This window comes from Vibrio sp. 1F263 (assembly GCF_041439035.1).
Classification (GTDB): domain Bacteria; phylum Pseudomonadota; class Gammaproteobacteria; order Enterobacterales; family Vibrionaceae; genus Vibrio; species Vibrio tasmaniensis_A.
On sequence record NZ_JBGONI010000008.1, the window covers coordinates 57672 to 115342 of the forward strand.

General features: G+C 44.8%; 49 protein-coding genes and 1 pseudogene (2 of these 50 cut by a window edge). 23 read left to right on the forward strand and 27 right to left on the reverse strand.

The window, feature by feature from the left end:
• On the forward strand, window positions 1-427 hold the 3' portion of the coding sequence (locus tag ACED25_RS07680) for a hypothetical protein (RefSeq protein WP_012604442.1). It extends 53 nt beyond the left edge of the window; the window shows 427 of its 480 coding nt (coding positions 54-480); the start codon falls outside the window, past its left edge; it ends in the stop codon at window positions 425-427.
• A 140-nt stretch (window positions 428-567) separates the two neighbouring features.
• Here ACED25_RS07680 and ACED25_RS07685 read toward each other — a convergent pair whose 3' ends face one another.
• From ACED25_RS07685 to ACED25_RS07705, 5 genes are all read right to left on the reverse strand, one after another.
• A complete protein-coding gene (locus ACED25_RS07685; protein ID WP_102249532.1) occupies window positions 568-2721 on the reverse strand; it encodes a TonB-dependent receptor in 2154 nt (717 codons plus the stop codon).
• Between the two features lie 604 nt (window positions 2722-3325).
• A complete protein-coding gene (locus tag ACED25_RS07690) occupies window positions 3326-4282 on the reverse strand; it encodes a GntR family transcriptional regulator (protein ID WP_371695020.1) in 957 nt (318 codons plus the stop codon).
• A 278-nt stretch (window positions 4283-4560) separates the two neighbouring features.
• The gene (gene fhuB / locus ACED25_RS07695; RefSeq protein WP_371695021.1) at window positions 4561-6558 is read right to left on the reverse strand and encodes a Fe(3+)-hydroxamate ABC transporter permease FhuB; all 1998 of its coding nucleotides are present in this window, start codon (window positions 6556-6558) and stop codon (window positions 4561-4563) included.
• Window positions 6558-7469, reverse strand: a complete 912-nt coding sequence (locus tag ACED25_RS07700; RefSeq protein WP_371695022.1) for an iron-siderophore ABC transporter substrate-binding protein — start codon at window positions 7467-7469, stop codon at window positions 6558-6560. The genes fhuB and ACED25_RS07700 overlap by 1 nt, the downstream gene beginning before the upstream one ends.
• Before the next feature lie 17 nt (window positions 7470-7486).
• Entirely contained in the window at window positions 7487-8254 is a 768-nt protein-coding gene (locus ACED25_RS07705; protein ID WP_371695023.1) for an ABC transporter ATP-binding protein, read from the reverse strand.
• Between the two features lie 101 nt (window positions 8255-8355).
• On the opposite strand from ACED25_RS07705, the gene ACED25_RS07710 reads away from it, so the two are divergent.
• A complete protein-coding gene (locus ACED25_RS07710) occupies window positions 8356-9612 on the forward strand; it encodes an MFS transporter (RefSeq protein ID WP_371695024.1) in 1257 nt (418 codons plus the stop codon).
• Between the two features lie 101 nt (window positions 9613-9713).
• Here the strand turns inward: ACED25_RS07710 and ACED25_RS07715 are convergent, their stop codons facing one another.
• Entirely contained in the window at window positions 9714-11429 is a 1716-nt protein-coding gene (locus ACED25_RS07715; RefSeq protein WP_371695025.1) for an amidohydrolase, read from the reverse strand.
• Between the two features lie 322 nt (window positions 11430-11751).
• On the opposite strand from ACED25_RS07715, the gene ACED25_RS07720 reads away from it, so the two are divergent.
• Window positions 11752-12270, forward strand: coding sequence for a lipocalin family protein (locus tag ACED25_RS07720; RefSeq protein WP_012604434.1), 519 nt, complete (start codon window positions 11752-11754; stop codon window positions 12268-12270).
• Between the two features lie 93 nt (window positions 12271-12363).
• Here the strand turns inward: ACED25_RS07720 and ACED25_RS07725 are convergent, their stop codons facing one another.
• Window positions 12364-12738: a hypothetical protein gene (locus ACED25_RS07725; RefSeq protein WP_371695026.1), complete on the reverse strand. Its 375-nt coding sequence runs from the start codon at window positions 12736-12738 to the stop codon at window positions 12364-12366.
• A 78-nt stretch (window positions 12739-12816) separates the two neighbouring features.
• Entirely contained in the window at window positions 12817-13122 is a 306-nt protein-coding gene (locus ACED25_RS07730; protein WP_371695027.1) for a monooxygenase, read from the reverse strand.
• A gap of 156 nt (window positions 13123-13278) precedes the next feature.
• On the opposite strand from ACED25_RS07730, the gene ACED25_RS07735 reads away from it, so the two are divergent.
• On the forward strand, window positions 13279-14190 hold the full coding sequence (locus ACED25_RS07735) for a LysR family transcriptional regulator (RefSeq protein ID WP_371695028.1): 912 nt from the start codon (window positions 13279-13281) through the stop codon (window positions 14188-14190).
• 22 nt (window positions 14191-14212) lie between these two features.
• Here ACED25_RS07735 and ACED25_RS07740 read toward each other — a convergent pair whose 3' ends face one another.
• A complete protein-coding gene (locus ACED25_RS07740; RefSeq protein WP_004736309.1) occupies window positions 14213-14827 on the reverse strand; it encodes a TetR/AcrR family transcriptional regulator in 615 nt (204 codons plus the stop codon).
• Window positions 14828-15063: 236 nt separating this feature from the next.
• On the opposite strand from ACED25_RS07740, the gene ACED25_RS07745 reads away from it, so the two are divergent.
• Window positions 15064-16179 (forward strand): efflux RND transporter periplasmic adaptor subunit, encoded by a 1116-nt coding sequence (locus ACED25_RS07745; RefSeq protein WP_371695029.1) that lies wholly within the window; start codon window positions 15064-15066, stop codon window positions 16177-16179.
• 8 nt (window positions 16180-16187) lie between these two features.
• On the forward strand, window positions 16188-19286 hold the full coding sequence (locus ACED25_RS07750; RefSeq protein WP_371695030.1) for an efflux RND transporter permease subunit: 3099 nt from the start codon (window positions 16188-16190) through the stop codon (window positions 19284-19286).
• A gap of 91 nt (window positions 19287-19377) precedes the next feature.
• Here ACED25_RS07750 and ACED25_RS07755 read toward each other — a convergent pair whose 3' ends face one another.
• From ACED25_RS07755 to ACED25_RS07775, 5 genes are all read right to left on the reverse strand, one after another.
• Complete coding sequence (locus ACED25_RS07755; RefSeq protein WP_017101598.1) at window positions 19378-19866, reverse strand: hypothetical protein; 489 nt, start codon at window positions 19864-19866, stop codon at window positions 19378-19380.
• Window positions 19867-20034: 168 nt separating this feature from the next.
• On the reverse strand, window positions 20035-22011 hold the full coding sequence (locus ACED25_RS07760; RefSeq protein WP_102257821.1) for an alkyl sulfatase dimerization domain-containing protein: 1977 nt from the start codon (window positions 22009-22011) through the stop codon (window positions 20035-20037).
• 255 nt (window positions 22012-22266) lie between these two features.
• A complete protein-coding gene (locus ACED25_RS07765) occupies window positions 22267-23256 on the reverse strand; it encodes an efflux RND transporter periplasmic adaptor subunit (RefSeq protein ID WP_017096900.1) in 990 nt (329 codons plus the stop codon).
• Window positions 23256-23897 carry a magnesium transporter gene (locus tag ACED25_RS07770; RefSeq protein WP_371695031.1) on the reverse strand — a complete coding sequence of 214 codons (642 nt, stop codon included), beginning with the start codon at window positions 23895-23897 and terminating at the stop codon, window positions 23256-23258. Before ACED25_RS07770 ends, ACED25_RS07765 begins: the two co-directional genes overlap by 1 nt.
• Before the next feature lie 633 nt (window positions 23898-24530).
• On the reverse strand, window positions 24531-25460 hold the full coding sequence (locus ACED25_RS07775) for a hypothetical protein (protein ID WP_017096898.1): 930 nt from the start codon (window positions 25458-25460) through the stop codon (window positions 24531-24533).
• 330 nt (window positions 25461-25790) lie between these two features.
• On the opposite strand from ACED25_RS07775, the gene ACED25_RS07780 reads away from it, so the two are divergent.
• The 4 genes from ACED25_RS07780 (at window position 25791) to ACED25_RS07795 (ending at window position 29404) form a co-directional block, all read left to right on the forward strand.
• Window positions 25791-26726, forward strand: a complete 936-nt coding sequence (locus ACED25_RS07780) for a LysR family transcriptional regulator (RefSeq protein ID WP_012604424.1) — start codon at window positions 25791-25793, stop codon at window positions 26724-26726.
• A 217-nt stretch (window positions 26727-26943) separates the two neighbouring features.
• Window positions 26944-27321: a lactoylglutathione lyase gene (gloA, locus tag ACED25_RS07785; RefSeq protein ID WP_122046385.1), complete on the forward strand. Its 378-nt coding sequence runs from the start codon at window positions 26944-26946 to the stop codon at window positions 27319-27321.
• Between the two features lie 14 nt (window positions 27322-27335).
• Window positions 27336-28433, forward strand: a complete 1098-nt coding sequence (locus tag ACED25_RS07790; RefSeq protein ID WP_017104120.1) for an alkene reductase — start codon at window positions 27336-27338, stop codon at window positions 28431-28433.
• Window positions 28434-28543: 110 nt separating this feature from the next.
• Window positions 28544-29404 (forward strand): DMT family transporter, encoded by an 861-nt coding sequence (locus ACED25_RS07795; protein WP_041472865.1) that lies wholly within the window; start codon window positions 28544-28546, stop codon window positions 29402-29404.
• A 94-nt stretch (window positions 29405-29498) separates the two neighbouring features.
• Here ACED25_RS07795 and ACED25_RS07800 read toward each other — a convergent pair whose 3' ends face one another.
• From ACED25_RS07800 to ACED25_RS07825, 6 genes and pseudogenes are all read right to left on the reverse strand, one after another.
• Window positions 29499-29927, reverse strand: a complete 429-nt coding sequence (locus tag ACED25_RS07800) for a MarR family winged helix-turn-helix transcriptional regulator (RefSeq protein ID WP_017101603.1) — start codon at window positions 29925-29927, stop codon at window positions 29499-29501.
• A 17-nt stretch (window positions 29928-29944) separates the two neighbouring features.
• Window positions 29945-30049, reverse strand: a pseudogene (locus tag ACED25_RS07805) (hydrogenase); the annotation flags it as partial.
• The gene (locus tag ACED25_RS07810) at window positions 30050-30544 is read right to left on the reverse strand and encodes a peptidylprolyl isomerase (protein ID WP_371695032.1); all 495 of its coding nucleotides are present in this window, start codon (window positions 30542-30544) and stop codon (window positions 30050-30052) included.
• Between the two features lie 237 nt (window positions 30545-30781).
• Entirely contained in the window at window positions 30782-31381 is a 600-nt protein-coding gene (locus tag ACED25_RS07815; protein WP_009847171.1) for a thiol:disulfide interchange protein DsbA/DsbL, read from the reverse strand.
• A gap of 91 nt (window positions 31382-31472) precedes the next feature.
• Window positions 31473-31832, reverse strand: coding sequence for a hypothetical protein (locus tag ACED25_RS07820; RefSeq protein ID WP_012604418.1), 360 nt, complete (start codon window positions 31830-31832; stop codon window positions 31473-31475).
• A gap of 149 nt (window positions 31833-31981) precedes the next feature.
• On the reverse strand, window positions 31982-32590 hold the full coding sequence (locus ACED25_RS07825) for a TetR/AcrR family transcriptional regulator (protein WP_009847169.1): 609 nt from the start codon (window positions 32588-32590) through the stop codon (window positions 31982-31984).
• A 167-nt stretch (window positions 32591-32757) separates the two neighbouring features.
• Between ACED25_RS07825 and ACED25_RS07830 the strand changes: the two genes are divergently transcribed.
• Entirely contained in the window at window positions 32758-33744 is a 987-nt protein-coding gene (locus tag ACED25_RS07830; RefSeq protein WP_371695033.1) for a glycosyl transferase family protein, read from the forward strand.
• 238 nt (window positions 33745-33982) lie between these two features.
• On the opposite strand, the gene ACED25_RS07835 is transcribed toward ACED25_RS07830, so the two are convergent.
• A complete protein-coding gene (locus ACED25_RS07835) occupies window positions 33983-34216 on the reverse strand; it encodes a hypothetical protein (RefSeq protein ID WP_012604416.1) in 234 nt (77 codons plus the stop codon).
• A gap of 286 nt (window positions 34217-34502) precedes the next feature.
• Here ACED25_RS07835 and ACED25_RS07840 point away from each other — a divergent pair, with 286 nt between their 5' ends.
• From ACED25_RS07840 to udp, 4 genes are all read left to right on the forward strand, one after another.
• On the forward strand, window positions 34503-34919 hold the full coding sequence (locus tag ACED25_RS07840) for a CBS domain-containing protein (RefSeq protein WP_009847166.1): 417 nt from the start codon (window positions 34503-34505) through the stop codon (window positions 34917-34919).
• A gap of 188 nt (window positions 34920-35107) precedes the next feature.
• Window positions 35108-36571 (forward strand): MATE family efflux transporter, encoded by a 1464-nt coding sequence (locus tag ACED25_RS07845; protein WP_371695034.1) that lies wholly within the window; start codon window positions 35108-35110, stop codon window positions 36569-36571.
• Between the two features lie 171 nt (window positions 36572-36742).
• Window positions 36743-39100 carry a zinc/cadmium/mercury/lead-transporting ATPase gene (locus tag ACED25_RS07850; RefSeq protein ID WP_371695035.1) on the forward strand — a complete coding sequence of 786 codons (2358 nt, stop codon included), beginning with the start codon at window positions 36743-36745 and terminating at the stop codon, window positions 39098-39100.
• A 313-nt stretch (window positions 39101-39413) separates the two neighbouring features.
• The gene (udp, locus tag ACED25_RS07855) at window positions 39414-40172 is read left to right on the forward strand and encodes a uridine phosphorylase (RefSeq protein WP_009847163.1); all 759 of its coding nucleotides are present in this window, start codon (window positions 39414-39416) and stop codon (window positions 40170-40172) included.
• A 327-nt stretch (window positions 40173-40499) separates the two neighbouring features.
• Here the strand turns inward: udp and ACED25_RS07860 are convergent, their stop codons facing one another.
• The gene (locus tag ACED25_RS07860; RefSeq protein ID WP_009847162.1) at window positions 40500-41666 is read right to left on the reverse strand and encodes a DUF1887 family protein; all 1167 of its coding nucleotides are present in this window, start codon (window positions 41664-41666) and stop codon (window positions 40500-40502) included.
• 196 nt (window positions 41667-41862) lie between these two features.
• Window positions 41863-43854 carry a methyl-accepting chemotaxis protein gene (locus tag ACED25_RS07865; RefSeq protein WP_371695036.1) on the reverse strand — a complete coding sequence of 664 codons (1992 nt, stop codon included), beginning with the start codon at window positions 43852-43854 and terminating at the stop codon, window positions 41863-41865.
• A gap of 275 nt (window positions 43855-44129) precedes the next feature.
• On the opposite strand from ACED25_RS07865, the gene hinT reads away from it, so the two are divergent.
• The 7 genes from hinT (at window position 44130) to ACED25_RS07900 (ending at window position 50786) form a co-directional block, all read left to right on the forward strand.
• Complete coding sequence (gene hinT / locus ACED25_RS07870) at window positions 44130-44480, forward strand: purine nucleoside phosphoramidase (protein ID WP_012604413.1); 351 nt, start codon at window positions 44130-44132, stop codon at window positions 44478-44480.
• Window positions 44481-44708: 228 nt separating this feature from the next.
• On the forward strand, window positions 44709-46100 hold the full coding sequence (locus ACED25_RS07875; protein WP_017104113.1) for a COG3014 family protein: 1392 nt from the start codon (window positions 44709-44711) through the stop codon (window positions 46098-46100).
• Window positions 46100-46483: a YcfL family protein gene (locus tag ACED25_RS07880; RefSeq protein WP_009847158.1), complete on the forward strand. Its 384-nt coding sequence runs from the start codon at window positions 46100-46102 to the stop codon at window positions 46481-46483. Before ACED25_RS07875 ends, ACED25_RS07880 begins: the two co-directional genes overlap by 1 nt.
• Window positions 46484-46622: 139 nt before the next feature.
• Entirely contained in the window at window positions 46623-47213 is a 591-nt protein-coding gene (lpoB, locus tag ACED25_RS07885) for a penicillin-binding protein activator LpoB (RefSeq protein WP_009847157.1), read from the forward strand.
• Window positions 47214-47365: 152 nt separating this feature from the next.
• Window positions 47366-48232 carry a phosphotransferase gene (locus tag ACED25_RS07890; protein ID WP_371695037.1) on the forward strand — a complete coding sequence of 289 codons (867 nt, stop codon included), beginning with the start codon at window positions 47366-47368 and terminating at the stop codon, window positions 48230-48232.
• A gap of 96 nt (window positions 48233-48328) precedes the next feature.
• Window positions 48329-48868 (forward strand): alpha/beta hydrolase YcfP, encoded by a 540-nt coding sequence (gene ycfP / locus ACED25_RS07895; RefSeq protein WP_012604408.1) that lies wholly within the window; start codon window positions 48329-48331, stop codon window positions 48866-48868.
• A 628-nt stretch (window positions 48869-49496) separates the two neighbouring features.
• A complete protein-coding gene (locus ACED25_RS07900; protein ID WP_017096883.1) occupies window positions 49497-50786 on the forward strand; it encodes an NAD(P)/FAD-dependent oxidoreductase in 1290 nt (429 codons plus the stop codon).
• 110 nt (window positions 50787-50896) lie between these two features.
• On the opposite strand, the gene ACED25_RS07905 is transcribed toward ACED25_RS07900, so the two are convergent.
• From ACED25_RS07905 to ACED25_RS07920, 4 genes are all read right to left on the reverse strand, one after another.
• A complete protein-coding gene (locus ACED25_RS07905) occupies window positions 50897-51442 on the reverse strand; it encodes a GNAT family N-acetyltransferase (RefSeq protein ID WP_102250138.1) in 546 nt (181 codons plus the stop codon).
• 136 nt (window positions 51443-51578) lie between these two features.
• The gene (locus ACED25_RS07910; RefSeq protein WP_017096882.1) at window positions 51579-52346 is read right to left on the reverse strand and encodes a peptidoglycan binding protein CsiV; all 768 of its coding nucleotides are present in this window, start codon (window positions 52344-52346) and stop codon (window positions 51579-51581) included.
• 63 nt (window positions 52347-52409) lie between these two features.
• On the reverse strand, window positions 52410-55871 hold the full coding sequence (gene mfd / locus ACED25_RS07915; RefSeq protein WP_371695038.1) for a transcription-repair coupling factor: 3462 nt from the start codon (window positions 55869-55871) through the stop codon (window positions 52410-52412).
• Window positions 55872-55877: 6 nt separating this feature from the next.
• Window positions 55878-56447, reverse strand: a complete 570-nt coding sequence (locus ACED25_RS07920; RefSeq protein ID WP_009847150.1) for a hypothetical protein — start codon at window positions 56445-56447, stop codon at window positions 55878-55880.
• Between the two features lie 227 nt (window positions 56448-56674).
• Here ACED25_RS07920 and lolC point away from each other — a divergent pair, with 227 nt between their 5' ends.
• Window positions 56675-57671 carry the 5' portion of a lipoprotein-releasing ABC transporter permease subunit LolC gene (lolC, locus tag ACED25_RS07925; RefSeq protein ID WP_269336029.1) on the forward strand. Its footprint extends 212 nt past the window's final position, so only the first 997 of its 1209 coding nucleotides appear in the window; the start codon lies at window positions 56675-56677; its stop codon lies beyond the right edge, outside the window.

A 57671-nucleotide genomic window follows, 5' to 3' on the forward strand; every position in this document is an offset into this window, starting at 1 on the left:
AGGTTACACGTTAGCTGTGCTGGTGGACTTAGTGGTACTTAACTTTTTCGATGAGTACTGGGACTTCGTCAACATTGAGTCTTTCACTATTTCTTTGATAGCAGCGTTATTACTGCAGTTATTGTTGAAGCTCTCTATTGGCTTAGAGCACAAGATTGCTGAGCACTTCAAAAGTAAACCGGGTACCGCGCCTAAGGTTTATCGCGCCATCACTACTTATATCATCTTGGTGGGTTCAAAGTTCGTGATGCTAGAAGCGATTAACTTATTGTTCGGCGAGAAGGTGAGCTTTACAGGCCCTTGGAATGGTGTAGTGGCGTTCTTCGCCGTGGTATTTACGATTCTCATTGCTGAAGTAATTGTATCGAAGATCTACTTTGCGCTTGATGATAAACAAGAATCAAACTTGAAAGAAAAGACAGCTTAAGCATAAGTAGAGTTAAACATAGGGGAGTTCGGAATGAACCCTCAATTGAAAAGGGTTGGCATGTTTGCCAACCCTTTTTGTCTTTTAGCTATCCCACACTTTAGAGTAAGCGACTAATTCAGCTTATGCAGACCGATTAATTAGTACTTAACTTGGTAGTTCAGAGTGTAAGTACGGCCGCGGCCTTTGTAGTCATACGCTGCTGAGTCGTAATGAGACGAGTAAAGGATTTGAGCACGTTGACCCCAAACAGTGGTGTAGTCTTTGTTCAGTAAGTTTTGAATACCAAAACCTAGACTACCGACAGGAAGCTGATAGGTACTCACTAGATCAAACACGGTGTAGCCATCAAGTTTGTTTTTGTCGTCTTCGTAATCAAACATAGTTTGGCTTTGTACTTTTACAGATAGGTCTGTGTCATACCAACCTGCCCAAGCACTTGCTTTAGAAGTACTTGCACTTCCTGCAGATACATCTTTCCAACCGTCGTTACCTTTCACTTCAGAGGTGACGTAGTGACCAGAAGCGCCCAGTTGAATGTTGTCATGTACCCAGTAAGAAGCCATCGCCTCTAGCCCGTACACTCGCTTTTTGTCATTGATGTTTTCAATCAGCAATGTCTTTCTGTTGTACTTCACTGATTTGTCAGATTGTGAGTAATAAGCCGCGGTTTGCAAGCTTAGCTCGCCAGTATCAAGGCGGTAACCTAACTCGAAACTGTTGGTTTTGATACCAGACATTTTTGAGTCATTAACGTTGATGCTGTCGTTGAGTTTCCAGTGATCACCAACGAGCTTGTAGCTGCCTTGTCCGTAGTATTTAGCTGGGTCTGCAAGGTCGAAACCTTGCGAGAAGTTTGCCCAAACTTGAGACTCGTTATTAAGGTGGTAGATCGTACCTAGGTTAAATAAGCCAACACCGTAATCAGTTTCACCACCTGGTACTGCGTCTGCTGTTTTGCCTTTACCAGCAGCAATTTTCTTCTGCTGGCTGTAGCCGACAAAATCATCAATCTTGTTAGAGATGTATTGGTAGCGGAATCCACCTTCCACCGTCCAATCATCGGTGATCGCATAGTCAGATTGTATAAAGCCTGCGATAGAGCTGACTTTAACACCTGCATAGCGACCCACTTGTGCATAGGTCTTGTTGACTAGGTTGCCTGAATTGTTCGCAATGGTGCGATCGTAAAGCGCTTGATTGCTATCAAGCTGATCTTGATACGCATCGATACCATAAACAATATTGAACTTATTGAAGCTCTTAGCCAGTGCTGTTTTTAATGAAATAACATCGGTAATTTGTTGACCAGAAGATTGGAAGTAAGGCGTGTAAGTTTGGTCTTCTTTACGGTATGAAGCTTCAGCAATAAACTGATGCCCAAGGAATTGATCATCGACGTAAGAGGCACTCAGCATGATGCGCTCAGTTCCGTGTTCGCGATCCGAGTAAAACCCTTTACGTACGTCAACAAAATCGCGCCCGGTGATGTATAGACCGTAAGGAGAGTTTTGCTGGCTATCGTAATATTGTGCTAGGAAGTTGAGCTTTTTGGTCTCAGACAGGTTCACGCCGACAGTTGTCAGGAAATCTACCGTCTTGTTGAACTGCAGTGAGCCTTGTGAAATGTCAGGAGTAACAATATCGCCATCTGCATCGAATACACCTTGTGTCTCGGTGTAAACCACAGAAGAGCGAGCTTGAACTTTGTCGTTACCGCCAGAGATAGATTGACCGACTTTGTAATCGAAATCTTCACCTGAATTAAAGCCCGATGAGCCACCGACATAAGATTCGAATTCTAACTCTTCACCTTGTGCTTTTTTGGTGATGATGTTGATGACACCACCAGAAGCACCGGCACCGTAGATAGATGTTGCACCCGATAACACTTCGATGCGATCAATGTTAAATGGGTCGATTGAATCTAAGTGGCGGCTGATTTGGCGAGAGGATTGCAGTGATACGCCATCGATCATAACGAGCATCTTACGGCCACGTAGATTCTGACCATAGTTAGTACGAGCGCCGCTGCTTACATCTAAAGAGGGAATGCTCGCCGATAGAATTTCACCTAATGATTTACCACCACGGTATTCCTGTTCGATTTTATCTGCGTCGATGTACCAAACTGTTCCCGGAATATCGCTGATCGCTTTTGGTGTTCGGCTAGCGACAACCACCATGTTTTCTTCGGTTGTGTATTCTTGTGCTTGGGCTGTAAACACTGTGCTTGCTGCGACAATCGCTAGCGTAACGGTGGAAAGCTTGAAACTTCCTTTTTCGGTTTTCATTTTGTTCTCAATCTTGATCAATAAAAGGCTGCACAAAGACTCATATTTGTGCGATGACTTTGTTTTTTATAAGTAAACAAGCGTTCATCTTTACTGGTTAGTAATAAATGAAGCCTCCTAAATTAGAAAAGAGGTTAACAGTGGTCACTTACTTATGGCCCCAAACATACTCATCTCGATATCTTTCAAGCTTGTATACGTTCGCATTCACGCCACCTAAGCGGTTACTACTTCAATAGTTAAAGTACGAAGTATTATCGTTAAGTTTATCAATTCTAAATAAGAATCATTATTATTGTGTTTTTGTTGCGAAAATACAATATGAAAATGCAATTTTATTTTATAGATTTGGAAACACTTGTTTGCCGAGGGGGTTAGTCACTCGGGCGGAACAGAGCCAGTGCCTTGTTCCGCAAGTGTTTAAGCGGGTGTGATGCGTATAATTCAGAAGGTGTGAAAGTGCAGGTATTAGGGTTTGTTGATCTTTTGAATAAAATTTAACCACGAAAGGTAAACAGGTCCTCGTGTGTTCGTGAAGTCAGAATGACATTTTCGATGGTAGAAGGACACGATAAGGGCAGCCATGATTTGACTGCTCACGTAGTTAACTGTTTTTTGCCATGATGCTGTTGATTAAGCTTTCTCGCTGCTCCATAGAGACCGTCATTACGTCGTTGTAGGTGCGTTTCATGACTCGAATGTCATTTTCCAGTAGCTGAGCTAATTTTGTCGAGGCCGTTTGGTTGTCACCTTCTAGCACCAATTCGATGATCTCTAGGCGACGCTGGCACGATTTAGTGACCGAAGATTGAATGTGCATCGAGACGAGATCGGTCGCTTTACGTAGGCGATTATGTTGTTGCATGGTGCTCAATAAGAAGCGATTTCCTGAACATGCGGCAAGTTGCTCGTGAAACTCGGCACTGAGGCTAAAGAGTTGACTGGCGTTGACTGATTCTGGGGCGTTAATCGCTTGAGCATGGCGATCTCGGCAGCTTTCAATTGCACTGTTATCAAGTGTCCATGTTGGTTCGAGTAGGCCAGCAGGCTCGAAAATGAGTCGACAGCGATAACTTTCGGTGTGTCTTTCTAGGGTGTTCAACACACCATCAAGCTGCCATTTGTATCCTGGACTGCGACGAAAAATACCATCGCTTTCTAACAGGCGCAGTACGCTTTGCATCTCACCACGGTTGGCATCATAACGTTGTTGCAGGTCTTTCTCGGAAAACGACTGACCTAACTCACTAAAAAATAAATCCATGAGTACGCGCAGGTATAATTGTTCTTGGCGAGGTTGTTGGTCGTTGTCTTGGCCTGAAATTTCGATATCTGCCGCATCGGTTTGTAATACAGACCCTTTATAAGGGACGACTTTAGTGATGCCTTGCGCTGACAAGTGTTTTAGCACCGCTCGAATAGGGCTTCTTGATACTTCGAATTGCTGCGCCAAAGATGATTCATTTAGGCTGCTTCCCGCTTTCGCGTTGTCGGCTTTTAGCCTCGCTATGACCTTGAATAACAAATTTTGTTGGAGCTTTGTAATTGTCGTTGTGTCCATGACGCTCAGAGTATGTGTTTAATCTTGATTCCATGGTAAACACAAAAAGGCTTAAATACCATAAATTGTGTTTTTGTAACCAAAAGACAATGTTAATCAACCTGTTGCAATGGATAGGTTGGTTGGTAATTTAGCGGTTCGTTGGGAATTGATCGGTTATTGATAGCTTTATTGGCAAGTGTGTCAATGAGTAAGAAGAGAGCCCGCTTAAAGCCTCGACTGCAAATGGAGGCTTCAAACGGGGGCTTTAAGCGGAGAAAGTGACTTCTCGTGTGTGCTTATTTTCTCATTAGATAGAGGAAGTAGCCGCCACCAATCAGAGAGGCTAATAGACCTGCAGGGAACTGCCAAGGGAACCATAGCGTACGACCAATCCAGTCGGCAGCAACCATGATGATAGCGCCTAATAATGCTGCAGTGAGCATTTGAGGAATCGCGCGATATTGGTGAAGCGAACGCGCCATGTGCGGCGCCAATAATCCAATGAAACTTAATGGCCCAATGACGATGGTGCACAGAGTTGTTAGTGCCGCGACTAGCAAAAGCAAAGCCAATCGAACAGCGGTTGTGTTCATACCTAGGCTGCTTGTGGTGACGTCGCCTAAGTTAATCAGCTCTATCCAGCGATTCAAAGACAGCGCCACTGCACTGATGATGGTAACCCCAACGGCGAGCAAAATGACATCTTGATTAGCGACTAAATAAGTCGACCCTGAAAGCCAAGTGAGGAGCGCGGTTGCATTCTCATTACCCGAGCTCATTGTGATGCGCAGTAGAGCGTCGAGCCCTGCACTTAGCGCGATGCCTGTTAACAAGGTTTGCGTTGGGGCGAAATTGTGTTTTCTTCCCATTAACCAAACCACGGCAGTCACTGAAGTTGCGCCGAGTGTACCAAGCAGCATTTGCTCTTCTCGGCCGACTGCTGTGCCAAATAGTGTGCCGAGCACTAACGCCAGAGCAGCCCCTGAGCTGATCCCCAATACTTCGGGGCTCGCCATTGGGTTGTTTGAGATGCGTTGAATAATCGTGCCTGCAAACGCAAGCCCAATCCCTGCCAATAGCGCGACTAATACACGCGGTAGACGTAGATCGAATAGCGATGGGTTGAGTTCAACATTCCAGCCGAACTGGTTTTTACCTACTGTAAGGGCAAGAACACACATTGCCATCAATAGTACTGACATCGCGGCAAGTACTTTACGCGTACTGACGAATTTGTAGTGCTCAATGGTTTCACTGCGGTTTTTGAGATCGGACTGCAGCTTGGTACGTTGCAGTAACCACAATAAGAAAGGAGCACCCAGTAGCGCCGTCATTGCGCCGGTAGGGAGCAGTTCGCCACCGAAGCCAGAGAAGGGCTGAATCACTAAATCCACAATCAATAGAATGAAGCTGCCTACCAACCCGCTGACCAGAATCTGTTTCGCGAGTGCTCTTACACCGATAAGCCTAGCGATAGCAGGAGCCACAATGCCAACGAATCCGATTAAGCCTACTTCACTGACTACGGCTGCAGTAATAAAGATCGCCAACGATAAGCAAAGCAATTTGATTTGTTTGATGTTTACACCAAGCGAAGTGGCGACATTATCGCCAAATTGCAGCGCTGATAATGGACGCTGTAAAACCAGTAATAACAGCGTCGGGATCGAGACTAAAGGTATGAGAACCTGCACGCTCGACCAATCATTCTGATTCAGTACACCGGCACCCCAAACAAAAATACTGGTAAGCCGTTGTTCATGCAGCATGAGCAACATGGTGTTGAGTGAGCCTAAAAATAGGCTGACCACCATACCGGCTAACACCATGTGTAATGGTGAAAAGCCTCGTGCAGAACTTAAGGTAAAAACTAAGCCTGTTGCAAGGCAGCCCCCAATGAAAGCGGGAATAAACCCTGGGATAGCTAGGTTAGCAGGAATTAAAAGGATCCCTAATACCATGCCGAGTTCTGCGCCCGCAGCAACACCCAATGTGGTAGGTGAGGCAATGGGGTTACGCAGTACAAATTGCATCACACACCCAGCGACTGCCAGTGCAAAACCACAAATGAGAGCGACGGTAAGCCTAGGTAAATAGGTGAGGTGAGTAATCAGATGCTGATAATTTGAAGAATCAAAGTGAAACAGCGTATCCCAAATCAAGCCAACCCCTTGCGAGTAAGGAGCGGTAATTTGCAGTAGCGAGCTGATCAACAAAACAGCAGCGACAGGTAGTGCCGCTGCCTTGATACTGAATCGCCCGGTGACGGTTTTTTCGATCTTTGCGGTAGCCATTATTTTTGGATAAGCAGTTCGGTAATGTGGTCACTAAACCTTTGAGCGGCGATTAGCCCACCGAAGGTCCAGATGGTAGGAAGTTCGTAAACGGAGTCTGTACGCGTAAACGCCATCGCTTGCCAAAGAGGGGATTGAGTCAGTTTCTTATGCTCTTCTTCCGTTAGCGGGCCAAAGATCATCACATTCGTCTGTTGGTGTTCAGCGAGCCTTTCAGTACCTGTAGTGGTAAAACCCCAGAGGTTTGTCTGCTCTTGCCAGTCGTTTTTAAGACCCATGCTGCTTATGGTGGCTTGCGCTAATGAACCTTGGCTATGAATGCGTAAGGTTTTGTCGTTGATAAAGCGTGCAAAAATCAGTGGTTTGTCTGAGTTGCCTGCGGCACGTATTTTTTCACCATTATCGCTTAATCTCTTGTTTGTCTCATCAATCACTTGTTGGGCGCGTTGTGCTTTGTTAAATAGCTTGCCTAAAGAGAGGGTAACCGAAGTTGCGGATTCAAGAGGTTGTTTCTTTTTGCTGTAGACACTGTAAACCAAGACAGGTGCGATTTTATTGAGCTGGTGGTAGGCCGCCGCCATATGCTCGCTGATTAAAATGACGTCAGGTTCGAGTTCTGTTAGCAGCTCTAGGTTTGGTTCTCTTCGAGATCCCACATCTGTCACGTCTGCATTTAACGCAGGTTTTACCACCCATTGCTGATAACCTTGTGCGTCTGCCACACCTTGCAACTCAACGCCTAGGCTTAATACAGTTTCGGTGAGTGCCCAATCTAAAGCCACCACTTTTTTAGGTGTAGCATCGAAAGAGGCACTGCCCATTTCATGTTTGATTTCTAGTGCGTGAACGCTCTCTAGAGCAAGGGCGTTGAAAGCTAATACTGTGAACAGCATGGTGATGAACTTTTTCACAACAGGTTCCTTTTGATTTAAGGGATGTAGCTGATAGGTTGCCCTGTCTCAGGGTGTTTAAAGAGCGCAAGCTCCATTCCGTAGATTTGCATTAGTGTTTCTGGCGTCATCAAATCTTTAGGCGAACCGGAAGCAATCACTTTTCCAGAATGAAGCGCAATCAAATGGTCACTGAATTTGGCGGCCATGTTGACATCATGAAGCACCATGATCACGGTTAAGCCGAGTGACTGATTAAGCTCTCTGATCAAAGCGAGCAATTCATGCTGGTGCGCGACATCGAGTGCTGAGGTTGGTTCATCAAGCAAAATACATTGGCTTTGCTGAGCAAGTAGCATGGCGACCCAAGCTCTTTGTCTTTCTCCGCCGGAAAGTGTTGCGACAAATCGGTCAGAAAAGGCATTAAGGCCAACTTTCTCAATCGCTTCGTCTACGATGGCATAATCATCTTTGCTGTAACGTCCAAATGCGCCTTTCCATGGATAACGGCCAAAGCAAACCAGTTCACGAACGGTCACGCCATCAGTAATCGGTGGGTGCTGCGGCAAGTAGGCGACTTGGTGTGCAAATTCAAGGTTACTGTATGAGGTGAGTGGTTGCTCATTGAAGAAAACGTCACCTTCTGTTGGCGTGTTTTGTCGACTTAACAGTTTAATGAGTGTCGATTTGCCACATCCATTATGGCCAAGCAAGGTGGTGATCTTCTTTGGTTCAAAGGTCAAAGTCGTTGGCGAAAGGATTTTCTTACCGTCGATTTCGAACGAGGCATTGGTAAGTGTGTACATAATGCAATATGAAGTTGAGTTATGGGCTGCTAGCCGCTAATGTAACACAGTGAAATCAAAATGATAATTATTCGCTAAATCAATCTATTTATCATTGTAATATGCTCGTGCCCACTACGAACCTACCAACCTTATCTAGCGCCTTCGATATTATGTCTGTGATACAAAATAAAAAATTTCAACTATTGGCTATTGGTCTTGCTTCGGCTCTTATGGGAATTGGGCAAAACGGCTTACTCGTTTCCCTGCCTTTTCTTGTGGAACAGTCTGCATTCAGCTTGCCTACGTGGTCGATTCTTATCGCAATAGGAAGCATATTATTTCTGCCGTCTGCGCCGTTTTGGGGAAGGCAGAGCGACAAATATGGCCCTAAAAAAGTAGTCATTCAAGCACTGATAGGCATGGCTATCAGCTTTGCTTTGTTGTGTTTTTTCGCCATGTTTAGCAAACAGGGGCAGGCATTCGTGTTTTGTTTGATTGGGCTGGTGGTCGCGCGAATTATTTATGGTTGTACGGTGTCTGGAATGGTGCCTGCGAGTCAGCATTGGGCGATATTATTGTGTGGTGAGAAGAACCGTTTACAGGCTATTACATCAGTGAGTCTTGGCCTAAGTGTTGGTCGATTAATTGGGCCTTTGGTCTCCATTTTAGCGTTAAAGTTATCGCCTTTTGCTCCCCTGATCGTGATGATCTTTTTGCCGTGTGTTGCTTTACTTGTCACGATGTTGTTACCAACCCCTAAAGAAGAAACTCGGAAGGCTGAAGGAATAGGGCAAGCACCTTGGTTACCGAATAAAACATTACTGCCTTTTTTATCTTGCGGGTTGTTGTTGTGTGCCGCAGTCGCGTTGTTGCAATACAGTTTTTCTCCACTTATCTATTCGATCACCCGTTGGCCTACCGATCAAATAAGTGACACGATCGGGATTCTTTTGACTATCAGTGCTGCCTGTACTTTTGCTACTCAACTCTTGGTTATCAAAAAAGAAAAGCTGACACCGTTTGTTATGTACCGTTGGGGGGCATTGGGTTTGCTTGTCGGCTTTGGAGTGTTCTTGATTCCCAGTATGTGGGCGTTAGCTGTGGCGATGGTACTGACAGCGATTGGCGCAGCGTTACTTGTTCCTGCTTACACGTTGTTTGCCACTGAAAAGCAAAGTGGTACACCGGGCGCAGCCGCAGGGTACATCGCTATGTCTCATACTCTAGGCTATGGCGTCGCTTCATTACTTGCGTTTACTTCAACCTTGAACCCTCAGTATCCCATCTACTTATGTGGGCTATTTTCTCTACTGATTTTCGCGACGACTTATGTTGCAAAAATAAAGGGAAATACCAAGCTCGCTGAGCAAGCTTAATCTTATATTTCCCCTGATACTTTTTAGTGAATCAATTGGAAGTGAGCTAACGGATAGCAAATTAACTGGTAGCAAACGGCTTTGTGTCGAACGTTGGTTTGCTAATTTATGTCTTTGAAAGCAGCGTCTTCGAAAACCACATCCCCTCGTAACACTGTCATTAACACCTGTGTTTCTGCGATTCCTCTTGCTGATAATGTGGTGATGTCTTTGTTGAGAATCGCGAAGTCCGCTGATTTCCCAACCTCAATAGACCCCGTGACGTCTTCGATACCAAGGCTCTTTGCTGCATTGAGCGTGTAAGCGTCGATAGCTGTGTAGATATCAGTTAGGCCTGTTTTACCCATGATTAAGCTATTTGCGATTCCAACTAGAGGGTTGATGTCATGTACGTTCCAGTCACTGCTCAAGGTGATATTGGCATCAGTCTTAAGTATCGCGTCTAAGTTCATCATGGCTTTGGCGCGGCGAGCACCAAGGAAAGCTTCGGCCCATTGGTGTTGATGTTTGGCTACGTAATCGGAACCGACTTGGAAGTCCGCCGAGACATTGAGCTGCTTGAAGCGGGGAACGTCTTCATCATTGATTAACTCTATGTGAGTTAGGGTATAAGGCTTTTGCGAACCTTGTTTACGCACGCTTTCTATCGCATCAAGAGATTCACGAACGGCACCATCACCAATCGCATGAATGTGAGCGCTAAAACCGATTTTATCGAGCGCGGTTAGCCACTCTTTCATCTGTGCTGGTGGAATGTAGTTTAGGCCATTGGGAGACTGTGGCAGATAGGTATCTAAATAGGGCGCGAGTGTTTTTGCTGTACCGTTAATGAAGATGCCATCGCTGTACATTTTTACCTGATCGACGAGCAACAGACGGCTTTTATCATCGGAATACATCTTCCCGAAGACTTCTAATTGAGAGGATATCGCCATTGATGGGTAAACCCAAGGGCGTAATGACACGCGAGCCGTCAAATCTTGGTTTTGCTCCGCTTCTAGCCAAACGTCATACCAGCCTCGTTTCCAATACATCCGGCCGTCACCGATGGTGGTAATGCCGTGCGCAGCGGCTTCTTCAAGACCGAACATTAACCCTTGGTAGCTTTGTTCAAAGAGCTCGCTTTGGCTGTTCCACGCCATCTCCATAATTTGGTCGCCAGCGTTATCTAATAAGATGCCATTGAGCTTGCCGCTGTCTTGGTCTTTTAAATAAGCGCCACCTTGTGGATTAGGAGATTGTTGGCTTATTCTGGCTATTTTTAAGGCTTTTGAGTTGACCCACATAGAGTGAGAGGTTTGCTCCATAAGCACCACGGGGCGATCAGGGAAGATATTGTCGATGATCTCAAGTGGTGTGTATTCAGAGTCGCTGTCGAGTGTCGACTCAAGAGAAAAGCCATAACCCATCAGCCAGCCTCGACCATTGGTTTCGGCATTGATTTTACACGCTTCTAAGTAAGGGATTTGCTCTTCTAATGTGGCTTCAGAGTCTAGTTCGCAATTGCCACCCAGCTCTGAGGCGGCTTCAAACACATGGTTATGATTATCAATGAACCCCGGCAAAACAAAGGCATTCTCCAAGTCGATGACATCGGTACTCTGACCTTGAAAAGATTGCGCCTGAGCGTGGTCACCGATGAAGATGATCTTGCCTTTATGGGTAACGATCGACTCTGACTCGCGATGCCCATATATGTCGGCATTGGTAAAGATCTGGTCTGCGGTTAGGCTTTGAGAAAAAGCCGATGGCACAGAGACTAGGCTAGCGAATAATGCAATCCATGCAGTGCGTGGCAAAGTGAGCTTATTGTTCATTGTTATTTATTCCATGTTCCACTGTTTAGTAAGTATAGAAAGCGAGTGGTAAGAATCATATCGCGGATTTTTAATAATAAAGTGTCCATAGTTGCTCTCCTGATTAAGTTAACTTGCCGTATATTTTTCGGTGACTCCGACTCAATATCGAACATCAATGAAACACCATTGATTCATTCGCAGACTAAACAATTCACATAAGATTCTGAATAAATTACAGTTAGGTGAACTTTAAAAATGGATTTAACGTATTACCAAGGATGTAAGTTTATGTTTTCACAAGGCTTACTCGCATTACTAATAAAAACAAGCCGAGGTTAGGATGAAAAAAATATTATTGCTGCTTAGTGTGATTCTATTGGGTGGTTGCGTGGGCATGCCTGAAACAGTAAAGCCCGTTCAACAGTTTGAATTGGATAGATACTTGGGAAAATGGTACGAAGTGGCTCGTTTAGACCACTCGTTTGAGCGTGGCTTAGATAACATCAGTGCCGAATATAGCTTGCGTGATGATGGTGGCGTTAAGGTGATTAACCGCGGCTATTCGGCGGAAGATGGCGAATGGAACGAAGCGGAAGGTAAGGCGTACTTTGTCGAAGGCAGCGATCAGGGTTATCTAAAAGTGTCGTTCTTTGGCCCCTTCTACGGAGCTTATGTGGTGTTTGAGTTGGACAAAGAGAATTACCAATACGCGTTTGTTTCGGGCCCAGATACCGACTACTTGTGGTTACTTTCAAGAACACCAGAGGTTGCACCAGAAGTGATGGAGAAGTTCAAAGCGATGTCTAAAGAGCGTGGCTTCAATACTGATGAATTGATTTACGTTGAGCACAGTAAATAAGCTGAGCGCGCTAGGTTAACGACAGTTGATTGAGAAAAAGGAACAGATGATGAGTGCATCTGTTCCTTTTTTATTGGTTTGGTTTTGTATGAACTAGCCTTGTCGACGAACCTGCAACACGCTGAGCACCGATAGTGAAAGGAAGAACGCCGGATCACTCCAGCCGAAGCCAACAAATATTCCTGTAAACGCTGCATACAATGTGATGATGGCGCCGAGCATATTTGTAACCACCAAGCCTTGGATGAGCTTTTTAGCGGACAAGCCAGGTTCAATGTCTCTAAGCAACCAGCTTATCGTGGCTATACCACCCAAAAAGATACTGGTGTGTTGAGAGAGAAAGTAAGCGTACTTATCATTAATTTCCACGCCGTACATGGGCCACATTACCGTTGGGATAAAAAACAGTGCGATGGCAAACCCTGCGTAAATAATGCCGTGTAGGCTAAGAAAAGTTTTGTTGTTCATTACGTATCTCTCTATTTATGACTTAGCGACTTAGCTATTCAGTATCTTTGTTGTCATTCAGCGAATGAACAAGTTTGATTAACCGTTGATTGGGCCTTTATTAATGGTAGTTAATGGCTGATTGACGTCAAAAATCACCCCGCGTACTTCGTCGACACCCATCTGTTTAAGGCGAGCGCTATGCATCGCTAGGTACGTCTCTGCACTGAGTTGGTCTTCAAAAAGATAGACACCACCCCCCAGTTTTTCTGCTTCGTTCTCTGTCCAAATTTTCCAGATCATGCTCGGTTCGTTGTTAATAGACTTTGCTAGGTCAACGAGTGCGTTTGACATCTCTTCACCAAATGGGCCGCTAAATTCAAAATCGACTTGTAATAATTTCATGGTTATTTCTCCAAACAGTTACTTGGTATTGCGCTGAGACTCATGGTCATTTCGCAAAACATAGGAGGCTTTATTGCCTGTTGAAATAGATATTACCTGTAAAAAACAGACAGAAAAGTTCATAATATAGTTATTAACTGTCAGGATTTTAGACCAATGAGATTGAAAACCACCCTCGACCAATGGCAAACCCTTTACGAGATTGACCGCGCAGGCAGTATTCAGGCAGCGGCACTGCAATTGAACAAGAGCCATACCACGCTGATTTATGCGCTGAGAAAATTGGAGGACCAATTAGGCGTGACTTTAGTGCAGGTTGAAGGTCGTAGGGCGGTCTTGTCGGAGGATGGGAAATCACTGTTACGCCGTGCGAGCAGTATGTTGGAACAAGCTCGCGAGCTAGAGTTGATCAGTGAACAGCTAGCGAAAGGTGTTGAGTCTGAAATTGTGGTTGCTGTTGATCACTTGTGCTGCCTTGAACGGCTTTATCAACCGATGGCTGCATTTTTGGCGGAGAACAACACCACATCGATACAAGTGATAGAAACGTCACTGTCTAAAACAACGGAAATGGTGACTCAAGAACTGGCTGATGTGGCTATCATCAACTTGCCTATTACTAATTATTCAGCCGAAGCCTTTGGTTTTACGATGATGGAGCCAGTAGTTGCTAGCTCACATCCGTTAGCAAGTGCCGTTTCAGTGTCGTTGAATCAACTGTCGTCTTTGCCGCAAATTGTGGTGCGAGATTTAGGTGCTCAAACTAGTCAAGGCAGCAAAAAGCAAGGGAACAAACAGGATGTGGGTTGGTTGAAGTCGAGTCAGCGTATTACGGTGGATAATTTCGACCATGCGTTTGGCGCGGTAGAGCAGGGAGTCGGGTATTGTCGACTACCAAAGCACATTGTTGAAAGCCGAGGAAGTGACAAGCTCACTGTGTTGAATGTCGAAAATGGCAGTGGGTATCACGTTCCGCTGCACCTGACTTTACCAAAAGGAGCCAAGACAGGCCCTGCTGCTCAACGTTTCTATGAGTTACTTCTTGAGTCAGCTGCTCCTGCTAACTAACCCTCATTCAGTCGGGCTCAAACTAGCGAGGCTGATTGCCGTTTAAGAACAGCGCGACACATTCGCGAGTGTAGTGAAGTCTTTCTTCTTCAGATTCTCCGCTATCGTGTCCGAAGAATCCCCAATATGCCGATTTGCCGTGAAACATCAGCAATAGTTGGCGTGCTGCAATAACTGGTGAGCTTGATGTCGACAGTGTGAGATCACCAGAGTCTATTTTCGACTGCAAATAATCAGCAAGTAACTTGGTGGTTTTCTGAGGGCCAGTTTCTAAATAGATAGAGGCGATCTCTGGATGCGTATTCGCTTGGCTAATGGCATTTTGAAAGGTTTGTCTAGATTGTTCATCAAGTAATAAATCCTGAAACTTCACACCAAACTTCACCAACTCATCACCCACCGCAGCATCCATATCAAAGGCTGCAGGACTGAGTTCTCGCTCCGCACACTTGGTTTGCATGCAGGTTTCGAAAAGTTCGTCTTTGTTTTTAAAGTGAGAGTAGACCGTTTGCTTAGAAACGTTCGCTGCTTTGGCTATCTGATCCATATTGATCTTGAAGCCATGTTCAGAGAAAAGTTGGCTGGCTGCGGTTAAGATCTGCGATCTCTTCTGTTCACTCTTGATGATTTTAGTCACGTGCTTGCTTCTCGTTACTTAGTGTTGTCTCGTTACCTAGTTTGTCTCTTTGCTTAGCGCCTGTTGGTGCTCAGTTCTATGTGTCTCGTTTTACGCTAAGCATTATGCTTTTTGTGATGGTTTTATCAATCATTAACGATGAAACTTATTTTTAACACAATCAAACTAGACAGTCTAGTTTGATTTGGTTAGTCTAAAAAAAGAACATAATTGAGTACCGCATAGGAACAGTACGTATGTATAAATTGATGAAGGGAAGCGCAGTGGCAGTGGCGTTGTCGGCTTTTCTTGTTGGATGTGGCGAAAAGGAACAAGCCCAAGAGTCGGTTGATTCAACCGCTGAAACGGCATCGAGCGTCCAAACTATTTTAACCGTGGAAACGATGGCCTTGGCGCTGTCTCCTTCTTATGCAGTACAACGCGAATATGTCGGTGTGGTTAAGGCGGGTCAACAGGCTAATTTAGGTTTCGAACTGGCGGGCAAAGTAAACGAGATTCTGGTGGATGTCGGTGACACAGTCACAACGGGTCAGCCGTTGATCAGACTGGATACCCAACTTTTGGAAACCGAGTCTAGCCAACTGAAAGCGCAGGCTGAAGAAGTCAAAGCTCAATTGAGTTTGGTGGCAGCGAACCTTAAACGTCAACGTTCATTGAAAGCGAAAGGCTTCAGTGCCGAAGCTGAGATTGATTCGTTAACCAGTGAGCAACGCGTATTGCAGGCGAACTTGCTGCGTATTGATGCCTCGGTAAAAGGCAATCAATTGAAGCTGGTGAAATCGACAGTTCGTGCGCCATATTCAGGGACCATCGCAACACGCTTTGTCTCGCTTGGAGATGTAGTGAATATAGGGAATCCAACTCTTACACTGCTTGCCTCTGAAGGGAAAGAAGCCTTTATCGGTATTCCTGCCCATCAAATGAAAAAGGTTACTTCACTTTCCGCCCCAAGTATTCGCGTCGGGCGAGATGAATTCGCTGTGAGCCTGTTGAATCCGGGCGCAATGGTCGACACACAGTCTCGCAGTGTCGGTTTGCGTTACTTGTTTCCTGAACAATCGTCGGTGTTAGAAGGGCAACTTGCCTATTTGAAATTTGATGAGCAGATTGATGACCAAGGCTACTGGGTGCCATTAACGGGTTTGATTGATGGATTGCGCGGTGTGTGGAACATCTTTGTGATTGGTGAAGACAACAAAGTTGAGCGCCGAAGTGTTCAGGTGTTGTTTGCCAACAATCAACAAGCGTACGTGAGTGGGGCGATTGAAGACGGTGAACAAGTGATTGCCAGTGGCTTACATCGTTTAGTTCCTGGACAAACCGTGAAGCCAGCAAGCGTTACTGCTGAATAGGAAATAGCATGAAAATCATAGAGACTATTTCCAACACTCGACTGCTTATCTTAATGACAGCACTGCTGATGGTGAGTGGTATTTCTGCGTTCATGACGTTGCCACGTGCAGAAGACCCAGTCATCATCAACCGTTACGCGAACATCACAACCAGTTTCCCCGGAGCCAGTGCCGAGCGTGTTGAAACCTTGGTAACAGAAGTTATCGAGAACAAGCTGCGTGAGCTGAGTGAAGTTAAACTCGTGAGCTCAACCTCAAGGCCGGGCGTGTCTATTGTCACCTTAGAATTGAATGACACCATCACCGAGCCTGAGCCAGTTTGGTCTCAAGCTCGCGACAAGCTATCTGACATCGAATCCATTTTGCCTGCGGGCTCTCATTCTCCCGATCTCGACAGTGATCATACCTATGCTTTCACAACTATCGCATCTCTAACCTGGTCTGGTGCAGGTGAACCTGACCGATTAACACTCGGGCGCTATGCCAAAGAACTTGCTAAGCGACTAAGAACTTTGTCGGGTACTGAATTCGTTGATGAATACGGGATGCCACAAGAAGAGATTCAAATCAGTTTACGTACGGCCGATGCCGCTGCCTTAGGGCGTTCAAGTGCCAATATTGCTGAGTCGCTCGAAGGGGCAGACGCCAAGAACTCCGCCGGCGAGTTAGTGAGTGCTTATTCTCGCTTTGGCTTAGAAATTAAATCTGAACTCGATTCTATTGAACGTATTAAGCAAGTGCCAATAGCCACTGATAGCAAAGGTCACATCATCCGTATGGAAGACATTGCTTTTGTGAGGCGTGGTGAGAAAACCCCGCAAGACCAGATTGCCATTATTGATGGTGAGCCGGGTGTGATTGTAGCGGCAAGAATGCATCCTGATCTGCGAGTTGATAATTGGACGTCGCGAGCTAATGCTCTGATTGGTAAATTTGAGCAAGAGTTACCAAGTAACGTTAAGGTGACAGTGCTGTTTAATCAGCAAGGTTATACCGAGACTCGCTTAGACGATTTAGGCAAAAGCTTGATGATCGGTTTCGGTCTGATTTTGATTGTGCTGTTTGTCACTTTAGGCGTACGTGCCGCGATCTTAGTCGCCATTTCTCTGCCGTTAACCTCATTATTGACCCTGTCGATCATGAAAATGACTGGTGTACCGATTAACCAAATGTCGGTGACAGGCCTAATTGTGGCGCTCGGTATCATGGTTGATAACGCGGTGGTGATGGTCGATACCATTCAAGCTTATCGCTTGAAAGGACAACAGCGCGCTGAAGCGACCATGAATGCATTGAAGCATTTATGGGTGCCGTTATTAGGCTCAACCTTAACTACCGTGTTGGCGTTTGCTCCGATTATCTTGATGCCGGGTGCATCGGGTGAATTTGTCGGTGGTATTGCAATTACCGTTTCTTTCTCATTGATCGGCTCTTACATCATCTCGCACACCTTAATCGCAGGCTTAGCGACCAAGCTATTGCCGAAACAACTCAGTGATGTCGACAAGAAAGGGCAGCACCATTGGTACATGACGGGTTTGAGAATCCCGGCTTTGACGCGATGGTTCTCATCTTCTGTCCGCTTTGGTGTCACGCATCCAATCATCACGATTGCTTTGGTGTTGTTGGTTCCGTTTACCGGTTACTGGAGTATGTCTCAGCTGACAGAGCAATTCTTCCCGCCATCAGACCGAGACATGTTTGAGATTCAGGTTTACATGCCGCCGCAAGCGAGCATTTACGCCACCAAAAACACCTCTGAAAAAATCGACGATATCATTCATCGCTATCCAGAAGTGGAGCGTATCGATTGGCTCGTGGGTGCAAACTTCCCATCCTTCTATTACAACCTGCAAGCAAGGCAAAATAACGCGCCGTACTTCTCGCAAGCCATGGTGAAAACAGAGAACTTTGACCAAGCCAATGCGCTAATTCCACAGTTGCAAAAGGTGTTGGATGAAGAGGTGCCGGAAGCTCAAATCTTGGTACGTAAGCTTAACCAAGGGCCTCCATTTACCGCGCCCGTTGAACTGCGAGTGTATGGTGAAAACCTCGATACGTTGAAAGCGATTGGAGAGGATGTGCGATTGATTTTGGCGGGTGTTCCTCATGTGACGCACACAAGGGAAACGCTGCAACCGGGTACGCCGAAGGTGTGGTTGAAGGTCGATGAAGATACCGCGAAACTCAACGGTATTTCATTGAACCAGTTCGCAGGTATGCTGCAAACTACGCTGACAGGTCGTGAAAGTGGCTCTGTGATTGAAGGCAGTGAGTCGGTACCAATCCGTGTTCGTGTGGCAGATGAGGCGCGTGAGAACTTAGCGCATTTAAGCAATATTCGTCTGCCTATCAGTTCGGATGTTTATTCCACGGGGATTAATGTTTCAACTCTGGCTGAGCTGGAATTGACGACCAGTCGCGGTGCGATTACTCGTCGTAACGGGCAGCGTGTGAATACCATTGAGGGCTACATTGAAGCGGGTGTCTTGCCTCAAACTGTGCTTAATGAATTCCAAAAACGCCTAGCAAGCTATCAGATGCCATCGGGTTACACGATTGGTTTTGGTGGCGAATCCGCTGAACGAGATAATTCAGTCAACAGCCTTATCTCGAATGTCGCCGTTGTGGTGGTATTGATGGTGTTGGTGGTGGTGATGTCGTTCAACTCGTTCCGAATGAGTAGCATTATCTTCATGGTAGCAGGATTGGCTGGTGGGCTAGGGCTGTTATCGGTGTGGATCTTCGGTTATCCGTTCGGCTTTACGGTGATCATCGCCATGCTCGGCATTGCGGGCTTAGCGATTAACGCTGCCATTGTGATTCTGACGGAATTGAAACTCGATAAGCAAGCCTCATCAGGCAATGTGGACGCGGTCGTTGAGGCAGTGATGTCGTGTACTCGCCATATCAGCTCGACAACGATTACAACCGTTGGTGGCTTTATGCCATTGATTATTGCTGGTGGCGGTTTTTGGCCTCCATTTGCAGTCGCGATTGTCGGCGGTACAGTATTAACCACGCTTATCTCGTTCTACTTTGTGCCTGTGGTTTATCATTTGATGACTAAAAATCAGCGTAAAAACATAGTGACTCAAGCTGCGTAACTGTTTTTCAATTTAACTGCTCTTCAATTACCCATAATCGAGCCGTATCTGGTTCGATTATGGCGTTGTTCTCTCACTAAATTCATTCCAACTACCCTTCAAAAATATCACTAAGCCAATCTTCAAGTTGCTCTCGTTTATCTTGTGGGCCATTGATGATCACCAAACCGTTTAGTGTCGCGTGATCCCAAGATATGGTGCCAGTAGCTAGCGCATCGAACACATCGAGTTCCGTAATCAGTAATAGATCTTCCTCTGTAGGCAAAGTATCTCGACCTGACACATCGACACCTTTCTCAAGTTTAACTTGGCTGTAATGACCTTTAATTGCTTCGAATAAGTTGAACTCAATTTTGCTTGGGTGGGGTTTCGCAAGCGCAGCCTTGACGGCAAAGAGTCGAAAATGATCCGGTTTATTGAGGTTGTTGAATTCATCGTCTTGTCTGGCTGTGATGACGTTGCCAAAGACTTCTAGTGAACCGGGCTCTGTCACTAAACTAAATCCTGTATCTTGGTGAAGACCACAGGCGAAAGTTAGGGAAGATGTGAGTGAAAGAATGAGAGCAAATCGTTTTAGCATGTGTGAACCTTAAACGAACTAGGGCAGTTTTCTTACTTCAACAATAGATCGAGATTGTTGAGTGAAGGTTGCGAACTGTACCAATGAATAAACGATAAAGGGACCACAATAGGTCCCTAAGTTATCGGCTCGCCATCCTTAGCATGCCTTTGCTTGGTGTATATCTAATTAACGAACGATTAGCATGATCTCTTCTGGAGTCATTGGCTTATCGAAGTAGCTCATGAATTGACCGAAGCCTTTGATGTCGCCGTTCGAGAACTTGAATGCACCAGACTGTAGGTTGCTACCAATCACTTGTTGAGCGTTTGGACCCGCAATCAAGATTTGGTTCAGTACTGCACGAGTGGTGTCGATTTGAACGTCTGCGCCTTTTACTGCTTCTTCGTGTAACTGAGCAATACCGTTACGGATTTCGATAGTGAATGCTTCGTTCGTATCAGAGAAGTTGTACGTTAGCATCATGTTCACGTCTAACGAGTTTTCTGCGATAAGCGTTGAAGTCATCATGTCGAAGATCTGCTTACTTGGTAGCGCAGTAAGCACGTCAACAGAAGCGAAGCTGATCATGTTAGAGAAGTCACGTTTGTTCTCTAGTTCAGCCGCCGCGTTAAGCGCCCAGTTACGCCAGTTGATGTTCACTTGGTCTGCAGCCCATGCTTTGTAAGCTTGTGCTTTCATCTCGCGAGCTTCCATATCTTGCTTGTTTACCGTGATTGGATAAGAAAGAATTTCTGCTGCAAATGTGTAGTTTTCAGCCTTAATTGCTGCTTGTGCAGTCGTAAGGATGTTCTCACGGCCGCCCATGATCTCTACGAACGCTTTAGCACGTTGCTCGTAAGCCATTGGCTCTAATTGCCATGGATCTGCTTCGAAGAAACCGTTGTAACCAACGTAGATCTGACGAACAGCATGTGCAACGGTACCGTAGTGCTCTCCTAACCAAGGGTGCTCAGCAAGGTGCTTAGGAAGTTTAACGACTTCAACTAGCTCGTCCGGCGTCATACCTTTGTTCATGTAACGGATAGTTTGGTCATGCGTGTACTGAATCGCATCACGGTAAGCCGTTAGTACGTCAGCTACCGCTTCTTTACCTTCAACTGGACGACCGTGAGAGTTAATCATGATCTCAGTGTCGAACTTACGCATTACGTCGATGCCCTTGAACCACATTGATGGGTCACGGAATTTAGTACCACGAATAGTGTGAAGATTAGGGAAGTTCTCTCCTTGAAGTACTTCCGCAGCGTGCAGGATTTTCTGATCTGGGAAGTAAACCACTAACTCATCTTTCGTTTCAGATGGCACGTTCTCAATGTGCATTTTCACGCCAGCGATTTCGATTTCGATGTGGCTTTGGCTTGGTACAAGCAGGTTTGGTTCGATGAACGAAATAGCACCTTGCATGAAGCGTGGGCCAAGGCCGTCATTTACTGTACCGTGCTCACCTTCTTCTACGTGCTTAGCACCTGTGTAAGAAGTGCGGTGACCAAATAGAGTACCTAGGTTTGAAGACCAGTTAGCCACTGCAGCTGTTAGGCCTTCTTCAGCGATGATTTTTACTTCACCTGATGCTACTTCTTCGTCAGTAACCCATGCACGCACGCCAGAGATGTGGTCGATGTGGTTGTGAGAGTAGATGATTGCTTTAACCGGTTTGTCTGTGATTTGACGGAACTGCTCTTTAACCGATTGAGCCATTTCTACTGACTCGCCTGGATCAACAATGATGATGCCGTCAGTACCTTCAATCATGACTGGTGTGTCTAGACCGAAGCCGTAACCAAGGTAAATATTGTCATCTACTTGGATGATAGCTTGGTCCATTTTACGACCATGCTTGGTTAGGATTGGATGAACGTGGTCAGATTCTGCAGTGTAAGCTAGAGAATCGCCCGTTTTAGAAACAACCTGGATACGTTCGCCTTTACCCCAGAACATGTTTGACTTGTGTTCGAATAGAACCTCGCTTTTGTAGCGTGCATCAAGATCGATGTTTTGGTATTGAGCTGCGTTTGCCGTTTGAAGTTCTTGGCCTACTTTCGATACTGCTTCAACAGTGGGTGTTGCTGATGCAAAACCAGAAGCAAATAGAGCGCTTGCGATAGCAACAGGAAGAGCCATTTTTTTGAATGTATTAGTCATGATAGTGACCTTATATTTGGATACAGGAATTGGATTTCTTGACTCAAATAATAGAGAGGGTAGAGGTCGCTATCTACACGCTAATAGTATTTCAATATATCGCTTTTGCGATGATTGGATTGTCATTGATATTGTTTTTTCGATTTATATCGGAGGTTAAATTAGGAAGATTGGTTTGTGATAGATACAAAAATGCCCTGAAAACTAGGGCATTTCTTAAAGAACTAAAAGTAATATTTTCGATTATCTAAGTGCTTACCAAGCTCCTAAGTAAGACTTGTAAGATTGCAGGCGAACTGTTGCTGCACCGATAACATCAATGAAGCCCCAGAACGGATGCGGTTTCTCAGCAGAAATCCAAGCCGCACCAGCCGCACCAATTGGGATATCGAAACCTTCTGGTTCGATGATCTCAAGAACGATGGTACGGCCTAATCCGTTACTATTTCTTACAACGTGTTGACCAACACTCTGTGGGCCTTGAAATGGAGAAATAGCCGCTTCGCCAGTACCGGTTGTGAAGCTGTGTACTTTTGCTCTGAACACGTGACCTGGGTATGCATCAACGAAAAACTCTGCGAAATCGCCTTTTTGAACATATCCGTAAGTTTGGTCAGAAACTCGCATTTCCAAAAATTTCTTGTTGGTGTTGTAAAGGTGCATGTTGCCCATGACTGAACCTTCGGCAATGTTGACAATCGCGACTTGTCCATCAAACTCAGCACGAATCGTCTTTTTCTCTTGCGCCCAGTTCACTTTTTGAAGATCGGCAACCAATGAATTAAGTTCAGCGTTCATTACACGTAGGTCAGAATCGTATTTCTCAACATCACGCGCATTAAAGATTTGCGGTGATGTTTCAGCACGCTCAAGATCTCGTGTCATCTGCTTGATCTGTTCTTCCTTCTTAACAATGGCAGATTCGATCTTTGCTTTGTCAGCTGCAGAGTTAATGTCGACGAGTGTGTAAAGTACATCGTTTTCTTTTACTCGTTGGTTGTGGTCAACATGGATTTCATCAATTTGTTGGCCAAATACAGGCGACATTACCGCGTGTGGTGCTTTTACTGTGGTTGAGTTCGTTAAATCAACCGGCGCCCACAAGCGAGAAATAACCGCCAATACCGCAAGAATCGTTACGCCGCCAATGGCAGCCCACGTGTAGTTTTTGAAGTTCTTCTTCAGTGCGCCTGTCGCAAACAGTGACCATACAATTAGGATGTATGGAATCATCATCTCTTTCATTATGCGACCTCTTTTTCTGTAGGGGATGGTTTTGTTGGAGTCTTTTCTTCTGAAGCCTGTTCTTTTGAAGGCTGAGCTTCTGAAGACGGTTCTACTGGAGACTGTTGTGTTTGAGACGGCTCTGTTGCCGATTTTTCAGGTGATACGTGGACTGCGGCTGCCTCTGAATTGGTCGCGTCTTGTTTAGGCTGCACACCACGGCGAATGACATCACTCAGTGATTGACCAATATGTTTCCAGTTCGCTAGCGCGATAACCAAGGCGATAACCCAGAATGTTTTGCTGATGAAGAGCCCGCAAAGTGACAGTGCAAAAACGATCTGTACGTGAGCGCTTTTGTGTTCTTTTGCTTTATGCACACCCAGTTCATGCAACTGCCACATGCCGTAAACACCGGCTAATACCACAGCAATGGTCACCGAGAACAAGTAACCAGAGAAGTACTCCATCTGGAAGAAGTTCATCATCATTTCATTGGGATGATTGTTGAATTGAGACATGTCGATGTCTTTAGAATGGATAGTGCCTAACGGTGCAAGAGCCCATGCACCAGCAAACATTAGCGCCATAAACAGCCAGAATTTAATCAAGACCATCACAACGGCCCAGATTTTCTGGAAAATGATTTTTATAAAGTTCATATCTCAACCTACATCAATAAGAAGAGAGAATTTGCAGCCTAGAAGTCACCTTTAATGACATCTTAAAAAGTAGATGTCTATTATGTGGGTAGATTAGTGCCCATAATAAACAAAAGTAATAGATGATATTTAAAGTGATATTGCACAGTCCAGACAACCGATTCTCGGTATCAAGAAGCGAATATGCTTCTCTACAAATCAATCTTTATTATTTGTCAGCAGACGTAAATGAAATGGCTATGAAGCGTTCGAATTAATATTCGCGCGGCTTTCTAGCGACTGTTTTTATTACGTGTATTACCTCGACAATCGAGGGGCTCTTCCATGACAATTGACATACCAAAGTAAAACATTTGTCAGTTTTCTATTTGGGCTGGTGATTGATTTGTTAGCAGGATAATAGGAAGAGTTTTGACCAGTATCTACCCAGAATTACGATTTGATAATATCGTAATTACGATTAGTAGTTATAACTCTAAATCGGTAAAGTGATTTATTTGAAAAGGCTCATATACAGATAGAAAACATTGTTCATTAACTTGGTTTGGATCATAGAAGTCGATGAAAAGTACTAAAAAGGCTGGCCTAAAATATTGAATAAATTAGACCAGCTCTAGGGAGGATTTTAATCGATTATTTGAACGGGTTTAATGTAACAGGAGCAATAAAGAATTTTAGGTTCCAATCTGGTGCATATGGCACATACTCAGCTGGATTGGTCGTATTAACATTTGCGTCTGGTTTCATTACGTAATATTGAAGTTCTACACCCCAACGAACAGGCATCGGTCCAATCTTAAACATATCGATATAGCCTAACCCGACAGGTACAGTAAATTGGTCGGAACCATCTTTTGTCCAATCAATTTGAATATTAGGCGTCATACCAATTAACGCGGTGTTGCTGACACGATAGTTTAAGAAGTACTGGATGTCCGCTTGATTGGTTGATTCAGTAACGCTGTCGCTACCGCCTACATCCCACCATTGCTGAGCTAAGAAACCAACGTTCCAGCTTTCAATACTTGCTGGGTTACCGGTTTCTTTACCAAGGCGAGCGACCATTGCCGCAGGGCCTACTTGCCATTTATCTTGGGTTAAACCATCAGTACCAGTTGGCATGATCACCGTTGGACCAACACCCCAAATCCAGCCGTCATCACGGTTAGGCGCTGCCATTGATAGAAAGACGGTGTCTCCCATGCCATTTGTACGACCTTCAAAGAAATCACCGTCTTCACGGTCACCTGGTGAACTGTAGTGGTTGGCTACCAGACGGTTCACCAAGTTCCATTCGCCATCCATGATAGGAACAGGCATTACTGGTTGAAAGCTGAAACGGTTTTGCATTTCATGGTGGCCATCTTCTTTCTCAAGAAAGGTGTAATCATTCTGAGTGATTAGCATCCATACGTCAGATACCGGGTTAGCCGATTTTTTTGCGGCTTCCTGAACTGAGAGTTGTTCCTTTTCAGCCAGCGCAGAACCAGAGTAAGCGATAGCCGCACCGCTTAAGAGTAGGGAAATTATTTTAGTGTTTTTCATATTGATACCGAGGGTCATTATTTTGGTGCCATTGTAGTATTCACAAAAGGAATGTATATGTACCGAACGGAAACTCAGTGTCATGTAATTTGAGACAATGTTGTGATTTCAAAGCGCGTCGCATGAAGTACGCCCCATTATTAAAGGGCTTACGGAGAAGGGAGGGCTTTATTGTCTCAATATATGAAGATTTATTGAGGGTTGATGAGTGTGAGTAAAGTCTGGTTAATATGCTATTTATTAGCAAAATAATCGATGCGTTATACCTTTAATAAATGTTTTTATTGACGATATTTAATCGTTTTTACGATAGCATGGTGTTTATGGTCGCCTAACGAGTAATGATATATGAGCAACGAAATCCCCAATTTCAACCTACTTGCTGTGTTTTCTGCGGTGATGGAGCAGGGCAGTTTAAGTAAGGCTGCGGATCAACTCAGTACCAACCAATCGACCATCAGTACCGCGTTAGCCCGCCTAAAAAAAGAGATTGGCCAAGAGCTTTTTGTTCGTAAAGGAAGAGGTGTTACGCCTACTTCTTATGCTCAAAGTTTGTATGAACAAATCAAAACGCCGATTCATGAATTGAATGATGTATTTCAGTCGATGGCTAATTTTGATGAGCAATCCTCTGAACGTAAGTTTGTGATTTCTTCACCTGAGCACTTACAGTGGATTTTACTCAATAGTTTTGCTGCGCTTCCTAATCAAAATCTATCGCTAGAAGTCTTTGACCAACCAGACAGTGATGAGCGTATTTACGAAGACCTTTTGACTCAAGAGTTCGATGCAATGATCGATATTGTGGTACCTGAACACCCAAGCATTGTTAGTGAAACTCTATATGAAGGCGAGTTTGTTATTGTGTGTAGAGAGGATCACCCGAGAATCCAAGGTGAAATCAGCGAAGCGCAATTCATGAATGAAAAGCATGCCGTATTAGATAGAACACGGCGGAAAGTTCGCAGTTTAAATCACTACACATCATTGGATTTATCTAAGCGTAAAATCGTGTTTCACGGGCGCTCACTGTTCAGTAATATCTTGCTATGTAGCCAATCGGATTACATCACCGTAGTGCCTTTATCTATGGCTGTGCAGTTTCAAGAAAGGCTAGGTTTACAGTTGTTTAAACCACCTTTTGAATATCAGCCTATATCTCACTATTTGATTTGGTTAAAGAAGCAGAATAATGACCCTGCTCATAAATGGTTCCGAGAACAAGTCATCAGTACATCAGATGCTATGTCGAAGACGCTTAAAGATAGGCGTTTGCGGTTTTAATTGAGAGTCTAACTCGAAGGGAAGCATTGGCTTCCCTTTTTTGCGTCATTGAGTTCGTGTTAGTCATAAAGTTCATAACAAAAAATTATCACATTGAGAATTTTTGATAATTTCCTTAATTCCTCGCTGAATCGTATTATTTCACTCAGAGATTAGTGGATAACCTCCACTCAAAATAATAACGGCGCCATGCTTGTGGTGCTAATAAGGGCGAAATATGAAATTCCTACACACAATGATCCGAGTTACTGATTTAGACAAGTCTATCGAGTTCTACACCAAGGTATTGGGAATGAAGGAACTTGAACGCCATGAAAACAAAGACTACCGCTACACATTGGTTTTTGTTGGCTACGAGCAAGGTGGCACGACTATCGAGCTAACGCACAACTGGGATACGAATGAGTACGAGATGGGCAGCGCGTTCGGTCATCTGGCATTGGGTGTAGACGATATTTACGCAGCATGCGACAAGATCAAATCGCTAGGTGGCAACGTGACTCGCGAAGCAGGTCCAGTGAAAGGCGGTTCAACTCATATCGCTTTTATTACTGACCCAGACGGCTACCAAATCGAACTGATTCAACTAGGTTAATCGAGGATATAACAATGACAAATGCACTATTTCAACCAATTCAACTTGGTAATATCGAGCTTAAAAACCGTATTGTTATGCCACCGATGACGCGTTCTCGCGCAACGCAACCTGGTAATTCAGCAAACGACATGATGGCGGCTTACTACGCTCAACGCGCTTCTGCAGGTTTGATTATTGCGGAAGGCACACAAATTTCACCTATGGGCCAAGGTTACGCTTGGACTCCGGGTATCTATTCTGATGAGCAGATTGCGGGTTGGAAAAAAGTCACCGATGCCGTACATGAAACAGAGGGTGTTATCTTCGCTCAACTTTGGCATGTAGGCCGTGTCACACACCCAGACAACATTGATGGTGAACAACCAATTTCGTCTTCTGCACTTAAAGCAGAAAACGTAAAAGTATTCATCGATAACGGCACTGATGAACCGGGTTTTGTGGATGTGGTTGAACCTCGTGAGATGACGAAAGAAGACATCAAAGAAGTGGTTGAACAGTATCGCCAAGCGGCTTTGAACGCGATTGAAGCAGGCTTTGATGGTATCGAACTTCACGCCGCGAATGGTTACTTAATCAACCAATTCATCGACTCTGAAGCAAACAATCGCACTGACGAATACGGTGGTTCAATCGAAAACCGTTTACGTTTCCTAGGTGAAGTGGTTGAGGCTATGGTTGAAGCGATTGGTGCTGACCGTGTTGGTGTGCGTCTTGCTCCGTTCACATCGTTGAATGGTACGGTTGACGCTACGCCAGTAGAGACTTACACAGCGGCGGCAGCATTACTTAACCTATACAAAATTGTTTACCTGCACATTGCAGAAGTCGATTGGGACGATGCACCTGAAACACCGAAAACCTTTAAATCAGCAGTACGTAATGCTTACCAAGGTGTCCTGATTTACGCAGGTAAATACGACAGCGAGCGCGGCGAAAAAGCGGTTGCTGAAGGCGTAACTGATATGGTTGGTTTCGGTCGTCCATTCGTCGCAAACCCAGATCTACCCGCTCGTATTCAAAATGGTTACCCATTAGCAGCGCACGATCCAAACACATTGTTTGGTGGTGCTGAAAAAGGTTTAACGGATTACCCAAAATACGCAGGCTAAAAATAGCTGCCTGAAGCAGAGTATTGAGATAGTATCTTGATCCTGTTGAATGTTTATAAAAAGCAACCTTGCAGAGTCGGGTTGCTTTTTTTGTTATTGGACCAAGTAAGATGATGAAAGCGATGCGCGGAGAGCTTTATCTCCTATTTGCTACCTTGTTAGCTGGGATTGGATGGATTGCATCTAAGCTGGTGGTGTTAGAAATGCCTGGGCCAGTGTTCATTGGTGTGCGATTCTTCGTCGCGAGTTTGATTCTTTTGCCATTTTGTATTCATCACATTCGTAAGCTTTCGCTTAAGCAGGTACTTTCTCTTTGCGGCGTTGGCTTGTTGCTGTCTGCTTCATTGCAAGTCTGGGTGTATGCAGTATCGATGACGGAAAGTTTGTCGGAAGGAGCGTTTATCATGAGCTTAGCTATGATCATCGCGCCGTTTGTCTCTTGGATTATATTTCGAGTTAAGCCTAATCGTGCCTTCTGGATGTCATTTCCAATTGCGATTATCGGTATGTTGCTACTGACCCTAACTAACGGTTGGCACGTTGAGCAGAGTCAGCTCTATTTCCTATTAGCATCGATGTTGCTTTCGGTTCACTTTGTCATGAATAAGCGAGTGATTACTAATATCAAACCTATAGCTTCAATTTGCGTTCAGCTTTTTGTGGTGGGTGTTAGTGGGTTAGCGTTTGCTTCGATGACCACTCAACCAGAGTTTGAAATAACTCAAACCTTAATATTCTGGTTTATCGTCTCAGCGGTTGTCGCGACATCGATCCGTTACTTATTGCAAACTGTCGGTCAGCACTCCGTGAACATGGAAGTGGCGGCATTGATCATGATTCTTGAGCCGGTGTGGACATTGTTATTGAGTGTCAGCGTGTTGGGAGAAACGGTTGAGATGCAAAAGCTACTAGGCGGAGCGGTAATTATTGGTTCGTTATTTTGTTATATCAAATGGTCGAGACGAAAATAAAACACTCGGCGCAAGGCCGAGTGCTCGTTGGTTGTTAGCGCATGTTTATAGCTCATTAAGCATGTACTAGCAGTAAGCTCCGGTCACAGTAAGATCAGATTGCTGCGACCATCTTTTGAAGTAGCTTGATCATCTGCTGTTGTTCTTCAGCGTCCAACTCATTCATCAGTTCTTTGTTTAAACGAGTAGGGATTGGAATCAACTGTTCTTCGAGTGCTTTCCCTTTTTCCGTTAAGTAGATTCTGAAAGAACGACGACTGTTTGGATCGGCTCTGCGTTCAACCAGCTCAAGCTTTTCTAGCTTGTCTAGTGTGCGAGTCGTCGTTGAATTCTCGACTTTGGACTTTGCCGCGATATCACGCTGAGTAATACCTTCCTCTTCCCATAGGCACATCAAGGTTGGCCAGAGCGCAATGGTTAAGCCATGTTCTTTCAATTCTGTGTCGAAATCTTTGCTCGCTTTATTGGCGATCACGTTGATCATCCAACCAAAGCTATTTTGCCTATCAAATTCTTGTGACATCCGTCAGTACCTAATTCTTACGATGACATTACAACGATTGTCATCGTAACTAATACCGATGCAATTAGCACCAACATTGCTTCGTTATTTGATAAAAAAGCGAATTGACTGCTAATTTTGAATTAATCGCGAATCGTGACCTTGGTGATCATAATATCTTCGCAAGGTACATCTTCGTGTCCCCAGCGAGTGGTCGTTGGAGCGACAGCAATCTTGTTGACCACGTCCATGCCTGCCGATACTTTGCCAAACACTGCGTAACCCCAACCTGCGTTGCTGGTCGCGGTATGGTCAAGGAAATCATTGTCGTCAAGGTTGATAAAGAACTGCGCCGTTGCTGAGTGTGGTGCGTCTGTACGAGCCATTGCCACTGAGCCAATCACGTTCTTTAGTCCACGATTTGCTTCATTGACGATAGGTGCGTGTGTTGGCTTCTCTGTCATGTCTATAGTGTGTCCACCACCTTGAATCATGAAACCCTCAATTACACGGTGAAATGTGGTGCCTTCATAGAAGCCTTCTTGGCAGTATCTAAGGACGTTTTTTGAACTTACTGGCGCTTTCTCAAGGTTAAGTTCAATTTCGATGTTGCCAAAGTTAGTGGTCAGAATAATCATAAAGGTGCCCAATGTTCGAGTACTAATATTTTGAGTACTACAGAGTAGTGGATGACGTAATAGGGTGCAGTATATGAGAAATAACGACGGATGCCAGTGAACAGTGATTCTGACGTGTATTCAAGGGCGATCTGAATGATCTTCGAGCGTGCGTTGCGCGCTCACTTCACTTGTATAGACAAGAAAGCCAACGAACAGGTCACTGGCTTTTGAGGTTTTAAAGATTATTGCTTTTGATTAAAGCGTTAGGAGGTAATTTACCAGCTGGTTGTACTCTTCGTAGCTCTTGATTTGATCCGGTTTTACGATGTATTTGTTGTTAACTAATACGCCTGGAACGCCAGTTAATGTGCTCGCATCAAACTGCTTATCAAAACGCTTCTGCATTGAGTTAACTGCGAAACCGTTGTAGGCCGCATCAAACTTCTTCGCATCGATACCGTTATCAATGAAGATCTGGCGAAGTTCCGCTTCGTTTCTTGGAGTCTGTTGCTTCTCGTGAATTTTGGCGAACATTGCTGGAACCATATTGTCTTCAGCGTCGAGTGCAATCATGGTCGCGTAAGCTTTTGCCATAGGCACAGCCATGTCGTTGCCCATAAACGCTACGTGCACTTTTTGAAAGCTTGCTGACTCTGGTAGATCTTGTTTAAGGAACTCAATGACGCCTTCAAATTTGTAGCAATGAGGGCAGTAAAACGAGAAGAACTCGGTAACGACGGGTTTATCTGCTTTCGCTACGTCGAGGATCTTGTAGTGAGTACCTTCTTCAAACTGAGCGGCATTAATTGAAGCGCTCATGATCAGAGCTGCGAATAGGCTAAATAGCTTTTTCATGTGTTATTTTCTAAATTTGGATGTCATTGTTTACAGCGATAGAGCTGTATTAGTAATACGTTGGCAAGCGTTGCCAAACAGGGACAAACAATTAAGAAATAGGAGGGCGATAAGGAGCTTGTGGCGACATGATTGCCTTGTGTGAAGGCTCTTTCTCGATCAAAGCCAATGAACCAATTTGGGTATCAAAAGACTCTGACACAATCAACGGTGGCATTTTAAGTAAGCATACAGAGCCACAGCAGTGGTGTTCTACATTGGGTTGCGCGCTGGAATATGGGAATGAGTCACTGGTGTCGAATGAGGAATCGGTGTTCAGCGATAAGGTTGATAGATTTTGAGTTACCTGCATAGCATTGGCGTTCGCGATACTGTCCACACTGACGGTGGCCACTAACATAGCGAATAGCATAAAAGCATGTACCCAAATTTTGCTTATCAACTTTGGCATGGAATATTGGTCTTTGTGTCCGAATTAAGGTTGGTATGAATCACATTCTGCAACCGCTAAACAGGAAAGCGTAGAACGAGCGCATGATACATCACTCGTTTACGCATCTCTAATTAAACCCAACAAAACTTAGCAGAGCTCAACTTTTATTACGCTTGGTACTGTTTAAGGAACATCTCGACGCTGGAATTAATGATTATTTGCTTGTGCTGCTTATCAGGAGAGGGCGCATGACCAATGATCTGTGGCCAAAATGCAAAAGATTTCAGCAGGGCGATAAACTGAGTGGATGCAAACAATGGGTCGAGTTCAACCAAACGCCCATCAGCCAATGCCGCTTTGATCCAAGTCGTCAGGCCGCTTTCTGCTTGAGAATATTTTTCCATCGCTTGATGCGCGAGTTCTGCGTTATGAAAATATTCAGAGAACAGTACGCGAGATAAGTCGATGAAACCTTCAGACTCGAGAAGCTCAAGTTCTTGGTTGGCTATAGAGGTAAGTTGTTCATCTAGCGGTTGTTCGGCTTGATAGGGGAACTGAGTCGCTGCGAGTGTTTTGCTCCAAATGCTGTCTAAAATCTCATCCAGTAGCAGTTCTTTACTCGCAAAGTGATTGTAAACCGTGCGCTTTGATACTTCCGCGCGGCTCGATATTTTATCCATGCTGGTGGCTTTATAGCCATGCTCGGTAAACTCTGCGATGGCAGCGGCCACGATAGATTCGCGTTTTCTTTGGCTTAGTGTTTTTTTTACCGTCATCTGGATATTACTCAATATGTCGCGGTTAGCATTGCATACTCTAATTTTACACCAGTAAGTTTACTTTTAGAATACCAATCAGTGTATTGGTAATTAGCACGCTAGCACCTGAATCGCTTTGCAATGAACTGCGGGTGTCATAGAATCGAAAACGTATTCGAATTTTATTGATATCAACGGAAGAGAATAAACAATCAATGAGTAGTATTTTAGAGTGTATTCGTACAGTTGGACGAGGGGAAAGAGGTCGTAAGCCTTTGTCGTTCGAACAAGCCTACCGCATCATGGATGAGTATTTAAGCGGAGAGGTCGGTGACGACCAAATGGCTATGCTACTGATGTTGATTCGTGTGCAGAATGAAACCAATGAAGAAATCGCAGGCTTTGTAAAAGCGTTTCAATCTCGAGTGCCAGACTTAGGTGCTGATATCGATTGGCCGTGTTATGCAGGTAAGCGTAACGATAACGCCAGCGGAAAACCTTGGAACTTGTTGGCAGCAAAAATTCTAGCTGACAACGGCTATAAAGTATTAATGCATGGCTACATGGACAAACCAAGTGGTCGTACGCATGCCGAAACGCATTTAGAATGTGTCGGCGTTCGCAGCGCGCAAGATCCGCAAGACGCAAAGCAGATCCTAGAAGCCGATGGTATTGCTTACTTACCTTTAGCGAACTTCGCCCCACAAGCTCAAACGATGATTGGTTGGAAACATCGTTATGGTTTACGAACGCCTATCAACACGGTTGTTCGTGCACTAAACCCTGGCGGTGGTCGCCTAGGTTTACGTGGCAGCTTTCACCCTGGATTCCCACAGCTTCATGCAGAAGTTGAGCATGTGATTGGCAATAAATCCCACTCGGTGATTTCATTTAAAGGCATGAATGGCGAATCAGAATACAACCCCAAGGTAAGTCAAACTGTCTGGATGAGTTCTCCTGAAAAGGTGGAATCTTTCTACTGGGAAGGCACGATGAATGCTGAGCTGCCTCTACCTTCTGAATGTGTACTGGGTACACCGGAAGATGAGATGGAGCTGATGGCGAATAGTGTTGTGGATAGTATGACGGCGATTTTATTCGCAGAAACGCACGATAAGGCTGAAGCTTACTCAAAGGCAGCGCGTATGTGGGAAGCCTATTGCACTCGTTAGTAGCTACTAGCCAGTCGTTAAGAGCTAGCAAATAACGTATAGCGATTGAAATCGTGAATGAGAAGGTCAGCGAATGCTGGCCTTTTTCGTATATTTACCGTGGTCGGTATTCGCTGTTGAATTAAGTAGGCAATCATTGTCAAGGTGATTGCCTACTCATAACATGTTATTCAACGGTGTTCTGTGCTGTTGACCATGCTGCTTAAGCTTGCCGAACAAGACATGCGTTATGAGTGCGCTATTTTAGGAATAGGCCGAAGTCGATCTCTTGTTCTCTTCCGTATTTAACCAGTTTCACTTTCAAGTTGTGTTCTGCTGCAAGATCAATAGCTAAGTTAGACATGCGCTTTATCTCATTAAAACAGCTTGAGATTAGGGGCTTTTCTTGGTTGTCGACAGTAGCGATAAGTGTGTTCTCTGTACCTTCGTTGTCTGCATAAACATACGCGTACATGTTGTTGTCGTGTTGCATAAATTACCTAAGTTGAGCTTTTTATTATTAGTGTGATGAAGGTTACAGTATTTATGTATTCAGGCTAGCTTATGGGAGGAATCAAAGGTAAGAGTTTGTAAGCGGTGTTTAAATTTTTGCTTCATAGGCATGCGTGCAAGCCTTTTGTTACCTCGTTTTTTGCTTTGGTAGGTTTTGCCTATCAATAAAATTGTTGAAATCCATTTAGTAAAATCAAGATTTTAGACAACAATTAAGGTAACACGATAGAAAAATCGATAACAAAACGTATTTTAGGGAGAACGCAATGCATTCTATTAAAGTGAAAGATTACATGACGCCGCAGGTTGTGACATTCACTCCTGATATGCCGTTAAGTCTCGCGTTAGACAGAGTAATGCGCAGCCATCATATGGGTGGTCCAGTCATTGATGATAATGAACAAGTGATTGGTTTCCTTTCTGAACAAGATTTACTCGAGAAGTTAGTGAAGGTGAGCTATTTCTGCCAAGACACGCATATTGTAGGTGATTGTATGTACCAAGAAGTTCTCTCGGTATCACCTGAGTTATCCATTATTGAATTGGCAGATATGATGCAAGTTGGAAAACCCAAAGCTTATCCGGTACTCGATAACAAAAAGCTAGTGGGTATGATTACTCGAACCGATGTTTTGAGAGCAATCGGCAAGAACTTAGATGAATGCTTTAAACATCAGGTATAGTTTTAAACATCATGTATAGTGGTGTGTTAAGAACGATTATTTTTCTCAATACCCTCAATTGAAAAGGCGCACTAGCGCCTTTTTTCTTTGTAGAGCTTTTCTTGGTGGATCTTTTTTGTAGATCCCTAGTTTGTGGCTGACTAGCTTATAGAGCTTTATTTTGTGGCGTTCCAACTTTTGGAGGTTTCATGTCAAATCAAACTGCGAAGTTTGTAGAAGGTTCAACGATGCGCCACATATTGGTGATGTCGGGGGCTGGCTCTGTTGGTTTGATGGCGTTATTCGTGGTCGATTTACTCGATATGTTGTTCATCAGTATGTTGGGACAAGTCGAATTGGCCGCGGCTGTTGGTTTTGCAGGCACACTGACATTTTTCTCTACCTCCGTTTCGATCGGTACTTCTATTGCTATGGGTGCGTTGGTTTCCAAAGCTATTGGTTCAAAGAATCAAGAACACGCTCGAAACCTCGCCACGAGTATTATGCTGACTGCTTTTGTCATCAGTTTGACGATTATTGCGGTGATGTTCGCCTATATCCCAGAGCTACTTGCTGCGATTGGTGCAAAGGGGGTTGCCGCAGAGCGGGCGCAAGCTTACCTGCAGATCTTATTGCCAAGCGGGCCATTTCTAGCGCTAGCGATGGCTGCGGGTGCAGGCTTGAGAGCCGCGGGGGATGCCAAACGTTCGATGTGGGCGACCTTGTCGGGCGGCATTGTTAATGCGATTCTCGACCCTTTGTTTATTTTTGGTTTTGGTTGGAACATTGAAGGGGCGGCTATCGCTTCTGTCTTTGCTCGTTTTTCGGTGCTCTTTTTCTCGCTTTACCCTTTGATTCGCAGTCACCAGCTGGTGGCTCCCCCTTCTCTTGTACAATGGCGCATTAATATTCGACCAATATTGGCTATTGCGCTGCCTGCTATTATCACCAATACCGCAACTCCTATCGGCAATGCGATTGTAACGACGGGGATTGCACAATACGGAGAGGATTTTGTCGCGGGCTTTGCTGTGATAGGTCGTCTGACGCCGGTTTGTTTTGCGGTTATCTTTGCTTTGTCTGGCGCTGTGGGCCCTATTATTGGGCAAAATTTTGGTGCAGAACGAATGGACAGAGTAAAAGAAACACTCAACAACTCATTGTTGGTTACTACGGCGTACACCATCGCCGTTTGTATTCTCTTATACTTTGTCCAAGACTATGTGATCCAAGGCTTTAGCCTACAAGGTGATGCTGCAATTATTGTTGCCGCATTCTGTACCTATGTGGCGTTAACCTTCACCTTCAACGGCGCACTGTTTGTTGCCAACACATCTTTTAATAACTTAGGTAAACCGCTTTACTCGACAGCACTGAATCTGGGTAAAGCCACTCTCGGTACATTGCCGTTCGTTTACTTAGGCTCGCAATGGTATGGCGCATTGGGTGTGCTGTATGGGCAAGCCTTGGGCAATGTTTTGTTCGGAATACTCGGTACCCTAGTGCTTCGCTATCATATTGCCGAGCTTATGCAAGGTTCCCAAGTTGATCCTGTAGAAGACGATGTGTCGATAGTCAGCTTGAATACACAACCATTCTGTTCACATGATGCCGTTCTTATTGATGATGTATCGGCGAACAGAGAAGAGTGTAAAGAGCTCAAGTCGCAATAACAGCGACACTCCAATATAGATTAGTTGGTTTGTAAATTTCTTCTTGGTCTTGGACAATTTGTTCTTGACCTTGGAGTAGTCTCCAAGGTTTATACTTTTGTTGTACTTAAGGTTCTGTTGCTCATGAGTGAGCAATAACCTCAAGGCTTTTGAGTATTAAGGAGATACATTATGTGCGCAAAACACGCAGCGTGCCGCTCAACAAAAGTGGACGTTCAACCACAAGCGACTGGAGCAAGTTGCTCTAGCCCTAAAATTTCAAGCATTACCGCAGCAGGTACTTCATCTTCATGTTGCAGCTCTTCTGCTACTGCGTCTTCATCGTCAGGAGATGATTGTTGTGGTTCAGACAGTGGAGAAGAAGACAGTCAGTCCTCTACTCAAACTTTAAATGCCCAATTTTCTAAAAGTTGGTTGGTCTCAGGAATGGACTGCCCAGCTTGTGCTAAAAAAATAGAGAAAGCCGTTAGTAACATTGAAGGTGTTATTCAAGCCAAAGTTCTCTTTGCCACCGAAAAGCTAGTTGTGAAATTCGACAATGAAAGTCTTGCCGACACCATTGAACAGGTCTCTATCAAAACGGGCTTCCCTCTTTCGGAAGTTGGTTCTAAAAAAGAAAAACAGCACCCCGAGACTTTTTGGCAAGCTCATATCCAACCTAATTTACAAATTATAGCGATTGCAGCCGCAATGCTCTTCGCAGTACTGTTGAAAAGTACTTCTCCTCAACTAAGTGAAGGTTTGTTTACCGTAACCTGTTTGCTTGGTTTGTATCCAGTGGCCAAGAAAGCAGTTCAGTTGGCACGTTCAGGTACGCCGTTTGCAATCGAAACCTTAATGAGTGTTGCCGCGCTCGGTGCTTTATACCTTGGCGAAACCGCTGAAGCTGCGATGGTTCTGTTACTGTTTTTGATTGGTGAGCGTCTAGAGGCATTTGCTTCATCAAGAGCAAGAAGTGGTGTTCAAGCCTTAATGGCATTGGTGCCAGAAAATGCCACTAAGATTATCAACGGCGACCGTGTTGACGTTGCAGTAAGTGAACTTGCTCCTGGTGACGTGATTGAAGTGGCGGCGGGTTCTCGTTTACCTGCTGATGGTCAACTTATTACCGACGCTGCGAGCTTTGATGAAAGTGCGCTAACGGGTGAGTCTGTTCCTGTCGAACATATAGCAGGCAACAGCATCATGGCTGGTGCTGTGGTGGTCGATAAAGTCGTTCGCATCACCATCACGTCAAAACAGGGTGAGAATGCGATCGACCGTATTCTTCACTTGATTGAAGAAGCAGAATCTCGTAAAGCACCGCTTGAACGTTTCCTCGATAAGTTTAGCCGCTGGTATACACCGTTAATGATGTTGGTGGCTCTGTTGGTCATCATCACCCCACCATTGCTGTTCGCGCAGCCTTGGGAAACCTGGGTTTACCGAGGTCTAGCTCTATTGTTGATTGCTTGTCCGTGTGCGTTGGTTATCTCGACACCTGCTGCAATTACTTCTGGTTTAGCAGCAGCGGCGAAACGTGGCGCATTAATTAAAGGCGGCGCGGCACTAGAGCAGTTAGGGAAAATTCAAACGATTGCCTTTGATAAGACAGGTACGCTGACTGAAGGTAAGCCTCAGGTTACGGATATTCAACCTCTATCAGGTTGGAAACAAGACGCGATGCTTCGTGTAGTTGGGGCGATTGAAGTTGGTTCGACTCATCCTTTGGCGCAATCGCTTGTCGCTAAAGTTAAAGAGCTGAATGTTGAGATCCCTGAGTCACACAACAAGAAAGCGCTCATTGGTAGCGGTGTTGAAGGCGATGTCGATGGTGTTAAGTATCAGGTTTTATCACCGTCTAAAGTCACGTTTGCTCTTGGACCCGATGTGGTTTCTCAGGTAGAAGCATTGGAAGGCGAGGGCAAGACGGTTGTGGTTGCTCTTGAGCTTAAAGATCTAGAAGAGTCAACAGAACAAGCTACGACTGTGATTGGTTTGATTGCTTGGCAAGATACGTTACGTAGTGACGCTAAGCTTGCGATTGAACGACTTAATGACTTGGGTATTCAATCAATCATGCTTACTGGTGATAACCCGCGCAGTGCGGCCGCGATCAGCAGCAAAATTGGTATGCAATATAAAGCGAGCCTGCTTCCAAGTGACAAGGTGTCTTATGTTGAAGAGTTATCTCAACAGTCACACGTTGCTATGGTCGGTGATGGCATCAACGATGCGCCAGCAATGAAAACGGCGAATGTAGGTATTGCTATGGGGGGAGGTACTGATGTTGCGCTTGAAACGGCAGATTCAGCACTGACTCACAACCGTTTAACTGAGCTGCCCGCGATGATTGAATTGTCGCAAGCGACTATGAATAACATTCGTCAAAACGTAGCACTAGCGCTCGGTTTGAAAGGTGTGTTCTTGGTGACCAGTTTGCTTGGTATTACCGGGCTTTGGGTTGCCGTTCTTGCAGATAGTGGCGCGACAGCACTGGTGACACTGAACGCACTACGCCTGCTTCGATTCAAGTCTAAATCGGATTAAGTTCAGCTCTCAGACATAGACGCTCTTAATTTTAAAAGCGTCTTATATAAAAAGCATCTCGCATAAAAGCGCCTTTAGCGGTCATACGTTAAAGGCGCTTTTTGTCTCATTAGTATGCAACGCAGCCGTTCGGATTGCTTATTTTTGTGATGCCAATCGGTTTTTCGTGAAACCTGAAATGTTGTTGCGATCATTGGTGTGATGTTCGTCACTTCATTTCATTATGAGCTTGGTTAGAGTGTGTTCGTACCCCACGAATTTACTATGAGCTTAAATAAGGGTAAAAAGCCCAATAAGCCAAAAGGAGCGAACTATGTCTCAAGCTGTTTTCCACTTAGGTGTTACTGAAGCAGATCTTAACGGTGCTACTCTTGCGATCATTCCTGGTGATCCTGCTCGTGTGCAAAAAATTGCAGAAGAGATGGAGAATCCCGTATTTCTTGCGAGTCACCGTGAATACACGCTTTACCGCGCAGAGCTAGACGGTAAGCCAGTTGTTGTATGTTCAACAGGTATCGGCGGCCCATCTACTTCTATCGCAGTTGAAGAGCTTGCTCAGCTTGGCGTTCGTACTTTCCTACGTGTTGGGACTACTGGTGCGATTCAACCTCACGTAAACGTGGGTGACATGATTGTTTCTACGGGTTCTGTTCGTCTAGACGGCGCTAGCCTGCACTTCGCTCCTATGGAGTTTCCAGCAGTTGCTGACTTCGAAGTTGCTACAGCAATGAAAGCAGCAGTTGAAGAATCAGGCGCAGCAGTTCACATGGGCGTAACCGCTTCAAGTGACACTTTCTACCCAGGTCAAGAGCGTTACGACACGTTCTCTGGTCGCGTGGTTAAGCGTTTCCAAGGTTCTATGCAAGAATGGCAAGACATGGGTGTTCTTAACTTCGAAATGGAATCTGCAACGCTACTAACAATGTGTGCAAGTTCTGGTTTGAAAGCAGGTTGTGTTGCTGGTGTGATCATCAACCGTACTCAAAAAGAGATACCTGATCACGAGACACTAAAAGTAACGGAAGCGCGCTCAATCAAAGTGGTTGTAGAAGCTGCTCGTAAAATGCTTTAAGTTTTCAAGTGCTTTAAGTCTTAAAACGACTTCAAATTTTGAAAATGGCCACATCGAATGATGTGGCCATTTTTTTGCGTGTTTACAAGTCCTTTGAGCTTTTTACCTTACGAGCTTTAGACTTTGCAAACGCAGACCTTGTGAGCTCTAAACCTTGTGAACATCTAGATGCTGTAAAGTTTAGACCTTGTCAATACGGGCGGGGTAGTGGATATAAGTCATTTACTACGATTGGCATAATCGTTACGGGTACAAAAAAGGCGAGTGACTTAAGCGGTCATTCGCCTTTTTGTTTTTTGAGAATTCGATATGTTCGAGTTTCTTAAATTAGCACTCTAAATCTTCATCACCACCGGCAGCGGTAAACCATGCCGCGAGATGTGTTTTAAGATCTTTTAATTCGTCAGGGCCAATCAATGCTAGGCCAAGATCTTCTGCTCGTGTGATGTCATTATGACGAAGAGGGCGGAAGCTCACCAACATTGCACGGGCCTGTAGGCCACCTAGCAGGTCTCTGAGCGATTCCAGCTTGTACAAGGTATCATCGCCATCATCTCGCATACCTTTGGTCTTACACTCGATGATGTGCAGCTTATTGTTCACTACAGAAGCAACATCAAGCTCATTACGAACTTCGCGCTCACCGAGCTGACGATAAACCTGAACATTCAAAGAGCGATCTTGAATGGTCGGCATGTCATCTTGGATCTGCTTAACGGTGCTATGAACCAATGTTTCAAGCCATTCGCCGTTTGAGAAGCGTCGCGCGTCTTCATTGGCAAACGTCAAAATACCATTGTCATAAGTGGCAATCTTAGCTTCAACCAAATCGCTCAACAGCATGTTCAGCTCGCGATAACCTTGTTGCTTCTCAGACAAGCCCACATCAAGCCTCTGTTCTTTACGGCAGGTTGTTGCAAGGTAGTTCAATGTAGCAAGACCTGGGCCTAATTCTAATGCGTTACTTGCCCAACGCTCACCCAGTTCATACAGTTTTTGGTCAAGTTGCGGAGACAGTTGTACATCGCTGAATTCACCACGAGCACCGAATACCGTTAAGTAGTCATCGATAGTGATGCGGTCTTGAACTTGTGCGTCTTCTTTACCATTCGGGTAAAGCCAGCACAGTTTGTCACTGTTTGGTTCAACAACAAAGATTGGCCAGTGGTAAGTACGAAATACTTCGTAGACAGACAGTAGGCGGTGACGAAGGCCACAACTTGCGTTGAGCTTCACTTCTTGTCCCCGAGCTTTTAAGTCTTCAGCAAGGTTTTGGATCGATTCTTTAATTGCAGAAGTGTTTACGATAGTTGGAATCTCGAAAAATTCACTCGTAATATCACGCTTCTGCAAAACGCTGTCTAAGCGTTGATAGATACTGATTTGATTTTTGTCACCGATGAACACGATGTGAGTGCTGATCGTTCGGTTGTCGAGTAGTGGGGTGATCAACCGAATGGGGTCTTGATCGATAATGCCAACATGAACAGCCATATAAATTCCTTAATAGCGGCTCGCTCATAAAGGTGAAAGAAAAACGGGAAGCAGCAAGCCTTTATAATCATATAATGACAAAGCTCATAAAAAACAAGGGCAACCCTTGATAAAAGTTGCCCTTGTTCAATTAGTTATCACTATTGGGTGAGATATCCCAACATTTCAGGTGAATATCTATTGGTTCTTCGTTTACTTATAGCTTGAATTGATGAACTAAATCGCCTTGCTGGTTTGCCAGAATTGTTAGGTTTTGGCTTGCCTCTGCAATTGATGACATCGCTTGATAACTCTTATCAGCAATCTGGTTGATGTCTTCAATGTTACGCGCGATATCACCCGAAGTTTCACTCTGCTCAGCCGCGGCTTGAGAAATGTGCGTACTCATTCGACTGATTTCTAGAATCAATGCCTGAATTTCTTCCATAGCACTATTAGCACTTGAAGCTTGTTCAACCGACATGTCCATATCGCTCATGCAGCTTTCAATCACATTGCTTGCTGTTTTAGAACTTGATTGCAGGTTGCTGATCATGGTCTCGATTTCAGAGGTTGATTGAGTGGTCTTCTGCGCTAGCACTCGGACTTCATCGGCAACGACTGCAAATCCACGGCCTTGTTCACCTGCACGCGCGGCTTCGATTGCTGCGTTGAGTGCAAGTAGGTTGGTTTGATCTGCAATACCACGAATAACATCGAGGATAGAGCCAATCTGGCTACTCATTTGTTGTAGCTCGCCTACAGCACCCACGGATTCAGTCAGGCGCACCTCAAGTTGATTAATGGTACTGATGTTGGTGTTCATGACCTGACGACCTGATTCAGAAGCCGATTCTACTTGTTGAACCATAGTTAATGAGCTTTGTGCGCTGTTTGCTACTTCTTGTACAGAGTGAGACATTTGTGTCATTGCCGTTGCGACAGTTGCTGTTTGTTCACGCTGGCTGTTCAATTGAGCCTGTGTCTCAGAAGAGGTTTTTTGGTTTACGCTTGCAGTATTGGTTAGGTCATCTGAAGCGTCATTCAGTTTCACCAGAATATTGTGCAGGTTGTCGGCTAAGGTATTGATGTGACGGCTTACTCGGCTGAATTCGTTGTCGTATCGAATATCGATACGCTGAGTCATATCTCCTTCAGTCAGGCCTTCTAATGTACCGAGGATGCGCGTTAGTGGCTCTCTTACACTATGTGCAATGTGGTAACCAATTGCTGCAGCGAATACGGTGACAACAATGCCAATTGCAATCGCTTTGAATAGACCTTTGTCGTAGATGCTGCTCGCATCTGCTAATGATGAGTTGAGTTGCTCTTCCGCTGTGACGTTGAAAGAATCCAGTACCGCCATTGCTCGGTCGACCTCAACGGCTAGATTAGCAATGTTGATGTACAAGGCTTCTTTCGCTTTAAGATAATTATTATGCTTATCTAAAACACCGCCTTTTTGTCCCACGTCTTTGGTGAAGTTTTTAACCGATTCATCGAAAACATTTTTTATCGCAGGCAATTGTGTCGCTAAGCCACGGTACGCGTAGTTTAGGTGGGTAACGGCCTTTTTGTTTTGGTTGACGGCTTTTTGTACGAAGGCAACATCAGAACTTGCTAGTGCATCAGAGGTAATCACCTCGGCGTCTTGTAGTTTAATAAAGTAGCTCTTTGCCATCACTTTTACAGAGATGCTTTTTTGGTCGGCAACGTACTCTTTCATGCCAACGGTCAATTCTGAATGTAAGCGTTGGAAATCACGTGATGCTTTTTGTACTTGCTCTTGCGCCTCAAACATAGCTATGTAGTTGTTCATCGCTTCATCTGCTTCGGTGAAGTAACGTTCTTCCATTGCTCTTAATTGCGTGATGCGCTCAGTGAGTGAGATATTGTCTTGGCTTGCTGTTTCTAGGCTACCTAGAACTTCAGAAAAAGCGTTTTGTGATGCAGCAAACTCAGTACGCATTGCAGACATACGCTCAGAATTTTGTGTGGTTAAGAAGTCTTTAAATGACTTGTCAGCGGAAAGTAATTGGACACTTGTTTGGTTTGAAAGCGCAACCAGCGGCAATGAGACTTTTGAGACGCTCTCAAAATTGCTATGTATCTGATTCATGCTGCTCATCATGATGGTTATCGTGACTGCGAACATGATGATGATCAGTGCGAAACCAGCGTACATACGCTTGATCACAGATCCCTTCATGACTTTCTCCCTAAATAAATGTGGACCTAATACCAGGTCAAAACAAAACTAACAAAATTATCAGGATTCTATTGAGCTCGGCTTACGCATTTTATGACGCACACGTCAAAAATAGCCCTTTGTCCTAGCCAATATGCCGTTCTTGAGAGATAAGGCGTGTTTTTTTTGATTTGAACGGTGTTTTTTATTATGCTTTAAAGCAGGTTTATTGTGGTTTGATGCGGCATAGCGCATACTCAAAGCATTAAAAAATAAATGTTTTATCGGAGAGACACATGGCTGAAGAAACCATTTTTAGTAAGATCATCAATAAAGAAATTCCAGCTGATTTGCTATACCAAGACGATTTAGTAACCGCATTTCGCGATATTAACCCTCGTGCTCCTAGTCATATTCTAATTATTCCTAACAAGCTGATTCCAACAACGAATGATGTTGAAACGGAAGATGAAGCAATGATGGGACGTATGTTTACTGTTGCTCGTAAGTTAGCAAAAGAAGAAGGCATTGCAGAAGATGGCTATCGTCTTATTGTGAACTGCAATTCTCACGGTGGCCAAGAGGTTTACCATATTCACATGCATTTGGTTGGTGGCCGCCCGCTTGGTCCGCTTTTAATGAGTTAATTAAAAGGCTAATAAGCTAACGAAACAGTTAATGATCTCGTTAATACAAGTTAATGGTTAATTAACATAAACAGCGAGTTGGAAAATTTGTTGTTTGTATGCCAACTTTTAGTTTTATCTGTTGTCTGAATATCGGCATCGATTAGGTTGAGCCTAAAAAGCAAGGTATCCACTTGCTTAAGATCCTTTTAACAAAGTTGGCATTTTAAACATGCACGGAGACGATAAGTGAAGCACCAGTTTAGATTCGCTTCCATTGCCCTGTTATCGGCGTTGACAGCGGGTTGTGCGAATATGTCGGCAGGGAGCCTGTTCAGTCATTACAGCGCGCAAAACAAAGAAATTTACCAAGCAGTCAAGTCTGGGGATTATTCAACGGCTCAACAAGAGTTACCAGATTACGTAGCAGGTGACATTCTTGATAACTTTGAAAAAGGTAGAATTAATCTACTTGATCAAAAATATCCTGAGAGTAAGTCGTCGCTCGAACTGGCCGATCAGGCAGTAAAAGATCAGCAAAGTAAAGCGGTGATCTCTGTATCAGACAGTGCAACCAGTGTCGGCGCGTTGGCTGTGAATGACAATATTACCGAGTATGTGCCAGCCGATTATGAGTTGGGCTTTCTGCATTTATATCTTGGTTTGAATTATTTAAAGAAAAATGACTTAGAAGGTGCGGTGATCGAAATGCGTCGCGCTAACCAAGTTCAGGAACAAGCCAAGAAACAACGTGAAGCTGAGTTAGAAAGTGCTGCTAGCGACGCAAAATCTCAAGGATTGTCTGCCAACGTGGGTAGTATTCTTGCGAATTATCCTGATGCGGGTAAAAAGCTGCAATCTGTGCAAAATGCGTATTTGATGTTTTTGTCTGGCCTGCTTTACGAAGCATCTAACGATCTGAACAGCGCTTATGTGGACTATCGACGTGCTTTGGCCATCATGCCTGAGAACCAAGAAATCATCGATAGAACCATGGCAACAGCTGCTCGCTTAGGCATGCGACAAGATTTAGCAACACTGAAAAAGCGCTACAAACAGTCATCTAAGTTAGGGGCAAGCGAAGGGCGAGTAATTGTGCTTCAAGAACAAAGTGCAGTTCAAGCGATGGACAGTTGGCGATTAGATTTACCTATTTATGACAGTCGCGATCAGGGCGCAATATACTCTCTGGCGCTGCCATATTACCCGCGCCAAAACGTAGAACGTTTTTCTGCGCTACGAATCAGCGGGCAACCGTTGTCTGAGCATTTGATTACGGATGTGAATGCGATGGCGCAGAATGATTTATCTGAACGTATGACGAGCATTGTTATTCGCCAAGCGTTACGTGTGGTCGCGAAAGACCGCATCCGTAAAGAAGCAACTCAAGGTAACGATGTCGGTAACATTTTGTTCAATGTCTGGAATGCATTCACGGAACAACCAGACACTCGAAGCTGGCAATCTTTACCTGCGGAAATAAAGACCAGCACGTTTGTAGCAAACAGTGGTCAATATACGTTAGAAGCGGGCACTAAAACGTATGACTTTGATATTCGAGAAGGGCAGACCACTTTGGTGTGGATTTCTCGACAAGGAAACAATGCAACAATGTGGCATAAACAGCTAGGGAGGCTGTAATGAAAAAGTGGTTAGTGAGCTTAGCAGCGGTTATGGCTCTGGCTGGTTGTGCTGATAATACAGCTGGCGTAAGGGTAGATAGTCAAACTCAGAACGTTTTCTTTGGTGATAAGGTATTGGGTAGCCGCTTACAGGTTGAAGATATCCGAACTGACCTCGTCGACGGTCATACGCGAGGAATCGTGCGTTTAAACAGTAACTATAAAGGCGATCAACATATCCTTTATCGCTTTTACTGGTACGACGATGCTGGTCTTGAGGTCAACCTAAAGCAAGGCCCTTGGAAGCAAGCGATTGTTCGTGGCTTTGAAAGTATTTCGTTGTCGGAAGTGTCGGTAAATCCGAAAGCGACTCAGTTCAGAGTTCAGTTCAGAGAGCAGTAAACTTTCGTTTGGAACCGCTCATATTTAGAGTGGTTCCAAGCTTTATAGCAAAGACGAGATAGAACGGGTCTAAGGATTCGAAAATACAAAAATTTAAGAGAGTGGGTAACCCCACTTAGTGATTAGTTAAGGAAACAAAATGAAAAAGAGTGTCATTGCGCTACTAGGTTTAGCGGTTATTTTAGGCGGTTGTTCAAACAAGGTAAGCTACGGTGATGCACAATCAGTAGAAACCACGACAATCGATTTCGGTTCAACTGACCTTCAAACGATTGCGGGCGAAATGGTCGATAGCATGATGGCGTCTGGTTCTGTGTCTTATATTACTCGTGAGCAACGTCCAATCGTGTTCGTAGAGCGAATCAAGAACAAAACAAGTGAGCACATCGATACTGAGTCAATCACTGATACCATCAGTACTAAAATGCTGAACTCTGGTAAGTTCCGTTTCGTTGATATGGACCGTGTAGAGTCTGTTCGTGAACAATTGAATTTCCAAAATAACGATGAGCTTGTAAATCAAAGCTCAGCAATCCAATTTGGTAAAATGGTTGGTGCTCAGTACATGTTGTACGGCAACCTATCAAGCATCGTTAAGAAAGCGGGCAGCGACGAAGACGTATACTACAAAATGACCATGCGCCTAATGGATCTTGAGTCTGGCTTGATTGAATGGGCTGACGAGACTGAAATCCGTAAGCAACAATCTAAGAGCTTGCTGGGCTTTTAATTAAGTTTACTTGGCTTAGTCATGCCTCAACGCAGTACATGTTATTTGCTGTGATTGGTATTAATGAAGAGGCACTGGCTTTTGGTCAGTGCCTTTTTTGTAGGGAAATTAAGACGTTTATAGGGCAGTTAAGACGTTTATAGGGAGTAAATATGGCGATTTTTTCTTGGTCTGAAGCAAAGCTTCTTGATACCAGTTTGAGTTCTCTTGATGGCTACTTTTCTGAGCCTCCAATCAGAGCACAGACACTGACAGGTGGGTTGACTAATCGATGTTGGAAATTGGTTTTAGCCGATGGCACCGCGTATGTTTGGCGTCCAATTACCCTCATCACCAAAGCGTTCTTCATCTCTCGCCATGAAGAGTATCAAGTACTGTCTGCTATTGAGCGCCTAGATATCGGCCCAAGTCCGATAGTGGTCAATGAGCAAGGCTTATTGGTTGAATGGATCGCGGGTGAGACGTTGTACGAAGGACTCGAGCCGGATGATTTACTGAAGACGCTGATCTCGGTGCATTTGGTTAATACTGCGCGACTGCCGCTCCAACCGTTCAGTTATACGGCTCGAGTTGACCATTACTGGCTTCAGCTTGATGCGGTTCATAAGACTGAAACCTGCACTAAGATTTATCAAGAGTGGCGCGTGGCTCCAAGTATCCCAAGTGTAGGCCTGTCTTTGTGTCATTTTGATCTTGGTGGCTATAACCTTGTGAAGAATCAAGATGGGATTAAGATCATTGACTGGGAATACGCAGCGCTAGCAGACCCAAGGCTTGATCTTACGCTGACTATTGCTGTTGCCCGATTACCAGTTACAGAAGCTGTTAATAAGTACTGTCAGCTAAGAGGTATCCATGATCCCCAATCTTGGCTTGACGGAGTAGAAGCCTGGTTACCAAGAAGCCAAATGATGGCAATGCTGTGGTACTTACTTGCTCATCAGCTATGGGGCGATGACAGTTATCTGCGTGAAGCAGAGGCTCTTAGTCACACTTTATGTAGCTATGATCACGTTTAGGAAGTGAAAAATATAATTTCAGAGGTCTTCCCTTTAAAACCTTGTTTTTCGTGTTAGATTGATCAAAACGTACCAATATTCAATGGGGGAGGTACAATGATTATCTATCTACACGGCTTCGACTCAACAAGCCCGGGCAATCACGAAAAAATACTGCAGTTGCAATTCATTGATGATGACGTTCGTTTCATCAACTACAGTACTTTGCATCCAAAACACGATATGCAGCATTTGCTAAAAGAAGTGCATAAAGTGATAGAGCAATCCGATGATCCACATCCAATCATTTGTGGTGTAGGTTTGGGTGGTTTTTGGTCTGAGCGTATTGGTTTCTTATGTGGGATTAAGCAGGTGGTGTTCAACCCTAATCTGCACCCTGAGAACAACATGGTAGGCCGAATTGATCGCCCAGAAGAGTACGAAGACATCGCGACTAAGTGTGTCGCTCAGTATCGTATGAAGAACAAAGGACGCTGTTTAGTGGTGCTTTCTCGTGAAGATGAAATTCACGACAATACGAAAACAGCTTCTGCTCTAGAAGATTACTACGAAGTTGTCTGGGACGAAAAAGAGAGTCATAAGTTCAAAAAGATCTCTCAACACTTACAGGCAATGAAGGCGTTTAAAAACGCTTAAGGATTACCGTCATTTTATAAAACAGCACTCAATTGAGTGCTGTTTTTTTTATCCAAATTAGCAAGCGATGCCCGAAGGGTTCGAGCTGGGCACCCCGCAAAAAGCGTTTTACTCTTTGTTGAGGGAGATTTGCTTAGAATGACCAGGCTACTTCCCCCTTGCCGCGATTAAAACGCTTTTATATCGAACGAAATTTGACCGTGAAAAGGTCAATGTGCCCTAGTCATATAGATTTTATCGATGAGTTTGCGCAAACGTTAACTAATCAGTCACGAATCCTCATTGTGGGTAAGGATTTTTGTTGCGGTCATCTTTTTGCTATATATAATGTTCTAAAGCAAAATATTTTGATAAATGTCAAAAAAAATTGAGAGCGAGTGATAAAACTTGCCCATAATTTGTGCTCTGCCTCTCAGGTAGACACCTTTTTCATCCTCGTGAGCAAAGTGACAAACCAATGTTTGTTGCTTGTAATCCCTCTAACTACTCAGTGAGCTGTTGTTACTTATTATCACAGTCATCAAATGAGCCGCAGCCTTTGGAATTGAGGCCGAGTAGATACATAGAATTTATCGGTTGGAGTAATCGAGCCGAACCCCATTTATTCATTTTGTAGAGGATTGTCATTGTGACAAAAATTATCGTAGTAGGCGGCGGTGCTGGTGGTTTAGAACTAGCAACTAAGCTAGGCCGCACTTTAGGTCGTAAGAAACGTGCCCAGATTACTCTGGTAGACCGTAAAGCAAGCCACCTATGGAAACCATTGCTTCATGAAGTAGCCACTGGCTCATTGGATGAAGGTGTTGACGCGCTAAGCTACCGCGCACACGCGAAAAACCATTGCTTTGATTTCCAAATGGGCAGCCTGAACGATATCGATCGTGAACGTAAAGTGATTGCGTTGAGCGAGTTGACTGATGAGCACGGTGAGTTACTGATGCCAAGCCGCGAACTTGAATACGACATTCTTGTGATGGCGTTAGGTTCAACGTCAAACGACTTCAATACCCCAGGTGTTCGTGACAACTGTATTTTCCTTGATAGCCCAGAGCAAGCACACCGTTTCCGTACAGAAATGAACAACCAGTTCTTAAAGCTGCACGCTAAGAATGGTCAAGGTACGGTAGACATTGCGATTGTTGGTGCGGGTGCTACTGGTGTTGAACTGTCTGCTGAGCTTCACAACGCTGTGAAAGAGCTTCGTACATACGGTTTTGGCGACCTAGATTCAAGCAAGCTGAACGTTAACCTTGTTGAAGCGGGTGAGCGTATTCTTCCAGCTCTACCTCCTCGTATTTCCAGCGCAGCACATTCTGAGCTAACTAAGCTTGGCGTCAACGTGCGTACAACGACAATGGTTACACAAGCTGACGCTGACGGTCTAACGACCAAAGATGGTGAGAAGATCCCAGCACAGATCATGGTATGGGCTGCTGGTATTAAAGCGCCAGATTTCATGAAAGACATCGGTGGTCTTGAGACGAACCGTATCAACCAGTTGGTTGTCAAAAACACGCTGCAAACTACGCTTGATGACAACATCTTTGCTATCGGTGATTTGGCGCAATGTACACAAGCGGATGGTTCGTTTGTTCCACCACGTGCGCAAGCGGCTCACCAAATGGCAAGCTGCGCATTTAGCAACATCATCGCTAAGCTGAACGGCCGTGACCTGAAAGACTACATCTACAAAGATAAAGGCTCACTGGTTTCACTAAGCCGTTTCTCTACAGTAGGTAGCTTGATGGGTAACCTGACTAAAGGTTCGATGATGGTTGAGGGACGTATTGCTCGTGTGGTTTACATCTCTTTGTACCGAATGCACCAGATGGCACTTCACGGCTTAATCAAAACATCGCTGATGATGTTGGTGGGTCGTATTAACCGTGTCCTTCGTCCAAACCTAAAGCTTCACTAATCAGGTAAGCCTTCTAAGGTCATTACGCTGATAATAAAAAAGAGCTCTTCGGAGCTCTTTTTCGATCGTGTCGAGTACGTGTTATTTCGGATTGTTACTCTATTAAGCGATTAAGATAATGGAGGTAACACAGAATAAACCACGCCATCTTTCGGTTTACCGTTAAAGATAAAGCGATTCTTTGCAATGGCTTCACGTTCAGCGCCACATTTCTCGATCAGCTTTTGGCTGGGTAGGTTCTCTGTATCGCAGACAATCTCCAAACGCGTCAACTTGAGCATTGCGAAGCAAAATTCAAATAAGGCAATCATCGCTTCCTTGGCTATCCCTTTTCTTTGAAATTCATCACCTACCCAATAACCTAAACTTGCCATGTTAAAGGTGTGGTAAAGCTCATTTATGGCCACCATGCCGACTAACTTTTCGCTTTTTCGTTCGAAGATACCAAAGCCAAACGCATCGGCTTTAACCCAGTTTAAGCGAGTCGCAAGAATGAATCTCTCGGCCTCGACGGTCGAAAACTCGTCGTGGCACCAGTCGAGCCATGGCAATAAACTCGGGGAGGATTTAACCAGCTGCGAAAACTCTTGAGCGTCTGAGGCTTCAATGATTTTTAGGTTGAGGTGTTGAGTATTTATCTGAAAGTCAGGGCTCATAAGAAATACCGAATTACATGTAAGTACTGAACAAAGGATTCAGTGCAGAATAAAGATAGATAGCACTTAATAAAACGCCCTCACTAGGAGGGCGGATTGAATTATTTATATAATTATAGCCGAATCGGCAAGTAACTTACTGCGCCACGCGTCGAACTTGAATAACCATTCCAAGAAGTGGGTGGTCAAGGTAGTGAGTTTCTGTACTGCGCATACGACGTTTTTGGTCCATGCGGTAGCTCTTAAGAAACTCTTGGACTTCAACCGTCGGAGAAATCTCCGTTAGATTACCCACTTGCACGTTACTTTCTGCACCACTTACAGGTGAATCTAGCTCGATTTGTTGCTCTTGTAGAGTCACTTCACGAACGCTCGGCGCTTTTAAATCCAATGTCGTTTCAGCATATAGATAGTGCTGAACGTAGATTTGCAGCTTGCCGTCTAACTCGTAAAGCGGCTTGTCGATAGTCTCTTCTTGAAAACCATTCGGATTTGATGCAGTTACTGCACCTTTCTCAGAACCGTCGGCATTAAACTGTTTAGAGAAGTCTTTACCGGCTTGAATATGGAAAACCGGTGCCGAGCTTTTGCCTTGGTCGCCTTGACGCCAAGCGGTATGCATCAGAACTTCAAAGCCTGCGTGTTTGCGTAGCTTATCTTTCTGAGGTGTTAACTTGTATTCCGAGTAAGGCAGCATCTGCACGCCTTTCTTCGCTCGGTATTGGGTATCTTGAAATGAACCTACGCGCTCAAGTGAAATCTGAGGCTGTGTGTTTGGCCAAGATTCATTCACTTTTTCTGCATCAACAGCACGCTTAAAAATGATCACTTCTATATCAAATTGTCTCTGCGCCAAACTTGGCAGTGAGACGAACAATAGTAGCAGTGGGATCAGTCTTTTCATTTTTACTCCGTCTTCCAGCCGAACTACCGGCTGGATAATTTATATGTGCAAGTGGATTGGGTCTTATGCCGAAGGCAGCAAGTTCTGTCTGAATTCACCCAATAAATCACTAACAAATTGAATTCGTTTCCGTCTGTCGACCAATGGTATCGTAAACTTGAACTTTGTTGGTCCTTCCATTGAAAACTTTTGCGGTTGAGATTGCAACAGTTTAACAAGGTAGGTCGGGTTTATGTCAGCATCCGGGTAGAATTCTAAGAATCCACCTTTATCATGAGCCTCAATTTTCTTCGCTTTGATAGACGCCGCGGCTAATTTTAGCTCTGAAACTGACAACAAGTTCTTGGTAGCATCCGGCAGAAGGCCGAAGCGATCAATCAGCTCGACTTTCAACTCTGCCAATTCGTCGGTGTCACTCACACTCGCAATACGCTTATAAGTAGACAAACGTGTATTGATGTCTGGGATGTAGTCATCAGGCAATAGCGCAGGCAGGCGCATCTCAATTTCAGTTTGTTCACGCAGTAGGTCATCAAGCGATGGCTCTCGCCCCTCTTTCAATGCTTCAACTGCTTGTTCAAGCATCTCCATGTACAAGGTGAAACCAACCGATTGAATTTGACCACTCTGTTCATCACCTAACAGCTCACCCGCGCCACGAATCTCTAAGTCATGGGTTGCTAGTGTAAAGCCTGCACCTAAGTCTTCAAGTGAAGCTATGGCATCTAATCGCTTAACCGCATCTTTGGTCATTGCTTTCGGGGGAGGTGTTAGCAGATAGGCATAGGCTTGGTGGTGAGATCGACCCACACGCCCACGCAATTGGTGCAACTGTGCTAAACCAAGGTTATCGGCTCTGTCCATTAAGATGGTATTAGCTGTTGGTACGTCGATACCGGTTTCGATGATGGTTGTACACACTAGCAAGTTAAAACGCTGGTGGTAGAAATCATTCATGATTCGTTCTAGTTCGCGCTCTCGCATCTGGCCATGAGCCACGGTGACACGCGCTTCTGGAATCAGTTTCTGTAGTGACTCAGCCGTCTTTTCAATCGTGTCGACTTGGTTGTGTAAGAAGTAAACTTGACCACCACGCATGATTTCACGAAGTACCGCTTCTCTGACGATCGCGTCATCACTCTCACGGACAAAGGTCTTTATTGCTAAGCGTCGTGCTGGTGGTGTTGCGATGATTGACAAGTCACGCATGCCGCTCATTGCCATGTTCAATGTACGTGGAATTGGCGTCGCGGTGAGCGTTAGGATATCGACATCCGCACGCATTGCTTTCACTTTTTCTTTCTGACGCACACCAAAGCGGTGTTCTTCATCGACAACCAACAGGCCAAGGTCTTTAAACTGAAGGTCACTTGAAAGTAACTTGTGAGTACCCACCAAGATATCGACCTTACCGTCGGCGACATCTTTCATGATCGATTTCTGTTCTTTGGCTGATTTGAATCGAGACAGAACCTCAACACGAATCGGCAAGTTGGCGAAACGGTCGCGGAAGTTTTCAAAGTGTTGCTGAGCAAGCAGGGTAGTAGGAACTAACACGGCCACTTGTTTACTGTTATCGGTACACACGAACGCGGCACGCATTGCGACTTCTGTTTTACCAAAACCAACATCACCACACACCAAGCGGTCCATGGCTTTTGCTTGGCACATATCAGACATTACCGCATTAATTGCCATCGCTTGGTCATCGGTTTCTTCAAACGGGAAGCCAGATTTGAAGGTTGCGTACTGACCACGATCGAGCACAAATTTGTAACCCGGCTTAAGCTCACGCTTGGCGTAAACATCGAGCAGTTCGGCTGCGACGTCACGGACTTTCTCTGCGGCGCGCTTACGAGCTTTCTGCCATGCTTCACCGCCAAGTTTATGTAGCGGTGCAGAATCTTCAGCACCACCAGAGTAGCGACCAATTAAGTTCAGAGATGCAACTGGTACGTAGAGCTTGGCATCGTTTTGATACTCAAGTGTTACGTATTCGGTTTTCATACCACCCGCTTCTAGGGTCTGCAGGCCTATGTAGCGACCAATACCGTGGTCAATGTGAACAACTGGTTGGCCCGGTTTAAGTTCCGCTAAGTGACGGATTACGGTGTCGCTGTTTACGCTTTTCTTATCTTTTTTTCGACGCTGAACAACGCGATCACCCAATAGATCACTTTCACAGATAAGGGCGATGTTTTGCTCTTCGTGGATAAAGCCATGCTCAGCAGAACCTAGGATCAGGGTGAACTTATCTTTACCTTTAATTGCCGCGTCGAGGTTTTCAACTTCGCTTGGACGAACTTTGATGCCTCGAAGCAATTCACTTAGAGCTTCACGGCGGCCTTCAGACTCAACCGAAAAAACAACCTTGCCATCGAAGGCTTCAGTGAACTTTCTTAAGTTAGACAACGGTTCTTTATTCTGATGTTGAACGCTGAGATCAGGCAGAGGCATAACCGGAAGGTTTGTACGCCCAGCTTTTTCTTCAATCGTGTCTAAGCTTAGGTTGACCTGTGGCTTCTGTTTGAAGTGTGCGAACAGCTCGTCTTTCTTCAACCAAAGTTGCTCAGGTGTCAGCAGCGGTCGTAACGGGTCAACACCGCGTTGCTCGTATCGGTGAGAAACGTCGGTTAGGAACGAATCTACTGCAGTCTCGACATCACCTAGAATCAGGAGTTGTGCTTCATCGGCAACATAATCAAACAAGGTTTCGGTGTGCTCGAAGAACAGCGGTTGCCAATACTCAATACCAGCAGGCCACGTGCCTTTAGAAACCTGCATATAAACCGATTCTGGTTCACGGCGCGCATCAAACTGTTGGCGCCAACGAATACGGAAATCTTCAATTGCTGTTTCCGAGGTTGGGAATTCGTGAGCAGGCAGCAGTCGAATCTCAGAGATGTCTTCGATAGAGCGCTGGTTTTCAGGGTCGAAAGTACGGATGGTGTCGATCTCGTCATCGAAGAAGTCGATACGATATGGGTCTTTGCTACCCATTGGGAACAGGTCGAGAATGGAACCACGGCTTGCGTATTCACCTGGGCCAAACACTTGGTCAACATAGCGATAGCCCGACTTTTCGAGTTGCAGACGTAATTTCTCTAGTGAATAGAGATCGCCTGTTTTCACCATTAACGTGTGTTGTAGTAAGAAGTCGCGCGGTGACTGGCGTTGCAATAACGTGCTGATCGGAACGATCGTGATGCCATCTTTTAGCGTTGGCAGTGCGTAAAGGCGTGCGATACGATCGGAGATGATCTCTTGGTGCGGCGAGAAGCTATCGTATGGCAGCGTTTCCCAGTCAGGAAATAACGCAACTTCATGTGCCGTAAACTGTTCAATTTCAGATTGAAGCTTGAGTGCGATCTGAGGATCTGGCACTGCAAGTAAAGTATGGCTGTTATGCTGCTCCGCTAGTTTAGCGATAGTAAGCGCGAGAGATGAACCAACTAGGTTGCCGATGTGCTTTTTGTCACCGGCACCTTTGAGCTTAGGTAGTGTGAAAATGGATTGTTTTGTCATGTCTATTTACTTGTTATCTCGTTCTAGAGAGCGTTGACGTAAGAGCTTTTGTTGTTGATGGAGCGCAGCCTTGATCAACAAGTCTTGGTCAGTATCACGAAGATGAGCATATTTGAATTTGATTTCGAAGCCTGAATCTTTAGGTTCGCTAGCGAAGACCTCCGCGTAGCAATAGATAGCGGCGGCAGGGTGCTCGATAAAGAGCTTGGCTTTAACTAAGCGACCCGCTTCGATATCTGTTTTGGAAAAACACGAGAACTGACTCGCGCCAAATGAATACGTGTGGGTACGAAATTGTTCATCATCTTGTTGCGATAACATAAAGCTCAACAAGAGGTTTAATTTAGAGTTCTGTGCATCCAATAAACTGATGACATTCTTCAAGTCGCTGTTTTTCAGTTCGTTGCGAGCACTGTCAGCTAATAGATCCAATTGGCTAAATTCACTTGCCACTACAAAAGGGGCAGGGATCTCTGATTCGAACTGAATCTGAGAAGGTAAAGCGAAGTTACTGTCCATTGGCTCAATATTGGCGGTAAGGCTGTGGTGAACGGTAAAAAACTCTTGTTCTGTCATGCGTTAGTTCCTTGAAGTGATCTATTGATTATCGCTATGTGGCCGCAGTAATCAAGGTCAGTTAATTGAAAGTCTCAAATAGTTGTTTGAAAGTTAGCTATTTGACAAGGTTCTGTTTTTCAAGCCTAACTAATTGAGTTAATTCACTCTATATTTTCAATTAACCCCTACACAGTAACGGCAATACCCGTTACATTAACCCGCATCTCCTTTAGATGGTTCAAAGTATGTTTCATCCTATTTCATTGTTTGTTGGCCTGCGTTATTTGAAAGGCCGTTCAGGTGATCGCTTTAGCCGTTTTGTTTCTTATATGTCGACAGCCGGAATTACCATTGGTGTGCTGTCTCTGGTTACTGTTTTATCGGTAATGAATGGATTCGAAGCGCAGTTAAAAGACCGAATTCTTGGTGTCCTTCCTCAAGCCGTCGTTTACGAGCAAGGAGGCACAACGTCACTTTCTGCTCAAGCACCTAGCTTTGCGGAGCAAATGTCGCTCAATGACCACGTAGAACCTATTGTTCGTAGTGAAGCGGTGATCCAAAGTCCTGCTCAGTTATCTGCGGGCTTGTTAATTGGTATTGAGCCAAATTCAGATGACCCTCTTCAGAATCATTTAATTGCTGGCAGACTGTCTTCACTCAAGGCTGGTCAGTATCAGCTTTTCCTTGGTCATACATTAGCAAGAAACTTGAAAGTGTCTATGGGCGACAAAGTTCGCTTAATGGTGACCAGTGCCAGCCAATACACGCCGTTAGGACGTATTCCAAGCCAGCGAAATTTTACCGTAGCTGGCATTTTTAACACGGGTTCGGATATCGATGCTCAATTGATGGTTACCGACATCAAAGACGCAGGGCGTTTGATGCGCTATAAATCAGACACCATTTCAGGCTGGCGACTGTTTTTTGATGACCCATTTGAAGTGGCAGAACTATCAAACCAACCGCTACCGGAAGGTTGGGTGTGGAGCGATTGGCGAGACCAACGTGGCGAGCTATTCCAAGCCGTTCGAATGGAAAAAAACATGATGGGTTTGATGCTTGGGCTGATCATTGGTGTTGCTGCGTTTAACATTATTTCTGCGCTTATTATGGTGGTGATGGAGAAACAGTCCGAAGTCGCCATCTTAAAAACCCAAGGTATGCGTGATGGTCAAGTCATGGGGATCTTTATGGTTCAAGGTGCAAGTAGTGGTGTGATCGGCGCATTATCTGGTGGCATCC

Coding starts and splice junctions, on each gene's coding strand:
- ACED25_RS07685 (WP_102249532.1), bottom strand. CDS start 2,721: ATGAAAACCGAAAAAGGAAGTTTCAAGCTTTCCACCGTTACGCTAGCG.
- ACED25_RS07690 (WP_371695020.1), bottom strand. CDS start 4,282: ATGGACACAACGACAATTACAAAGCTCCAACAAAATTTGTTATTCAAG.
- fhuB (WP_371695021.1), bottom strand. CDS start 6,558: ATGGCTACCGCAAAGATCGAAAAAACCGTCACCGGGCGATTCAGTATC.
- ACED25_RS07705 (WP_371695023.1), bottom strand. CDS start 8,254: ATGTACACACTTACCAATGCCTCGTTCGAAATCGACGGTAAGAAAATC.
- ACED25_RS07710 (WP_371695024.1), top strand. CDS start 8,356: ATGCTCGTGCCCACTACGAACCTACCAACCTTATCTAGCGCCTTCGAT.
- ACED25_RS07715 (WP_371695025.1), bottom strand. CDS start 11,429: ATGAACAATAAGCTCACTTTGCCACGCACTGCATGGATTGCATTATTC.
- ACED25_RS07720 (WP_012604434.1), top strand. CDS start 11,752: ATGAAAAAAATATTATTGCTGCTTAGTGTGATTCTATTGGGTGGTTGC.
- ACED25_RS07725 (WP_371695026.1), bottom strand. CDS start 12,738: ATGAACAACAAAACTTTTCTTAGCCTACACGGCATTATTTACGCAGGG.
- ACED25_RS07730 (WP_371695027.1), bottom strand. CDS start 13,122: ATGAAATTATTACAAGTCGATTTTGAATTTAGCGGCCCATTTGGTGAA.
- ACED25_RS07735 (WP_371695028.1), top strand. CDS start 13,279: ATGAGATTGAAAACCACCCTCGACCAATGGCAAACCCTTTACGAGATT.
- ACED25_RS07745 (WP_371695029.1), top strand. CDS start 15,064: ATGTATAAATTGATGAAGGGAAGCGCAGTGGCAGTGGCGTTGTCGGCT.
- ACED25_RS07750 (WP_371695030.1), top strand. CDS start 16,188: ATGAAAATCATAGAGACTATTTCCAACACTCGACTGCTTATCTTAATG.
- ACED25_RS07755 (WP_017101598.1), bottom strand. CDS start 19,866: ATGCTAAAACGATTTGCTCTCATTCTTTCACTCACATCTTCCCTAACT.
- ACED25_RS07760 (WP_102257821.1), bottom strand. CDS start 22,011: ATGACTAATACATTCAAAAAAATGGCTCTTCCTGTTGCTATCGCAAGC.
- ACED25_RS07765 (WP_017096900.1), bottom strand. CDS start 23,256: ATGAAAGAGATGATGATTCCATACATCCTAATTGTATGGTCACTGTTT.
- ACED25_RS07770 (WP_371695031.1), bottom strand. CDS start 23,897: ATGAACTTTATAAAAATCATTTTCCAGAAAATCTGGGCCGTTGTGATG.
- ACED25_RS07775 (WP_017096898.1), bottom strand. CDS start 25,460: ATGACCCTCGGTATCAATATGAAAAACACTAAAATAATTTCCCTACTC.
- ACED25_RS07780 (WP_012604424.1), top strand. CDS start 25,791: ATGAGCAACGAAATCCCCAATTTCAACCTACTTGCTGTGTTTTCTGCG.
- gloA (WP_122046385.1), top strand. CDS start 26,944: ATGAAATTCCTACACACAATGATCCGAGTTACTGATTTAGACAAGTCT.
- ACED25_RS07790 (WP_017104120.1), top strand. CDS start 27,336: ATGACAAATGCACTATTTCAACCAATTCAACTTGGTAATATCGAGCTT.
- ACED25_RS07795 (WP_041472865.1), top strand. CDS start 28,544: ATGATGAAAGCGATGCGCGGAGAGCTTTATCTCCTATTTGCTACCTTG.
- ACED25_RS07800 (WP_017101603.1), bottom strand. CDS start 29,927: ATGTCACAAGAATTTGATAGGCAAAATAGCTTTGGTTGGATGATCAAC.
- ACED25_RS07810 (WP_371695032.1), bottom strand. CDS start 30,544: ATGATTATTCTGACCACTAACTTTGGCAACATCGAAATTGAACTTAAC.
- ACED25_RS07815 (WP_009847171.1), bottom strand. CDS start 31,381: ATGAAAAAGCTATTTAGCCTATTCGCAGCTCTGATCATGAGCGCTTCA.
- ACED25_RS07820 (WP_012604418.1), bottom strand. CDS start 31,832: ATGCCAAAGTTGATAAGCAAAATTTGGGTACATGCTTTTATGCTATTC.
- ACED25_RS07825 (WP_009847169.1), bottom strand. CDS start 32,590: ATGACGGTAAAAAAAACACTAAGCCAAAGAAAACGCGAATCTATCGTG.
- ACED25_RS07835 (WP_012604416.1), bottom strand. CDS start 34,216: ATGCAACACGACAACAACATGTACGCGTATGTTTATGCAGACAACGAA.
- ACED25_RS07840 (WP_009847166.1), top strand. CDS start 34,503: ATGCATTCTATTAAAGTGAAAGATTACATGACGCCGCAGGTTGTGACA.
- ACED25_RS07845 (WP_371695034.1), top strand. CDS start 35,108: ATGTCAAATCAAACTGCGAAGTTTGTAGAAGGTTCAACGATGCGCCAC.
- ACED25_RS07850 (WP_371695035.1), top strand. CDS start 36,743: ATGTGCGCAAAACACGCAGCGTGCCGCTCAACAAAAGTGGACGTTCAA.
- udp (WP_009847163.1), top strand. CDS start 39,414: ATGTCTCAAGCTGTTTTCCACTTAGGTGTTACTGAAGCAGATCTTAAC.
- ACED25_RS07860 (WP_009847162.1), bottom strand. CDS start 41,666: ATGGCTGTTCATGTTGGCATTATCGATCAAGACCCCATTCGGTTGATC.
- ACED25_RS07865 (WP_371695036.1), bottom strand. CDS start 43,854: ATGAAGGGATCTGTGATCAAGCGTATGTACGCTGGTTTCGCACTGATC.
- hinT (WP_012604413.1), top strand. CDS start 44,130: ATGGCTGAAGAAACCATTTTTAGTAAGATCATCAATAAAGAAATTCCA.
- ACED25_RS07880 (WP_009847158.1), top strand. CDS start 46,100: ATGAAAAAGTGGTTAGTGAGCTTAGCAGCGGTTATGGCTCTGGCTGGT.
- lpoB (WP_009847157.1), top strand. CDS start 46,623: ATGAAAAAGAGTGTCATTGCGCTACTAGGTTTAGCGGTTATTTTAGGC.
- ACED25_RS07890 (WP_371695037.1), top strand. CDS start 47,366: ATGGCGATTTTTTCTTGGTCTGAAGCAAAGCTTCTTGATACCAGTTTG.
- ycfP (WP_012604408.1), top strand. CDS start 48,329: ATGATTATCTATCTACACGGCTTCGACTCAACAAGCCCGGGCAATCAC.
- ACED25_RS07905 (WP_102250138.1), bottom strand. CDS start 51,442: ATGAGCCCTGACTTTCAGATAAATACTCAACACCTCAACCTAAAAATC.
- ACED25_RS07910 (WP_017096882.1), bottom strand. CDS start 52,346: ATGAAAAGACTGATCCCACTGCTACTATTGTTCGTCTCACTGCCAAGT.
- mfd (WP_371695038.1), bottom strand. CDS start 55,871: ATGACAAAACAATCCATTTTCACACTACCTAAGCTCAAAGGTGCCGGT.
- ACED25_RS07920 (WP_009847150.1), bottom strand. CDS start 56,447: ATGACAGAACAAGAGTTTTTTACCGTTCACCACAGCCTTACCGCCAAT.